We start from the raw sequence: 57,671 nt of genomic DNA on the forward strand, positions 1-57,671 counted from the left end.
CATTGGAAGTCGCTATTTATCAGGCATTACGTTATGAGTTTGATTTGCCACTTGCGGGTATGCTGGCTTTATTGCAGTTAACGTTAGCGATTATCATTGCTGTGTTAGCGACGCGATTAATGCCAGCCTCAACTACGGCAGCGCCTGTAAGTATTCGTAGCCATCAAGAAACCCTATGGCTTGCTTCCAGTAAATGGTTGATTGCTATCCGCTGGTTGGGGGTAGTGTTTTGCTTGCTACCACTGCTAGCAATCTTGTGGGGGGCAGGAGCGGGCCTTTCTGCATGGCCGTGGTCTTCATCACTTGGGGAAGCAACTTTCAACTCATTACTCATTGGCTTTGGTTCCTCGTTACTGGCCTGTTTACTGAGCTTGGCAATGTTGCACTTTCGCCAGCAGGTGCGTGCTGGGACAAGTTATCGCTATGTTGACCGCTGGTTGGAGCAAACGGCGGTTGCTGCACTTTTTTTACCGCCCGTTGTATTAGCTACAGGATGGTTTATTGGGACATTGGCATGGAGATCTGATGACTGGAGTTATGCCTTAATTATGATGGCAAATGCCTTAATGGCGTTGCCCTTTACCTTTCGCTTACTTGCCGCTGCTTTTCAGCATTGTTATGACTACTATAAGCCTCTTGCCCAAAGTTTGAATTTACGGCACTGGGCTTGGTGGCGTTGGTTTTTGCTGCCAATGATCCGTAAGCCGCTTGCTCAGTCCCTTGCGCTAGCCTGGATTCTATCCTTGGGAGATATGGGGGTAGCGGTTTTGGTGGGTGCAGCAGACTTTAATACCCTACCACTGACAATTTATCGCTTACTTGGGAGCTACCAGCTTACTTCTGCAATGGCGGTGTCGGTTTGGCTGCTGGCGTGTTGTGGCTTATGTTATGGGTTGGTTTACTTAACACTGGGGAGAAAAGGTGTTAGCAGTTGAAGGTTTAACCATCAAGCGCAACCAGCAGGCTTTGTGTTATTCAGCGCAGCTGCCTGCGGGGCATTTTTGTGCGCTGACTGGTTGCAGTGGGGTTGGTAAAAGTACCTTATTAGAGGCAATAACCGGCTTGCTGCCTGCAACCTCAGGCAGGCTGTTGTGGCAGGGTGAGCGCTTTGACCAAGATACGCCAGGGCAGCGGCCTGTAACTATGTTGTTTCAGCAGCAGAATTTGATAGAACACTTGGATGTCTTTACTAATATTGCGCTAGGTGTATCCCCTTCCGCTAAGTTAACAGTTCAACAGCAGCAGTCCTTGCAACAAGTTACTGAACGTCTGGCGATTGCAGAACTGCTTTCTTGTTCACCCGCTTCGCTTTCAGGAGGACAGCGACAGCGTGTTGCCCTAGCGCGCTGCTTGCTTAGACAAAAGCCATTGCTGCTACTGGATGAGCCATTTAGTGCGCTAGACCCCACTCTTCGTCATGAGTGCTTACTGTTAACCCATGAGTTACAGCAGCAGTTCGGTTTGACGGTTTTATTAGTCACTCACTTTCCAGAAGAAGTGGCATCTATTGCTGACTGTTATTGGCACATTCGTGAGGGAGGACAGATCGATGTGATGTCTCAACCTCATGAGCACAAGAAAAAATAGCTGGTGTAATCAATGGTTGATTGTGATGTTAGCAATGATGAGATGACATTGATTGATGTGCTAAAGAGTGCATGTAAGCAGGCTTCTGTGGCAGGGCACCGGGCTTTGGTCGTTGTTAGTGGTACTTGCCAATGGGCAAATCAGCAGCAGTGTAGCCTGGTATCTTATCTTTCAGCGCAGCAAGAGAAGTGTTCATCTCCTTATCCTTTGTTATGGCTATCTGATCCAGAGCAAGCCCCCTCTGCCATAAAACCTCGTCAGATAAAGCAATGGCTAGGACGTGAAGTGCAGGTTGTGGTAATGGACAGCTTTATTGGGCTTCATCCTGACAGTTTTGGTGCAACCACGGGGCTAATTCCTGCTGGAGGAGCACTGATTTGGGTCATTCCAGAGCTTAGCCGCTGGCCAGTATTTGATGACCCAGAATATCAGCAGTTTATTCCTCAGGGCTTGAATCCCCATCGCTTGTTTCTTAAACGCTTGAAGGACTGCTTGCAAGGATTTTCGGGGCACTGGCTATTTACTGAAAAAGGGTTAATGAAGCAGCCTGCTGTTTATGCAGAGAAAAACAGTAAAGAGGATTTATCTACCTTTTGCTCACAAACCTATGCTAATGCTGAGCAGCAGAGCGTGGTCGAAGAAGTGGTAGGGCTTGTCGAAAAGCGTAATGCACAACCTTTAGTGTTAACTGCAGACCGGGGACGAGGTAAGTCTGCCGCTTTAGGTATTGCAGTGGCACAATTGCTGGGACCAAACCCTACTCATAATAAGCCCTCATTATCAATTCTGGCGACGGCTCCACGTAAGCAGGCGCTTGCTAAGCTTTGGCAACATGCTAATGAGGAACTGTCAGGTTATCAGCCACTTAAACCTGAAGGCAGCAAGCAAGAAGCTGCTGGTCAGTCGCTAACAGGTCCAAGTGGCCAGTTATGTTTTTTATCACCGCAGGATATTCTGCAGCAACAGCCAGTTGTGGATTTATTATTGATTGATGAAGCTGCGATGATACCTGTGCCAATCTTAACGAAGTTAGTGATGGCTTACCCTAAATGTGTTTTGGCGAGCACTGTGCATGGTTATGAGGGAACAGGGCGAGGTTTTGCGGTCCGTTTCCAACGTTTTTTGCGGCAGCATTTTCCTTATTTTCAGCAGATGACCCTTGAAGCTCCAGTGCGTTGGCGTTTGGGTGATCCTTTGGAAGCATTTAGTTATCAAGCCTTATTGCTAGGGGCAAATCCTGCTGATGTTATGCCCACTGCAGATTTCTGTCCTGAACAGCTGACACTGACCTGGTTGGATGCTAAAGATCTGATAGACAATGAACGCCAGTTAAGTCAGCTTTTTGCGTTGTTGGTATTGGCTCACTACCAAACCAAGCCCAGTGATTTACGCCAGTTACTGGATGATCCTAGTGGTCGTCTGTTAGTGGCAGAGTGGCAGGGACAGGTAGTGGGTACATTATGGGCTGTCGAAGAACCACCATTGCCCGAGCCGTTAAGGGAACCTGTTTGGCTGGGTTTGCGTCGCCTGAAAGGGCAGCTTTTACCACAAACATTAACTTATCATGGCGGGGATAAACAGGCTGGGGCCTTTGCTTACCTGCGAGTGATGCGAATTGCTGTCCACCCTGACTGGCAACGTTTAGGGATAGGTCAGCAACTTGTAGCAAGGCTGAGGCAATATGCTCAGCAAGCTCAGTATGACTATATTGGGACCAGCTTTGGGCTAACGGCTGATGTGCTTTCTTTCTGGCTCCGTTGTGGGTTATTACCTGTTCGCTGGGGCTTAAGTGCTGATGCAGCCAGTGGTGTATTTTCAGCGGTGATGCTACAACCACTGAACGATAAGGCAGAATCGAGAGGTACCGTTTGGCAGCAGGAACATCTGCTGGCGCTGCGCTACTGGTTAACCGCAAACCATATGGTTTTTCATTCTCTCGACTGTGAGGTTATCGTTCAATGGGTTAGTGCCTGTTCAGCTCAGGACCTGTTTAGGCAGATCAGCCTTAGAGATTGGGAGTTAATCAGTGGCTTTGCCAAAGGGCAACGTGGATTACTGCTTACATTACCAGCAATAGCGAATGCCTTAGCATACTGGCTAGCGGATAAACAAAGTCATCAACTGCTGGAGCCACGCTATCGGGAGGCTTTGATCCGTTTAGCCTGGTTACAGGAAACTGAACGACAAGTGGTGTGCAAATTGAAGTTTAATGGTCAAAAAAATCTTTGTGCAGCACTAAGACAAGTGATGCAAAATCTAATACCCCACACGTAGTCGATGGCTATTGGACAACAGCTGTCGCATTTCCTGGAAGAGAGTGGTTGACATCTTATATCGTTTAAAGGGCCTAGGCACCCTTTATTTTAGTGCTTAGCCTGATATGCTAAGGAGGCATTGCTTGCAAGGTTAATGTCTTATATTTTAATCGATACGTGGTCAGGTTAATGGGGACCTGATAAGAAAGCATATGGCATATAATATGAAAAGTACCAATCAATGCTCAACCATTTACCTTTAGCAGTTATTTTAAGGTAATGTTTCGTCGCTATCTTATGAATATGATTGACTAAATACTGATGAGTATAGCGTTTTACGTTAGCACATAAGTGTAGCGATAGGATAAAGAGCTGATTGAAAACTAAGGAAACTCAACAATGATCTTCACCACCGAGCGCTTACGACTGCGGGAGTTGACAGAAGATGATGCACAATCCTTTTACCAGTTGTTAGCTGATCCTGAGGTGATGGCCTACTCTCCTTCAGGCCCTTTGAGTTTGGAGCAAGCAACTAAATTGCTTACAGAATATCAAGTGATGTATAAGAATTATGGCTTTGGCCGTTGGGCAGTAGAAACAAGGTCAAATAGTACATTTATTGGTTACAGTGGCCTGGCTCCTCTTGCTGTCACTGGAAAATCAACAATAGAGCTAATATTTCGCTTGCAGCGGGATGTATGGCAACAAGGCTATGGTTTTGAAGCGGCTAAGGCAGCAGTATATCTGGCCTTTACCCGTTTTCGTTTACCTTCCATCGTGACGTTGGTTGAAACGGATAACGAGGCCGCCAAGGCCATCGTCAAAAAGCTTGGTATGCACTCTGGAGATACGATTAATCGTTGGGGTAAAGAAGTGACATGTTACTGGTTAAAGTCGCTACCTGACTGTTGTCAGGGATTGGAAGAATTAGCCTTAGCAAAAGAACACTCTAACTAGATTAAGGTAAATAGGCTTAGTGTGGGCTGCTGTAATAAGGTGACTAGCCTGAATTAAAGGAATGGGGGAGGATTAGCAGGAGATTGAGGCATTCGCGTAAGTTTGACTAAATTTCCTGCAAAAATACCCAGCGCGACAAAGCAAAGCATAATCATAATTTCTTTTGCAGCATGATTTGGGCATTTATAGGTTATAAAGCCAAGCAGCGCTAAATACCCACTACTTGTAGGCAAATTAAGCCACCATTTTCGGTATAACTGAGTTAAGCTCAACACAATTAATGAAGACAGAAAACCACCTAATACAATAAAGCTACTGATCACATACTGGTGGTGAAGGTTAATGCGTTGGGTTGCAACCACATACGTAGCGGCTAGCAAAAATAAACAGGCAAAGACCCGCAAAAAGGACTTCGTTTTATCATCAAAATTCATAAATTAATGATTCCTTGGCGTATAAATTCTAAGTTAACCAGGAAAAAGCGCAAAGCCAATAACGTTGTTCCAAAAGGAATCATGTGAAACGTTACAGGCTTGATATTTTAGAAATAGGGGCAGTTTGGTGAATTACAAGTACACTGGCTTTATGACTGTCCCCATAGTGTGTGGTCTTTCAATCAGCGGTAGTGAAGAGGGTATACTCTTGATGTTTCTGCTAAATACTCATCATTACAGAGCAATAATCTGCACAAGGGAATTCGTTAAATGGCTACACCATTAATCTGTTTAGTGATTATTGCTGTGATGCCCTATATTTATGCGGGTATTGGAGCATATTATCGAAGTCAGCTTCCTGGTGGCATTGATAACAAACATCCTCGACAACAGATTAGCCAGTTACAAGGCTATGGTGCACGAGCCTATGCTGCGCAGCAAAATGCTTGGGAAGCGTTAGCTGTTTTTATTGTTGCGATCCTGGTGGCACATTTACGTCATGCTCCTGAGACACAAACGTCACTTTTTGCTGGGTTGTTTGTTGTTGCACGTATTTTTCATGGCTTTTTTTATATTAAAAATTTGGACTTATTGAGGTCTTTAGCTTTTGCTGCAGGATTGGTGTGTGTCATCAGCATATTATGGGTAAGCTGGTAGCAGTAAATGCACTGGAATGCGAGATACATTTTAAGGAAAAAATCATGGAACAAGCTCCTTCACTCAATGTTTTTGGTGAGCCTTTAAGTGTTTGTAGTCACCAACCAAAAACAGGTTATTTTCGAGATGGTTGTTGTAACACCAGTGATCAGGATGTAGGTATTCATACAGTATGTGCAGTGATGACAGAGGCGTTTTTAGCTTTTTCCTTGGAACAGGGCAATGATTTAGTCACACCTGTGCCAGAGCATGGTTTTTCAGGACTACGACCAGGTGACCAGTGGTGTCTTTGTGCTGGCCGTTGGTGGGAAGCATACCAGCATAACTGCGCACCTAAAGTGATTCTTGGAAGTACACATATTAATACCCTGGATATTGTGCCGATCGATATTCTCCGGCAGTATGCGCTGGACTTGAATTAAAGATAACGGCCCTGTTCTAAACATATTTAATTATTTTCAGGTTATACCCTTCACGCAGCATTTATATGTGCGCTATTTATAGCGCGCATAAAATTGATTTGCGAACGGTATTGATTAAGTCAATATAATGCACGTATTAATTTGCTCCCCCATCAATAAACTCAAGCACTGCAAACCAAATTATGTAGTTTTCAATCACTCAAAAAATATGTGGCAGTAAAATAGTTCGATGTATAGTCTGAAAAAGCAAAGCGTGGATAACATAGGTTGAGCTTTTTGATACGATGACTTTGTCATCTCAAAGACAAGTCTTTCGTATGATGATCTATGATAAAAAGAGCGTATGATATTTTGAGGATGAGGGTAATTGCTTTGAAACGATACGGCAGTCATGGACTGTGCTAAGAGGTTAGTAACCAGCGCTATTAAAACAACTGTGTCTTTTGCCCTGATTATAGTGTTAAGGCAAGGGGACGCAAGTGATGTACCTGTGCCTGCCAACACCTATGATCCAAATAAGGTAGTAAGCGTGGCTACCCTAGAGGGCTATGCTCCATTTTGCTTTCGGCAAAGTGTGGCAGAAACCAATGAAATTGGGGAGCTAATTCCTCCTGGACATGACTCCAAAAGGCTGCAAGGGTTTAGCTGGGATGTTGTCAGGCTAAGCCTGCATCATAAAGGGTACACTATTAAGCTGATGGTTTACCCTTGGGCCAGAGTAATATCACTTGCGCGTCGAAATGAGGTTGATGTTGTTTTCCCTGCAGCAAAGACCGGGGTGCGAAGTCAATTTCTAGTCTTTTCTAAATATCCAGTAAATACCGTGCACTATGTTATTTATGTTAATAAGAAAAAACAAAATAACTGGCGAGGCTTGGAGGATATAATAGGAGTAAGGCTTGCTGGGATGAGAGGGTGGGATTATGGCCGTTATTGGAATGCCCACCTTGAACTGATCGAACTGAGGGAGGTCAATACTGTTGAGCAAGGATTCCAAATGCTGGACCATAACAGAGTTGAGGGGTTGGCAGGTTATGAAGAAGTGTTTGATCACTATTTAATTGAAAAAGGCATGGATGAAAAGTTTGGGAAACTACCTGCATTTGACCAAGGATTTGAATTTTTATCGGGTAATAAACTTAATCCAAATATTAAACAAATTTTAAATGACTTTGACTCATCTAGACAGAGGTTATTTAAGCAGGGTATATTAGTTAAACTTAAAAAACATTGGTTTCCTTTGTCAAATTCTGATATTTAAATATATACACTCATGCCTGCTATCTTCTTCAATATCATTGCTTAAGTCTGGTAAAGTATTTGTTGAACACCGATTTACACCATGTCTTTGAGGATATTATGAAAATTAAAACATCTGTTTTATTGTTTTTATCAACTGTATTAATAGCCCCATACAGTGCAGCAGACAGTACCCATCATTGGGGATATCAAGGTAAACGAGGGCCTGCGCATTGGGGGCAGCTTGATAAATCATTTGCGACATGTCAATCTGGACTAAATCAGTCACCTGTTAATATTAAACAAGGATTTGATACTGAGCTGCCAGCGCTTTCTTGGAATAAACCCATTCAAACTAAAAGTATTATCAATAATGGGCATACCATACAGTTAAATGTTGAGCCTGGCTCAATCCTTACCTGGCAAGGTGAAACCTATGAGCTAAAACAGTTTCACTTTCATACACCGAGTGAAAACCAAATTGATGGTAAGTCTTTCCCATTAGAAATGCACTTGGTTCATGCTAGTGAGCAAGGTAAGTTGGCTGTGGTTGCTGTAATGTTTGAGCAAGGCCATGTCAATCAACAACTACAACAACTATGGGGCGATTTACCGAAGGCTGATGAACAGCAAGCACTGTCACATACGATTGCTTGGCAGAGTTTACTGCCTGCAGAATGGGATTACTTCTATTTTAATGGTTCGCTTACCACACCGCCTTGTACTGAAGGGGTTAGATGGTTTGTCATAAAATCACCTGTGAAAGTCGATCCACAGCAAGTGGCTAAATTTGCCAAGGTTTTACCAACGGGTACAAATAATCGACCTGTGCAAGCGATTAATGCCCGTCAAGTATTAAAGTAATATTTTTTACTTTGTCTCTTTTTCCTTTCTCATATTTATTTTCTCTCTGACTAACGAAGAGATTATCCTCTTCGTTTCCTCTCACTTGTGGATATATTTACAAGATAATCTGTAATATTAAAAATAATATAAATTTATTAATAAATTGGTTTTACTTGTTAAATAAAACGAATGTACTGGACGATTAATTTTCTAAATCAATACATTTAATAGAGTCTATTAGACCTGTGCTGTATTCTAAGAGTTAATTGGGTTGTGTTACTATTGTGTAATGGAACATGGTTTAAAGTATACATTAATTATTTTTAATTTTTCTGAATGACAGTTGTGATTCATTATTAGGTGCAAGAGCAAACGGTAAGATCCTCCGTAAGAGATATACATAAAATGTATGTCCTCTTCTGGTATTTCTTCATGGGTGTAAATCGTTGTAATCACTGTATGTGGGATGTCATAGGCAGTTGATCGGTAAGTTAATCTGGAGTGTAGTAGATGGCCATTATCCCCTTGGATGAATTTAAAAAAGCAGCAGCGGTCAAATTTAAAAAACAAGGCGAAAGTTATCAGCAGTTACTTCAAAGCTACCAAGCTTATGAAGGCGTTAAAGATGAAAACTCGTCTGCAGAGTATGATGCTTTAAAATCATTGTTGGGAGAAGTAAATCAGTATTTGCAAAAGCATCCTGACTCTGGCAGAAATGCAGCGATTCAAACACTTAAAACACAGATTATTGAGCGGCGTTATCAAGTCTGGCATGTCCAGCAAAATGAACAGTTAAAGCATGAGTTAACTTTGTTAGCTCAGAATCAGCAACAAGCAAAAAAACAAGCGTATAGTGAAGCGCTGCAATCTTTAAAAGATATTATTGGCGCTTCTTTTGATCAGCCTGGGGAATTACGGCAGGCATTGGAAAACCGTTACTCTAAATCAACGGTTGACTACTTAAATACCTTAACTCAAGGTGTTTTGACGAGTGCCAAGAAACTTAATTCAGGTATTCTTCGCGCGGTAACAGATATCTTATTAAGTCCTGAATTTGCTAGCTTGCAGAAAGCATTAGAGGTTGTGAAGCTGAATAGCAACAGCCCAGTGTCAGAGCAAGGACGGTTTGCGGTTGCACAGGAGCTGGCAAAGTTTCCTGTTGAGATATTAGATTTAATGAAAGCGCACAATATCAGTGTGCTTGTTACTCACGACAGTATCACTAGTTATTATCAGGAATTAAAAGGCGTAACCCCACGTGGCTGGCCTGCTGGAAAAACATGGGATTCTGTGCCGGGTGTTGGTGCATTTGGGGCCTTTCGAGGTGCCGTCATTGCGGTTAAGTTGGATGCTAATGGTAAGTGGGTCGTACCAAAAGCAGGTGATGGGCATAATGCAGCCAATCTGGTGTTGCATGAAACGGCCCATGCAGTTGACCGAATTGTTGGTGAAGATAGCAACGGTGGACAATATCTCAGTAACCGAAAATCATTTTTAGCCGCTTGGCAAGGGGATTTTCATAGCTTAGGTGATGATTACTATAAACAAGGTGGTGCCCAAGCTGGGCGAGAAGAAACTTTTGCAGAGGGGATAGCAAAATATTACGAAAAAACCGCGCAGCTAAACTGGAAAAATGTACGAGCATGGTTATCACATAAACCTTTTGATAAATATGCCCAGCAGTTTTATGACGAATTTTCCGGAAGTTGGTGGCAAAAACAATTATCCACTGAGTTTTCTGCAGAAGTTAAAAACTACGTTGAGCAACAGGTGCCAGAGCTTAAACTGCGAGAAAAGCTGGACTTCTTAACCGTACGTAAGATTTATCAGGCGATTAATGACGCGCCTATTGCAGGAAATAATGCACCTTTAGCCAGCCTTAATACCTTAAAGGCAACACAGTCTGTCTCGTCTTCTATCGCACCACCACCGCCTACGGTTGATAACCTGGCAACCGTATGGCGTGATGTGCCAACGCGAGAAGTGTTGATAAAGCAGGCAGCCGTAGTAGGTAAGCCACAGGGAGCCAGCTATAAAGCGCTGTTAAGCGAGCTTCAGCAGTTTTGGCAGCAAGCGGACGGCGAACGAATTAATACGGCATTTAAATTATATCAGCAGGCTGGGGACTATATTGATCAACACCCTGACTCAAAGCGTAATAGCGCTATTCAAGGACTACGTCAGCATTTAGCGCGGGCCATTAATAAGGCACAATCCGATCAACCTCAGACACAAGAAACCCTCGCCAGAGTTAAAGCGCGTCTCCAGCTTTTACAGATAGCGGAAGGTTTAATTGCTGAGCCTCGTTCAACTCAAGCGACACAATTAGCTGATGGTAGCTGGGTATTAGCGGATTCACCCAATGCCGGTATTGACTCATTACAGCATTTACAAACAGCATTTGATCAATCGCTAAGAGACCAAGAATTAGCAGCAGGTCGTGAAGCGGGTAATCGAGTAAAAGCACAAGCTAATATATCGCAGGCAGAAGCGGATGCGATTACCTGGTATACCAAAGAAGGTTACCTGTATATTAATGATATGCTGCGTAATGACCAGCCATTAACTCACTTCGTGAAGGATTATGGGGTCAGTGCACTGCAGGGGCTGAATAAACTGACTCATTATGAGGGAACCGTTTATCGTGCTCTGGCGGTAGATGATTTATCTACACTTGCTGATCGATTGATGCCAGGGCAGTTAGTGGGTGATAAAGGCTTTTTATCAACCTCGACCAGTGCTGAGTTTGCCAAGGAGTTTCGTGGTGGTAAAGGGACTGTTATTTATGCCTTTGAAGGTGTCACCCATGGTCGAAATGTCACAGGATTTGCTCAGCTAGAACAAGCAGAAGTATTGTTGCAGCCGGGCAGTCATTTTCGGGTAGAAGCTACCAAGCTCACTGATAACAACCTTTATGTTGTATTAAAGCAGGCAGATGATTTAACAGCCGGTGAAGTGGTCCGTAATCTGGCAACAGGTGATGTATTAGGATCAGTAATTAATAGTCAAACCACTACGCTAATCGACGATGTAAAAAGAACTTTTGTCGATCCGAGCGTTGCATCGTTGTTAGATATTCAGCAGCCGGGTGAGACCAATAGTGGTCACAGCGTAACGGTTAATACGACAGGTGATGTGCCGCCACCACCACCGGTTAAGACGGATAATGAATCTGCCCTGGTTGAGGCCGCCAGTCACCGTAACTTGACTATCACTGAAAAGGCAAAATATGTAGCAACGGTGTATAACCGTTTGGCAACAGGCGTCGCCACAGATGATGTCTATGGTGTAATTACACCAGGGTTTAAGCGACCCACTGAAGCAGAGCTTGCCCAGCTAAATGAAACACTTCTAGCAAAAGCCAAAAAAGCGGTAGCGGAAAGTATTGATAAAACATTGGGTTTATTACACGGGCAACAACATAATGTGCCTGAAAGTTTAAATGCTCAAGTACGTGATGAACTGGCATCTCTCTTTGTCGACGCCACAGTCAAACAGGATTATGACTTACGCGCAGCCTTAATTGCCAAGGTTGAGGCATTGGGTATTCCTTTTGCAGCAAAAGGACAAGGCAATAAACTACTGGCATTTTGGTCGGGAGAATGGCAAGGCTATAGACATGTCCTTGATCAGAAATTAAGTGCAGAGGGCAAGTCAATTGCTGTTGATCATCAGGTAACAGGTATTGAGTTTTTACATCAGTTACGGGGTACCTTAGATCATTTTAAGTCCAGCTTACATGACAATCCTTCCGCTCAAAAATTACTTCAGCAAGGGAGCCAAACCCTGGCGGGTTACTTAAGCTCAGTTTATGCGACAGGTGCACAAGGTACGACCTATGCGTTGTCTAATGGTGGTATTCAACTGAATAATTATTTTTGGAATGTTGAGCTGCCTGCTTTAAGAAAAATGCAGCGAGATGGTATTTTGCAGGATATTAAGATCCTGTTTGAAAATTTTGAGACATACATTGATAAGCCATTAAATGAAATAGGGGTATCTGTTAGCAGTAAAGAAGTACCTGTGAAGGTACAATTGCAACGGTTACCAGAGCATTTACAAGCCTGGGCAACGGTTAAACATTTCCAGCAATATGCAGATGAAAAATTAACACCTGCATTGGTAGAATTACATCGTGCAACTAAACGTTACATCGATTTACATCCTTCGTCTAAACGGGTACCTGCGGTTAAAGCATTATTACAATCGGTATCGGGTCAATTAATTACGTTAAATGAACTTGCTTCTAAGCCGCAGGCAGATCAATTAGCCTTTATTAAACAGTTTGCGGATAAGGCATTTGTTAATCAGGGTTTCCCTGAAATACTTTCATTTGCAGACTTTTCAAATGAAGCATCAGTGGTTGGTAAGCCAAAAGGTGAGGGTTATCAAGCCATCTTAACGGCTCTGGAAGCATTGCATGGTCAAGCCAGTAAAACAGAACTAGCGGGTGAGCGAACATTAATTGATTTAGGGTTAAATGGTGATTTTATTAATCGTCATGCTGATAATTTAAGGCATCAACTGTTGCCATTTAATTTATTACGCGAAACCTGGGGAGTAAAAATTAATCATGATATTACCAATGGAAAGGTAGCCATTACCCTAGCCGATGGACGTCAGATTAATGTTCAGGTTGATGCCTCTGGCAATCAACGACAACAGTTAGCCACACTACAGCGTTTTATACTGGCTAATTATGATCAAACCTCTATTCCCAACGGGTTGGCACTAGCCGGAGATCAAATTAAACAAGTCAGTGACGCAGGCTCAACGGTACTGGCAACCCGCTTAGAAGGGCAGTGGCGTTTAGCCACAAACTCAGCAGTGGCATTTCCTCATGAAAATTACCAGGCATACCGTTTTGCGGTAGTACAAGATAAATTGGCTCGACAGATACAACCTGGTGTTTATGAATACCAAGATAGTCGTGTATCTCATGTACTGAAAATTGAGGATACATTCTATGCTGCTAAGTTTGATAAAGATAATAACACCTGGCGTTTAGTGGATAGCACAAATACTGCAAAACCCGGCGTAGCGGTTCATTTAGACGAAGGACAGTGGCAATTAAATTTAAAAGTGGGCTTAGTGGGTGGCAGTACAGTTAATACCACAGCGCCTGCAGATTCACTTACCCGTCAAAGTCAGTGGGTTGCTACTTTTTCAGAACAGCTTAATCAGCTTTCGGGTGATATTCACTTTAAAGCATCAACCTTTACTCAGTTTGATGCCGCTAGACAACCTGCTATTGATAAAGCGAATACCTTATTAGCAACACAACACCCCGTTTGGCTGGATACGTTTAATCACTTTGCTGAGTTAAATAATGAACAAGCGTTAGGCCAATTAAGTGAAACTGATCAGCGTCAGCTAAGTGCTTACTTGGAGCAACTGGTTCAATTAAATACCGCAGCAGCAAAAGATGGTTTATTGCGTGGTGAACAAACACAGTCGGTGACAGACTTTGTTGGCTCTATTCAGCAACAAGATAATCAGAGCAATGCGCTTTATGTGTTAGGTGTGGCTGATCAGCACGTGTTGGTTCAGGTACATGACACCAATGGCGAAGTACGTATTAGCCTAAGTGGTGCTGCACTAGGTGAAGTATCTGGCATCCAAAGCTATAGCCAACTACAACAGGTGTTAACGGTCTATCTGAATACGCTAAATGATAGCCAGCAACAGTCTTATGGTCAGTTTAAGGTAGCGTCAGTTGATGCTGAACAAGTATCACTGCTTGGTGAATCACAACCTGCCTTTGCTACAGCATTACGTGCTGAGATTCCAGGAACAGAACAGCGACTTAAAGGCCTGGATAGTTCGCAGGGTTTATTAAAACTTGGTGAGCTGAGTGTCAGCCGTGTGATGCTGCATGAGCTGGGTGCAACCGTTGATGGTAGACCTGTCGATGTAAATACAAACTTCGCAGACCCCGAGCTTGCCAGCAAGTTGCAGTTTAGTGAGGGTAAACTCCAGGCGTATTTAGCCCATAGCCATGAAGGTGGTGTTCAAGATACGCAGGCTGTTAGCCAGCTAATAACGCTGGTAAAACAGCAGCGTAGCCAGTCAGGTAATACGTCACCTGTCGTTGTAGAGCAAGGATTACCCAATCATTGGTTGCGAGATCAGCTGGCTCAGCTCGCCAGTAACCGCTATGCCTTTGAACAAGGCAAACAGCTTGTGGAAGTGGCTAAACTTAATCATTTATCCGTTGAGCTAGCACCCAGTACCAGTCATAAGCCACAGGCTGCTTTAGCGAATGTATTAGCCACTGCGCGTGCACAACAGCTTGATGCGGGAATTGAAACGTTATTAGCAAACCAAAACCGCATTAATTTTTTACAAACAGCGCAACAGCAAGGCCGCGCTACCTCAACAGAAACGCAGTCATTACAACAACTGTTGTCTACACAAGAAGCCTTAGTTAAGGCTTATCAAAGTGATCCTGCTTTTAAGCAGTCATTAGGCTATTTAAGTATTCGTGATATTACCCAACAGGTGAGTGGTACGGGTGATAAAACCCTGACACTCAGCTCAGGAAAATATCATTATTTAGTGAGCCAACAGAAGGGTAAACTATCCTTTTATGATCCTGCTGTTGGGTGGATTTCAGGCTTTGATTCAGCAAATGGCTTACAACAGTTTTTAACAAATTATTTTTCCGATAGTGCTCGGTTACAGCTAGGCACAGCCACGTCAGCCTTTCAAACCCATGAAATTGCACCACAGTTTTTAAATAATGAACATGTTGCTTCTTTAACAGATACGTTAAGAACTGCAGCACCAGTTGAATTAGACCGTTTAGCGCAGTTGGATTTGCAGCAAGGGCCGGTTAAATTAGGTGAGCAATCTATCAGCCGGGTTAAACTATGGCAGTTAGGTGCTAAAGTTGAGGGGCAATCATTATCCAGCTTGAACTTTCAAGGTGACTGGGCGTCAGACGTTCGCTTTGATGGGCAATTATTACAATCCCATTTATCTACTAATCCACCGAGTGACTTTGTTGACAGTGTCAAACTATTGAAATCGGTTGCGCAGCAGCACAATGGTGACATTAGCAGTGTGGTTGATGGTGTAGAAAGCACATCATTTAAACAGGCACTAACCACGTTAGAAAGTAATCGCCCACTATCCACACAGCAAATACATCAGATTCAGCGTAAAATTGCTGGTCCTCGTATTAATTTCGGGACAATCAAGCATATTGCAGGACAGACGCCAGGTGTTGCATTACAAGTGTGGGGCATTTACTCGGGTATAAAGTCTGCAGTCGATGCGTTTAAACAAGGTGATACGCAAGAAGGTTTAATTCAAACAGGGGCGGTAGCCGCAAACCTCGCTTCGATTCCTGCAGAAATTGCTTTAAACCGTAGTTTACCAAAACTTGGACAACGACTGACGGCTCGTTTAGCGGGGAGTAGCTCAAGATTTGCCGCAGCTAGCAGTAATTTAGGCAAGCTGTTAGGTCGAGCAGGTGGTTTAGCTGCTGCACTGATTACCTTGCCCTTTGATATTTATAGTGCCTATAAAGCATTTTCCGATGCGGGCAAAGAAGGCTTAACCGATAAACAACGACAGGACTTGTATGTTTCAGGTGGTTTTTCGGTGGCAGGTGCAGCGGTTTCATTATCCCTGGGGGTCGCAGCGTTAGCAACCGGTAGTGCAGCATTAGGACCTATTGGCATTGGTTTAGGTGTGGCATTAATTATCGGTTCGCAAATTTATTCTGCAGTACGTCAGGTTGAAGATGTTTGGGAATATGTGCCTGCACTGGATAACTGGCAGCATCGGTTACGGCAAGGCTGGCTAGCCTTTACAGGTCAAGAGATGGACCAATGGGTGTTGGATGCGTATAAGGTCAATAAAACCAAGGAAATGTATCTTGCTCAAGCTAAATCTAATGCTGAGGAATTATTAAAAGGTGAGCTGGGTAATTTAGTTGACACGATTATTTACGGCGATGTCGATGTTGTTATTCAGGAAAACAAGGTATATCACTATGAAGGTGGGTATGACATCGTTCGTGATCCTGTGGTTAAAGGTGACGATGATGTTATTTTTGCTCAAGATGGTATTAACGCGCTGTTAGCAACAGAAAAACGTGAAGGTATACGCCCGACCATTGCTATTCAGGGTGAGCAGGATGACAAGAAAGGAGTATTTTTCAATATTGGTGATGGTCATGATACCGTGTTTGGTGTTACCAATAAGAAAAATGAGTTTTTATTTGGTAAAGGTAATAAAAATCTAAAAGGTGGCAAGCTGGATGATAACTTTACCTTTTCTGCAGGCCACCAGTTACTGGAGAATTTTATTAATAATCCAGATAAACTTAACGATCGTATTTTCTTTGAAGTTGATGGTGGTGAAGGACAGAACACGTTAATTTTAAATGCAGAAACCTATCATAAATATGATCTTGAACGTCAATATACTGGTTTTATTGTCGATTTAAACCAAGGTAAAGTGTGGCTAAGAAAGTCAGGTGAATCTGGCGAAGCCGCACGTGGACCTGAAATTGGGTTATTGAAAAATATTCAACATACGTTGGGTGCCTCGCAAGGCAGTGACATTATTTACGGTAATGATCAGAGCAATCGCTTATTAGCAAATAGTGCAGATCAGGTTTTTGCGGGCGGTGGCAGTGATATCATCACTATTTCTCATCAAGCAAACGTAGATGGTGGCCGTGGCCAGGATATTTTTCTGGTACAACGTGATGTGAGTAATGCCGAAATTCGCGAAGATGGAGCTGATGTCTCGGTAATTCGTTTAGAGTTTTCGTTGGATGAAATTGTCGATTGGCAAATCATTGGTGGTGACTTACGAATTGGCTTACAGGATCAGTTTAAGTCAGTCACGGTTAAGGGGGTCTATCAACAACGCAATAACCAGTGGCAATTAGTCAATGATAAACTGAATTTCCAAACCCGTGATGGTTTTATGCTGGTACCTCAGCTGGAAAAAACACTTACCACAGAAGCCGAACAACAAACAACGCCTATTCAATTAGCCGTTCGTTATTTGAAACCAGGAGATAAAACGTATTTTGCTGAGAAAACTGGAGTGACCCTTGATTTAGGCGAAAATCGTATTGATGGTAATAATCAAGGGGGTGTTCACCAAGCGGATGAGTTTGTAGGAAAGGATGATCCTTCTGCTATTGTGGTTGATAGCCAGCATAGCATTATTGAAGGTAAACCTGCAGGACAGCGTTATTTAATTACCCGTGGAGTGGGTGAAGTTACTATTAAGCCTGAAGCACAATCAGATGATAGTGCAGTCATTAATAAATTATTACTTGATTACGATGAGTCTGAAATTAAAGGGATAGATATTCAGTATAATGCCCAGTCCTATGACTATCACTACAGTGGTGGGGTGTTACGTAATGTAGGCTATCATCGTAAAAACTATACATTAATTGTTTCCTTTAACGATGGGCGACAAGTCATACTGCCTGACGTTATTGATACCACGACACATCCTGGTGACGCATTACCAAGTGGAGGTAAAACATTACGGGATTATCGTCTGATTACGCGTGATGGTATTGAGTTATCATTAAAGGACGAAGGGATTTCGAATAGTCGATTTTCATCTAAATCGTTTCTTCATGCAGGACATTATGATGATAAAAACCACTCAGGCGTGAAACGTGTTAATACGCTTTCAACAATCAACCGAAAGGATTATACGCTAACAGACTGGCAGTGGGGTAAAGGTAAAACCTTAGCAGAGCGCTATGTGTTGTCAGGTGAAGGAACATCATTTGCTGATCGTATTATTGGTAGTGATGATAATAACCTGTTGCGTGGCTATGGTGGTGATGATCTGCTACAAGGTAAAAATGGACATGATACTTATGTCGTGGGTGCGCTTGAAGGTTCAGTGACTATTGATAATCGTGCCACTGATAATAAGCTTGATAGTTTGGTGATTGCGGCCAGTTTCAATGACATCAATAGTCTTCGTGAAAATAATGATTTAGTAATTACTGCCCGATTACCACGTCCTGATAAGGATGGTAATACAGTATATATTGATCGAAAAATTGTGCTGCAAAACTATTTTGTCAGTGAGGCTTTCCGTCATTTAGCCATTGTTTCAAATGAAGGCCATCAACAAGAGTGGGTTGTTGATGAATTTGGTAACTTAAGTCGTATTATTACCGGTAAACAATCAGCCGCTGATCATTATTTATCTGATACCTTGGCTACTTTAGATAAAGGCCAGCCTCTGGTGGCTGATAAGCATAATTATCAGGATCATGAGACTGCGCTCAACCATGTAGTGGATGCGGATAAATTATCCACGACACGATTTGTTGGTAGTCAGCATGATGACAAGATTACTTTAAAAACAGCAGGTCAGCTAAATAAACTTCAGATTGATCAAACGTTGGCGAAAGTTATCTACAACATTGATCTCGGTGAGGGCAATAATACCGTTGATTTAAGCCAATTCTTCAAAAAGGGTGTTTATGTCAGTTTAATGGGACCTGCTGGTATTTCCTATAATGCTGATGCTTATGAGTTAAAGCCGACAGATATATTAAACGAAACTATTCGTATTAATAATGTGGCTAACATAATTGGTACTGATGGTAATGACGAGTTACGTGGCTACAATGGGGGTAACCTGCTTGCGGGCGGTGATGGTGAAGATACCATTGATGGTAAAGAAGGCCAGAATACTTTAATTGGTGGAGCTGGTAACGACACTATATACAGTGGTTCTCATCAGGATTTGATTATTTTTAGTCGAGGTGATGGGCAGGATAGTATTGCGGGTAATACCATTAATGATGTGATCGAAATTAATGGTTACCGTTTAAGTGATTTACATTTTGGCTTGACCTCGGATAACCAGTTAAAAGTGACTTTTAATGGTGAAGCAGGTGATGGAATCACTATTGCTCATTGGTCAAGTAACTGGAATTTGGTTATTAAAACGCAAGATGGCATGATTAATAAAGCGGGTATCGATACATTAATTCCACTTTTCTCCGACGTCGATGCCGCGAAATGGTCTGCAGGGCAAATTGCTGTAACTTCCTCTCAGAAGAAGGCTCTGCATAGGGCGTGGCAGTTAACTCATTTTACCTTACAGGGGGACGACAATCGTGCTTCTGTGCTCATAGGTCAGCAAGGTAATGAAGAATTCATTGCGGGTAATGGTGGAACAGTAGTCCGTGCAGGTGCTGGTGATGATCAGTTAACAGATGGGGAGGGTAATGATGTATTGATTGCAGAAGCGGGTGCAGATCTGATTACCTTCAATCATGGCGGCGAAGATGTGGCTAGTGGTGGTGAAGGAGAAGACACATACCGGGTATCTGCAACAAGTCAGGGTGTTAAGGTTATTGATAATTTAGCGGAAGTAGGTGAAGACGTTCTTGTGTTGGAGCAAGCACAAAGCTTAGCGGATATTCAACTAGCGAAGAATGGTTTAGATCTGCATATTTTACTAAAAGATACTAATGGTAAGGTAAATACCAAAGACTTACCTGAAGTCATTATCAAAAACTACTACCTTTCAGAGAAACACCGTCATTTGGACTTGGTATTGGAGAATATTGATGTTTCACATGCTGAACTTTATGGGCTCGCTAAGCTGGCATTAGAGCGAAAAGATGTTGTAGTGAACAGTGTGGTAAATGGTAATGAAACGGATATTAACCCGCTACAAAACAGTGATCGTCCATTAGCGGTTTCACTGAATGGTGAACGGTTGGAAGGCCAAACATTTACCGGGTCCAAGCATGCTGATTACGTTAAGCTGACAAAAGTTGGGCATTTACAAAAATTGGATTTAGGCCAGGGAGATAATACCCTCGATTTATCAGACTTGATTGTTGATGAAAATACTTCAGTAGTTTTATTACCTCAATCCCGTACTTATCAGCGACTTAATGTTAATGATAAAGAAGTACAATTACACGGGGTACAACGCGTCATTGGTAGTGCTGCAGAAGATAATATCTATGGTAATGAAGCTGCGAATATTTTGCATGGTGGTTTGGGCAATGATCGCTTGTTTGGATTGAAAAACAGTAATACCCTTATTGGAGGTAAGGGGAATGACTATATCCGCAGTGGTCAAGACCAAGATACTATTGTTTTTGAGCAAGGTGATGGTCAAGATCAGGTGGTGGGCGATACGACAGGTGATGTCATCAAGCTAAAAGGCGTCAATGCTTACGATGTGCACTTTTCAGTGGAAGGTGATGCACTTGAGATTGGTTTTAAAGGTCAGCAAGGGGATAAAATTACCATTACTGATTGGAGCCAAAATCAAGCCTTGTATATTACCACTGAGGATGGCAGCGTGCTTGATAAGCAAGGAATTGGTCAGTTAGTGCAAGCGATGGCGTCATTACCCAGTGATTCCTGGTCTTCTTCTACACCGATAGCGAATGATATCAAGACTTCAATTGCACAGGCGTGGACGATAACTACTCAGTCATAAGCTTTTTGCAAGTATACCCAAAACGAAGGGTTTTTAGGGGCGGCCGTCAAGCGATGAAGCCCCCGAAGCTTATATTAATAAGTGACTGGGGTGAAGAGCGCTGACAACAAACCCTAAAAATGATTCGTGAAGGGTATAGTTTAAATAAAGCAGCCAGTTGGCTGCTTTATTTTTATAGGTAGAAAAAATAATTTCAACATGACCTATAATGGTAAACAGGATCAGGACGAGGGGAGAGACTATATTGTATGAAACTTCAATAAATAGACGATTTTATTGCTACCTTGCGATACATATTATCGCTGTTTTTAGTCCTAAGTTTCTCTCAGCAGACCCACTTGAAATAGTGATGGATTATTACCCCCCTTTTAGTTATGAAGAGCAGGGGGTTGCCAAAGGCATTTGTACCGATGTGGTTAATGCGGTGCTAAGACAAATAAAAAGACAGGCAATTATCAGTCAGTTACCTTTTGCTCGAGCGTATAAAAAAACAATGGAAGGTAAAGGTGTTTATGAGTATTGTGTCGTGCGAACACCTGAAAGAGAAAAGTTATTTCAATGGGTAGGCGTGGTGGGACCAGCAGAACAAGCTTTAATTGCCAAAAAAACAAAAAAAGTAAAATTGAATGACATTTTTCAACTAAAAAAATACCGTATAGGTCTGGTAGTGGAAGATGTTGTGGATCAATATTTATCTAAATATGAAGAACGTTATAATTTAAGGATAGAGAGAGTGCCTAGCTATGAAGTCAATATGAAAAAACTTTTAAATGACCGTATTGATATATGGGGAGGTAACTTACACGTTGGGTTTTATTTAATAAAAAAATTAGGAAAAAAAATGAATGATTATGAGGTTGTGTATAATATCGATAGTTTAAAAGGGGAGTATTATCTGGTTACCGGTATTCGAACCTCAAAAGCTGACGTTTTAAAACTTCAAGAAGGTTTCAAAAAAGTACATTCGAGTAGTTTTTATCAGGATATTGTAAATCGTTATTTAGGGAGAGATTAGTTGTCTTAAGGTACTTGTCTCAAGAGACTGGCTCCCCTTCGACTGAACCATGAATCCCTTCTGGGTGGCCGCTGTTTGTTAACATATACCTTTCACGAATGATTTCTAGGTTTGTTATCTTCGCCCCAATCACCTATTTATATAGGATCATGGGGACGTCTCACTCTCTGGCCCAATCTAAAAAAATTTATATTGGATATCGTTTCTGCATTCATGTGGCAAACAGTTCTATGCATGCATTAAAAGTACAGCAGTTGCCTTGTGTACCGCTAAAAAGACCATTGATGGATAATATTTAAACCAATATGATACTGGTTATCATCACCTTGATCATCGGTAACAGGACTATCACTGGCATCATCTAACAGTCGTTGGTAATCTAAAAAGGCATTTAACTGCCAGTCACGTGACAGTGAAAATGTATATAAAAGGGTAAGCCCCATTCTATTCATGCCGCTGTCAGCGTTAAATGTAGATAGACCTGAACGATTAGCATCATCACTATCAATACTAAAAAAACTGTCCATAAAGTCACTGCTTAAATAGTCAACATTCCCTTTAAGCGTAAAATCACCATCGCCCATAGATGTTTTGTAACCTATAAAAGCAGAAGCAACATAGCCATGATGACCTGCTGTGATATCCTGATAAAACTCAAAACCATAAAGCCATGGGGCAGCATTGCCTTGGATGAAAAAACCAAGTTCTTTTGAGCTATCAACATTTTTCAATGCATCAACACGATCGTCATCTACATCTGAGCGTTCAGCTGTCATATGAATCATTGGACCAAAATGTAAGGTACTGTCTTGTAAAATATTCCACTTGAGACTGTTGCCTGTAAACTTAATGTAGCTAAAGTTATCCCATTGGTATGAGGCTTGTAAAAGAGGGATGGTTTCGTAATCTTCAGAACCAAGATAGTCGGGAACACTGGCTACACCAATGCCTATGGTAGCGGAGTCTGCATTAACGAAGTAGGTGTTTGATAAGCAAAGGAGTGCTGTCAAATATATATATTTCTGAGCCATGGTATAACATCCGTATCCGTCTTACTCCCCTAAGCTGTCCTTGCTAGGGAGTTTTGTTAAATTGCTATAAAAGGGTCATCCATTGTCTAACGTCAACACACTTACTATGACGAGTATGTTGACAACAGGGTTCAAAATATTATCTGTGAAGATTGTGTGATTACTTTAGTATAGAGTATATAGTTTTTACTGTGGGTATATCTATACCCTTCACGAATGATTTCTAGGTTTTGTTATCTTCACTCCTCACCCCAATCACCTATTAATATAGGCTCATGGGGCTTCGTCACTCGATGGCCGCAGCTAAAAACCATTCGTATTGGGTATATAAGGATAAGTTTGACTATATTATGAAAAGTTAATATTTAAGTTGAGCGACAAAATATTTATATATATATTAAAAAAGCCCATCAATATGGGCTCATAAGGAAATGATCTTTCGTGTGATAATTAGTTTGCTGGAAAGTAATTGCTTAGTGGTAAATTTGCCCATTCAAAGGGGATATTATGTTGTTCAGTATAATTTTCAAATAAACCTATAGCCTCACGTACGCGATCTAAATATCTATCCGCTGATTCTTGGTGAAAGCCAATTGATACATAAACATTTTGTTCAGGGTTTTGCTGCCATTTTTCAATATTTTTCTTCAGGACCTCAAGCATCCCTTCTGCAGTGATATAATCCGCAAGGATACCATTATCAGGTATTTCCATAATTTTCTTTTGCTCAGAAATACGGATTACATAGGGTTGAGAATCTGTGTTGGTTTCAGTCCAAAGGCTATCTAACCAACGATATAAGGGTAGTTTTTCCCAGGGGCTGCCTTCAAGTAGTTCTGGTGGCACTGCTGAAGAATCATATTGAATACCTTCTTCCGCAAGGGCTTGCATGGTATGAGATTTTGCCATCCAACCACCAGCACGGAAGCTTACAGGCTGATTAAATCCTTCATCCATCAGAATACGTTTACTGTTGCGAATTAATTTCTTTAGCTCATTTTTGTTATAGGCACTAATGTCTATTTCATGTCCACAGTCTTTAGGTGTTTCGCATTTAGTGAGGTCAATAGGCGTCTCAGTGTGCGCGCGAGGAGAGGTTCGAAAAGTGACACCACTGATGTCAGCAAGAGAGCGCCAACCATGGATATGAAGACCGTGCTCATCAATGGGCAGTAATACTGACTGGATCTTTTGGGTAATATCGACAGAATTGGCATCTGCTTTGGTATAGTAAGCAGCATTTAAAAAGTGTAATAAACCTATTTCGGGAAAATCTTCTCGAAATTTCTTCATTTTCTGTAGGTCATTATCCTTTAAAAAGTAGCCCTCCCAGTCAACACTAATGATGGCAACCACTTTACCTTGTGCAAAAGTGTAATGGCTGAATAAAAAAATACAACAAATGAAGAATGCTTTAAAAAAGCTGAATTTAGACTTTTGTTTCATTAATATACCTTATATGCTGTATAATTGAGCTTATATGGTATACATATTTATCGAGTTTAATAAATAAGATATTTGCTATAGAAGGTAAAAAAAACGGCTATCGCTTTATTTAAGTCGACCGTTGGTTCGAGTCGGTTAACTAATTAAACAGATCATATATACACAACAGCTGAAGTATATAATATGTAACAATGTTGAGAGGTTTTTGAATGGCTGATATCAAAGTTGTGAGGGAGCTGTCTATAAAAAATAGTCTGTGATGATATTTGGATGGGTAGTCAAAGACTGGGTGATGTACATTGATCTGTTTGCCTGCAGGGATGTGATAACTATCGTGACAAATAACAACCTCTAGGGAGGGGGCTGAGCATGTACGGCCTATGCTATCCTGGCCTTTGATCGAAGCGCTTTAAAATATATACCTAAAATGAAGGATTTTAGGATCATTAATATTGGCTATTACACCTATCTATTTTTTCAATCTGTTTTTCGCTCCCTTCATCATAAGAAACTGCTATAAATAAGTAACTAGTCTTCTAAGTCTTACCTCTTTAGGAGTATTTTTCATGATAAAAAAAGCGATACCAGCCTTCGCCACTTTAGTGGTGGCACTCTCTCCAATGCTATTATCAAACCCTGCATTAGCCGCGGCAGGGGAGCCAAAGCCAAACAAATTCTGGTGGCCAGAACAGCTTAACTTGAAACCGTTGCGTCAGCATGTTGCTGAGTCTAATCCATATGGTGAAGCGTTTGACTATGCTGAGGCCTTTAAAAGTCTTGATCTTGATGCGGTAAAAAAAGACATTGAAGTTTTACTAACCACCTCTCAGGATTGGTGGCCAGCGGATTATGGTCATTATGGTCCATTTTTTATTCGGATGGCATGGCACAGTGCGGGCACTTACAGAGTAGGTGATGGCCGCGGTGGTGCTGGAGGAGGGCAGCAGCGATTTGATCCATTAAATAGCTGGCCAGACAATGCCAACCTTGATAAGGCTAGACGCTTGCTATGGCCCATTAAGCAGAAATATGGCAGGAAATTATCGTGGGCTGACCTGATGATTCTCACAGGTAATGTTTCGCTAGAATCGATGGGATTCAAGACGTTTGGTTTTGCCGGTGGGCGCGAGGATGACTGGGAACCTGACATGGTTTATTGGGGGCCAGAGAAAAAGTTTTTAGCCGATGAGCGCTACAGTGGTGATCGGGAATTAGAAAAGCCCCTAGCAGCCGTTCAGATGGGCTTAATTTATGTTAACCCGGAAGGCCCTAATGGAAATCCTGATCCGCTGGCTGCGGCCAAAGATATTCGCGAAACGTTTGGCCGCATGGCGATGAATGATGAAGAAACGGTTGCCCTTATTGCTGGTGGTCATACATTTGGTAAGGCCCATGGGGCTGTTAAAGCTGACTGCCTGGGACCTGAGCCTGCCGCAGAGGGCATAGAACATCAGGGCTTTGGTTGGAATAATAAGTGTGGCAAAGGCAATGCAGAGGATACGATAACCAGTGGTCTGGAAGGCGCGTGGTCAGTTAACCCCATAGCTTGGACAACACAATATCTTGATAACTTGTTTGCCTTTGAGTGGGTCAAAACAAAAAGCCCCGCTGGCGCAACACAATGGATTCCTGCAAATAATCAAGCGGCTAACCTGGTTCCTGACGCTCATGATAAGACCAAGCGGCATGCGCCAATTATGTTTACGACTGATCTCTCATTGAAGTTTGATCCTGAGTATAAAAAAATAGCGATGCGATTTAAGGAAAATCCAAAAGAATTTGAACAAGCTTTTGCCAAAGCTTGGTATAAGTTGACACACCGTGACATGGGCCCTCGCGCACGCTACTTGGGAAGCCATGTACCAAAGGAGGAAATGCTTTGGCAAGACCCAGTACCCGCAGTTAAACATAAACTCATAGGTGAGAATGATATAGCATCGTTGAAAGCAAAAATCCTTGCTTCTGACCTGACTGTACCTGAACTTATCCGGACGGCATGGGCCTCTGCCGCTAGCTTTAGAGGGACTGACATGCGTGGTGGTGCTAATGGTGCGCGCATTCGTCTTGAACCGCAAAAAGACTGGCCAGTGAACAACCCCAAAGAACTGTCGAAAGTGCTTGCTAAGTTGGAGAATATCCAAAAGGAGTTCAATGGCTCATTATCTGGTGGTAAGCAGGTATCCCTGGCTGATGTCATTGTGCTGGCAGGAAGTGCTGCCGTCGAAAAGGCTGCGAAAGAAGGTGGGTATAATATTAAAGTAGCATTCCATCCTGGGCGAGCAGATGCAACACAACAGCAGACGGATGTAGAGTCTTTTGCTGTGTTGGAACCAAAGGCTGATGGTTTTCGTAATTATTTTGACAAAGCCTTGAAAAACTCTCCGACAGATATGCTGGTTGATCGTGCCAGTCTGTTAAATCTGACGGTGCCTGAAATGACTGTCCTTGTGGGAGGTATGCGTGCATTGAATGCGAATACTGAAGCGTCTAAGCATGGCGTGTTTACTGATAAACCTGGGGTATTAAGTAATGACTTTTTTGTTAACTTACTTGATATGTCAACTAAGTGGACAAAGTCTTCCAGCGCTGAGGGCATTTATGAAGGTCATGATCGTAAAACAGGCAAACTCAAATGGACCGCAACTGCTGTCGACTTGATTTTTGGCTCTAACACAGAGCTTCGTGCTGTAGCAGAAGTGTATGCAGCTAATGATGGTAAAGAAAAGTTTGTTAATGACTTTGTTGCAGCCTGGTCTAAAGTGATGACCCTTGATCGCTTTGACCTTTAATCCATGCTATTGGAGTGGGTTGATTGAGTAATAAAAACGGTTAGCTTGAATAGCTAACCGTTTTTTATAAGGTTAATACAGCTATAGATCCTTTGGAATAATTTCGAGCGTAAAACCATGTTTTTTAATAATTGATTCGAAAGTGCCATCCTGTTTTACGCTCTCCCAGCTACTGTTAAATTTATCTATTAGTGTTTGATAACCAGCAACCTTTTTAGAAATAAGAATATGGAGGTTATCTTCAAATATCGGAGGTCCAATTCTTTTGACCTGGTCCTGGTAGGATGGATTTTTCTTCAACAGTTCCGCCATCGCTACAGGATTAATAAGCATTAAATCAATCCGCTTTGCAATCAATTTCTTGAGGTTCTGCTCATATTTAGTTACATACTCAAACCTTAAGCCTTGTCCTTCAAGAGCAGGAATGCTGATGGATCCTGTCAATAAACCAACTTTATAGGGTTCAGGGAATTTCCCATCAGGATAAGTTATGGAAGAGTCTGAGTGAACATATAAATACTCATTATTTTTAGCGATTGCATTTGTCCAAGCAAAGTGGTTTGCGAATTCATCAGAAACTTCTCCTCCCATAATGCCGTCATAATCACCTGACTTAGCGTTTTCAACGGCACGCTTCCAGGGAACAAAAACAACCTTGCAGACAAATCCTGCCTTTTTACAGGTTTCTACTGTAAGTTCAGTTAAAACGCCACCATTGGGTAAACTTTCAGCAAATATTGGTTCCCAATTCGCTGTAGCTAATGTTACTTCAGTTTTTTGTGCCCAGCTGTATATCGCTGTAAATACGCATAATTGTACGGTTATAGTGATCTTAAGAAATAACGCACTAAATTTGTGTTTATGGTACTTCATGGCGGTCAACATTACTCTGTTTATACAAGGAAACTTAATAACTAATGAGTATAGACTTAACTACTCCACATGCGAGTTTTGAGCAAGGCAAAAATTACACATAAATAAATGAGGAATGATTGCTTTTAAAGCACTAGCACTCCTCATATGGTAAAACAATGAAGTAATAGTTTTAGTTAATTATCTTGAACCCATCTGTCTGAGCATCAGAAGGATTGGCACTTTTCAGCCACTCATCGAGTTGAAGTAACTTGTAATTATTGTTTTTATTATCGTGATCGAGGCGCTTGCAAAGCAGCCACATTTCTTTCCAATTTAAGTTTACTTTGACATTTTCTTGTTTAACGATTGGGAGCTTACCTGGTTTTTCGATATACTGCTTTTCTTTAATGACGGTATTGACCAGCTCGATAGCTGACGCTAATTCGTCTGGGGCAGGGTCTTCCAGCCATGGAGATTGTTTGGGATTTAATGAAATGGGTAATTTATCAATTTTAATTTTGCAGCCTTTGCCTACTAATTTACTATCATCGCCATTAAAACCAGAGTTACTGATGGTTTTAAGCTGGTTGAATTGTATGCACATATCATCAAATAAGCCGTTTTTAATGAGTTTCACTTCATCCAAAACACCGCCAATAATAGGGATATCTTTAACGACTTTCTCCCAATATTGATTATCCACTTTACCCATAGGTCGCAATCCCTCAATGGTTTTACCCGTGGCCGCGTGGTATTTCAGGGGGATCACTGATAGATAAATATCGTATTCACGGTCATCGTCATAAATATAAGCGCCTTTTTTGCCCTGGGATTTTTTGATCATTTCGAAAACCTGTTTACGATCTTTTTCTTGTTGGCTTTCAAACAGGGTCAATAATGAGGGCAGATAGCGTCGTGAATTAATTTCTGGAAAGGCTGCTTTGTTTTCGACACGCCATGTAGTATTGTCCAGGGTCATGGGTTCACTGTAAGCAGCACCATACACATGATCTTTAGGACGGTAATGATGCTTAAACTTCACCTTTAGTGTGCCAGCATAGAATAATGTGCCTTGCATTTCAGCGCCTATTGTTTTTGTCTCCTTTTCAGTTTGACTCAGTGAGTAGGGAATCGCATGCCAAGAGCGATTATGTCGTTCGTAATTTTCTTTATGCGTTTTACTAGACAGTACTACTGTGCCTACATAGCAACGCTTTCGCCAGTCAAAGGGCTGTTTTTTATTATAGGTAGAGGATAATGTAAAATGGCCATTTTCACCGGTTTTAAATAACGTGGCGGCAGCGACTTCGCCATCAAATAACTTGCCGTATTCAAACTTTTTTTCATGGCTTTTCATTAACTCTTCGTCGAAGAGATCTTTTTCTGCAAAAAAACCTTTATTATTACTGGCCTGACGATGGCTTAACTGGTGTTTGCGCTCTTTATCTAACACCAGTGTAAAGTCAGTGCGGAATATTGGCCGTTTATGCAGGTATTTTTGCTTATCCGCCTCGCTCATTTGATAAGGACCTGAGCCTGTGAGTCGATTGATCGGCTTGTTATTTTCATGGTCATTACCTTCAATACGAATTTGACGCTGACTGTCTTTATTATCGCCAACACAAATGTCGTAGGTATAACTCAGTTCCAGTCGGTGATGTTGTTTCCACTGGTTTTTATCATGAAATTTAAGCGCTAAATCCCTGGACATCGGCTTGGTTCCAGGGAAGACGTATGCCCCAAATTGGAAGCGAGGAAACAGCACGACCCCATAATAGCCTTCAAATTCTTTTTCATTTTCCAGTAAATTATCTTCTGCCAGGGGTAAGCATACATCCGTATAAGCCGGTCCTGTGCAATCACTGCCCCACATAATTCGACGGGGCTTGAGGGTAATGGGTAAAGGTCGCTCTAAACGTACGCCTGTACGCCGGCTGAGTTCGGCGTACTCATCATCTTTATACAGCACGACGATGATACGCACTTGATCTAACGGTGAAATGCCATCATGGGTTTTCAGGTACTCTTCCATCATCACCCAGGGCCTATCCGCCCCTCTATCCGACGGTAATACCCCATAGGGCCGTACATACATCGCGGTAAATTTATAGATATCGTTATTGAGCTTGGCGTAGTTTAAATCAAAGTTGTGCATTAAAACGCTGAGATTTTCACTGTTAATGGCGTGTATTGGAAAACATTGTTGAAAGGTACAGGGAATAAAAAACTTACTGCACACATCACTGGGCTTGCCTTGCATTGGCGTTAACAATGCACCGCCTTCCATTTGTTTAACACTGTAATAAGGGTATGCACCACTTTGTACTCGTTGGATAGACTCCGTAATGCGCTGGACCAGTGGGTGTTTTTCAAAATAGGTATTCGACTGTTGTTGCCAGCTTTCAGCTGTCCATACATCTTTCATATCCAGACAGTCCATCCAAAATTGGTCCAGGTTATAACCGAAGTTGACCAGGTGCGGGTAATGCCAGGTTTCGGGATTTAGGACAAAAAACTCAATAAACTCTTTAATACGAAGCGCTTTTAAACACTGATCAGCAAGGTCTTGATCTGATGCTGTTTTCGGTTGAGTAAAAACCCCACCACGCTGCTTGCCATAACGGTAAGATGCACGCATCAGCAGTTTTAATAACGCAGTCAGAATTTCAGCACGAATACGGTATTGGTTATTTAAATATTTTATATAATCTTTTTTATCGCTAGGGTCGGGGCTGGCATCAATACCCCGTTGATTGAATTTTGAACGCTTATCGAGTTGATGCTCTAAACGCTTATGTGCGAGCCAGTAACTGAGTATAGAGTCAAACGCGGTGCGGTCAACGTATTCGGCAAGGGTCATGGCGCTTTTAGCCGCTGTTGGCAGCACCAGGATAGCGGTGGCAACCACGGCATATTGTGGGATTAATGCAGCCATTCCGACACCAGCATTAAACACCGCCATCAGCATTTTTTGTTGTTGCTCTTCTAATCCCATCGCGCTATTTACTTGGGCAAAGCGGTGTTTTTCTAAGACTTGCATGGCTTCCCGAGAAGGTCGAAAAATAAACTCTGCATCGGGAAAGGCAACACAGATTTCAACCCGACGACTTTCTTCGTAGTCAATCCCACCTTTTTTGTTATTTAACGGGTAAGATTCGCCACAAAAGTCGGTTTTGACTTTCTTAAGCTGGATGCCCTCATTTTCAAAGGCTTTCTTAATATTCTCCACCCGCTTTTTAGACAAAATCATATTATAATGATCACTGCCTAAGGGGCAGGCGTGCCCGTGTAAGGAGAGCTTGGCTTTCGATTGACTGTTCACAAGCTCAACAATATCAGCAACGGGGATATCATTTGTCGTGTATTGATCCAGGCCAAAGCGAATATTGGCGCGAAGTTCAATAAGGCCGCCTTTAAAAATACGCTTAACAGGGAGATTACTTTTGGTTTTTGCGGCAATTAGTTTTAACTGTTGTTCTGCTTTATGGACGTCAGGATCACCGGCTTCTGCAATGGCTTTTTTATATTCTAAGACACAAGTTTGGTAGTCTTCGACGGTTTTTCTCGCTTGTTTTTTGGCTTTACTTAAGAGCTTATATTCTTCATAAACATCAAAAAGACCAGAAAACACACCCCAGGCCGCCATCGCTCGCATGCCTGCATACAAGAGTCTAGGTGGAATCCCCAGCTTAGCTAAAATAGCATATTCTTTTTTTGCCGCCTCAAGGGCTTGAGGGTTACGAGGATTAAACCAGCCTTTTACATCAAAGGCTTTGCGTAGCTCATTTAAGTCCATCCTTTTTGCATCTAAGTTGCCTGCCAAACGTTTCAAAACGTTTTGTGCACCAGCACTAAGCTCGGGGTTTGCTGCTAGGCGGATGAAGTCATCCATTTGACCTGTAAAATGATCATACTTTTTCTTTAGCTCATAGGCTTTTTTGAGCGTATCATAATTGCCTAGTAAACTTTGACTTTCCAGTGCAATATGCATGACCAGTGAGGTATGATGATATTGTTCATCTACTAAAAACTGGTGAAGAATATCTTTAGCTGCACTAATTCGAGACTTGCCATTGAATCCCTTAATCAGTTCTTCAGGCTTAACGGTGGCAATTTGGGCAACTTTTTGGGAATAATCATGACGCACGTTAATATCATGCATATAGGCATTTAAGCCGGCAGGAACATCAGTTTCACCGCCTTCACCCTGAGCTAAATCACGGGTCGCTTTAACCACATCTTTTAAAATATCTGGAAATTGCTTTAGCATGGCCTCTTCCAGATGAATCGGATCACCATTAATTAAGCAGAAATCAGCGGTAGGGGTTTTATAGGCAAAGGCAATGTTTTCTTTGAGTTCGTAGTAGAAAAAACCTTTATCATCTACTTGGAAAGCGTGTTTTTTTTGTGATCTTTTAATCTCATCTCTGGCATCTAATGATAGAGTGACCCGAATATTATACAAGCCTTCTTGTATCTTTTGTTTGCGCTGTGTATTGATAATAAGTGAAGAGGGTTTTTTTAAGTTATCACCACCGTATTTAGCAAAGACCCTGTTGCCGTCTTTACGTTCTGTTCCGTGAGGCCATAGTTGTACTTCTACATCATTAAAAAGTTTCTCTGAAAATGAAATAATAAGCACTTCTACTTTAGGGACAACGATTGCCTTGACTTCATAATCGTCCCCAACTGACTCGTACCATTCTGTATACCAATCCTCATCAACATCATCAGGTTCTCGCATATACTCTTTTTTAGGTAAATTACACAGTATGGTAACTTGATTGGAGCGACCGGGTTGCTGTAATTTATCCTCTGTTACTAGCTTCTGTAATTCAGGAATAAAGTCTTTTTCGCCATACTCACAATAGATATTGCTGATGACGCGTGGATTAGGGAAAAAGATATGTATTTTTTGGTTATGCTCAAATAAGCGGCCCTCTCTAGAGCCTTGTATAAAAGTATTTCGAACTAAATTAACATAGCCTTGATGATTTGTTGTCCATAATACAGTTTCGTCTTGATTCGTTTTTGCAGAGGTACGTCTCGTAACAAATAAAGTATCAGGGATAGGTTGCAACGTGTTTTTGATGATGTTGCCATTCGTGTCAAAATCGGCAGATACCAGATACAGCGTTGGTAGCTTAAATACTTCGTGAGCCATGATTTACCTGAATAATAGATTAAAAGTTGTAAAGGGTTGTTTGAGAAGTATTTAGCCCAACATCTTTTAATTTATGGTAGTTGGTTAAATCAATATCTATAAGTTTATTTGTTTTTATGTCGTAAATACCTAATGCTGCTACCCATAAATGGCTTGCATCAAAAGGGTCAAAGGCTTTGGGAAAGATTGCATCAGTTGAGAATGAGTTAATTTCTGGGTAATTGGGCTTAGTTGTATCGACTATTTTATGACCAAATGCACCTTTGAAGTGTATTTTATCGCCTGTTGCTGTTCTTATAACAGACCTTTCGCTAATTCTGTCATACTCTCGTTCAAACAAAAGATTACCAGTTTTTAAATCTCTTACATGCATTTTGTTTGAACGGAAAAATACAATTTTGGTGTCATTATCAATTACCAAAAAGGCATTACCGCGTTCACCGTATTTATCACTGAGAATATTCAGTTTTGCGGTTGGAATATGGTAGTGCTTAAAGTCACCGGCTTCATTGTAATAAATACTTTTGCTATCACTACTCCATTCAAATGAGGGAATGACACCACCATGGCTTAAAATCTTCATGGTCTTGGTCTTGATATCGTATAAACGCTTCTCATACCGACTATTAATCGAAACAGCATACACGGTGTAACGGCCATCAGGTGAAGTTTTTTGAGTGCGGATAATACCGCCTATAGCCTCATAGGGTACACGACGCTTTAAATCGGTATGATCAAGCTTTGTGCTCCATATCTCATCCCCAAATCGAGTTTTTTCAGTAGCATGTGGTGGATCTGTCCAGATAAATGCCATACGCGGACTACCATAGCTTTTGGTGTCTTGCCAGACTTCATCCGCAAGTTCATAGCCCCACTTACTTTTCTTTTGTTGTGATGCTGTTTGCTCAGTTTTCTTGTCCTGGTTGGCAGGCTGTGATGACTCTTCTTGTTGGCAACCTACCAACAATACTGAGGCTGCTAAGGCAAATACAGTGAGAAACTTATTCATACGGATTCCGCTGTGTTGATCTGTACTGTTGGGAACGCTTTTAAACTGTGACTATTGTACGACGTGAGTTGTGCCAATGCGTTTACAGACCTCTCAAACTGTGGGGGTATCCTTAACAGTATTGTTTATATTGTTTTTATTCTGTAACAGATGAATAACGTAATGTTAAATGCTCAATACCCAAAGCACTTCATGAAGGGTATAAGGGGAAAACACGACGAATAAGGCAATTTTCTCCGCCCGTGTCAGAAGGCCATCCATGGCCTCTGCCACTCACACTGCTCCCAGCAGTTGCTCCGCAAACAACCTTACCCGTCGTTTTGCCAACTTTTTGCTTTGGATGATGTTGTTGAAGGAAGAGGAGTACCCCAATTGCTTTTAAATGAACATTTGTTGTACTTCGATGTATACCCACGACAGCCAACGGCTGGATAACGCACATCAAACTGTTTGCCGCAAGGACGCGGCAACCAAGCCTCCAGGGAAGGATTCACGGCGTGTTTGAGGGGCGTTATGTAGCCGTTGGACAAACAGAAAATACTGTGATTGCAAATTGCTTGAAATTCATGACTTATTGATCTGGTCTATACTTTCTTCGCAGATCCTGCATCCTTGATATATAGCCCAAAACAGCGTAATTTCAGGCTAAGCTATTGATGAGTGATGAAATTACAGGAGTTTTTGTAGCGTCGACGGTCAAGTGCTGCAGGAGTATAACAACGTCTTTCTCAAAGGGTATCGTGACTTGTGTTAGCTAACCCAATGAAAGTAAATACTCATATAATAACCTTTATTGCAACTATTTATTTCCAATATAGTTCAAGCATTATGGCTTCTTCTCCGGTAAAACTTTGTCAAGGCTCTGAAAATGAGTGGCCACCCTATACTGTTTTTAAACGAGCCAATAACACTATTGTTGAGCCTAGACAATTAACTGGTGCTGCTACGGAGCTTATCTATCAAGCAATAAAAAAAGCCGGCTATGACTATAAAATCAGACTTATGCCCTGGAAGCGTGTACTTAAAGAATTGGAGCGATACCCTAAACGGAAGGTGTGTGAAATTACCTGGGATGTTAGTTATAAGCCATCAAGAGCAGAGAAGTTTTTTTACAGCGTTGCGATTTATCGAACCCAGCTGGGAGCATTTTTCTCAAGCAAACACCTCAGTGAAAAAGCCCTTACATTAAAAAATACTACTGATTTATCACAATTTCGTTTGTGTGGTATTCTTGGTTACAATTATAATCCTTTTAACCTTCATGAAGGTCTGTTCAATAATTATATAAACTTTGATAAAGCCATGAATGTGTTAAGTGCGGGAAATTGTGATTTTTTACCAAGCAGTATAGAGCCTGTTTTAGGGCAAAATAAACTGGGCACTATAAACCTTTCAGATAATATTGACTATATTGAATTCCCGGGAAGATTTAAAACTTTTTATTTGGTGGTTTCCCGAAAATCTCCTCGAGCTGATCAGTTATCAACGCAACTGGCTCATAGTATTATTTCAATGCAGGAAAAAGGTGAGGATTTAGCTATTTTTAGTCAATATGGTATAAAACCAAAAATCTATTAATAATCAGCTGCAAGCCAAGCCTTTCTTACAGTATTCTCTAATTTTATTTAGTGCTATAAAAATTAATAGTACTACATTATTAGTGCTTGGTTTTAAATAATGTTACACCAAGTTAATTTTCTGGAAAGCTATACCCAAGACGAAGGGTTTTTAGGGGCGGCCGTCAAGCGATGAAGCCCCCGGAGCTTATATTAATAAGTGACTGGGGTGAAGAGTGCTGACAACAAACCCTAAAAATGATTCGTGAAGGGTATATACCCAAAATGATGGATTTTTAGTAGGGCTGGTTTGTTAAGCTAACGATAGCAGCCAAAGTCGTTTTAAACGTGCAAACAGGGTTCGAATACACTGTTTGCTTAACCCATCCCAATAATAATCGATGTCATGTGTCAAGTGAGAGTTGTGTTGCCTGCTCCAAATGTCGAGAACCCCACTGTTGCAGTGAATGAATAACAGGGGTTAATGTTTTACCGTACTCAGTCATAGAATACTCAACTTTTGGGGGGACCTCAGGGTAAACTTTCCTTGCAATTAAATTATCTGCTTCAAGCTCCCGTAGTTGTTTTGTCAGCATTCTCTGTGTTACTTCGGGCATTACACGGCGTAATTCGTTAAAACGCATAGTTTCTGATAGCAGGTGGTAAAGAATTACGCCTTTCCACTTTCCTCCAATGACTTCTAAAGCAGCCTCAACTGGGCAACCAGGATTACAGTTATAGTTTGTGTGAGCCATTGAGAAATCCATTAGTATATAAAAGGATACTATGTATCAATAATGTGCGTACTTACATAGTTTATAAGTACAGTGTATTCTGTCGGCACGTTCACAGCAACCATATATGTAGTTAGGAATGATCCATGAACAATCCAATTATTGAAGACCTTCGCTGGAGATACACAACCAAAAAATATGACCCAAACAAAAAGATTCCAAAAAAGGATCTTGATGTACTTTTTGAGGCCATGCGTCTCTCGGCATCCTCTATAAACTCACAACCATGGAAATTCGTTGTGGTTGAAAGTGATGCCGCGAAAGCGCGTATGAATAAAACATTTGCCAATAAATATCATTTTAATCAGCCTCATGTTTTTGACAGCTCGCATATTATTCTTTTTGCCCATAACCCACGCTACTCGCGAGAAGATTATGCTGAGGTAGTGGATAATGGCATAGTTGATCAACGCACCAAGCCAGAAAATAGGGAGAGTGCATTTGGTGGTTTCATGTTTGCTGAACTTAACACAGATAAAAACGGGTATAATGGCAACTGGACAAAAGCACAAACCTACATAGCGCTTGGTAATACGCTACACACTTTAGCACGCCTCAGAATTGATTCTACTCCGATGGAAGGTATTGATATTGAGTTAGTTAATGAGGAGTTTAAAGAAGAGCTTAATGGCTATCATTGTGATCTGGCCTTAGCTATTGGCTATCATCACTCTCAAGAAGATTACAACGCAAAGCTTCCCAAGTCTCGGCGCAGCATGGGCAGCATTATGGTTCGTATTTAAAATAAACACATAATTGTTGTATGCACACAAGCAGCAAAAAGCATTGTTTGTTTCTCGATATGCTTTTTGCTGCCAGTGATGTAAGGCTTTATGTATCGATGGGGTTAGGGCAGAACAGGCCCTAACTTAATATTAATACTATGCCTGTGGAGGTGTTCCTTCACCGTTAGAAACAATGGCATCAATTTGTACCAAAGCATCCATAGGAATAGCTGAAACGCCAATGGTTGTTAATGCAGGAAGATCGTCATTAAAGAATGTTGAGTAAACTTCGCTTACAGCATCAATATCCGTAATATTTTTAAGCTGGATATTGATTTTAACGATATCGTCCATAACATGATTAACACTTTCGACAATGGCTTTGATATTGTCTAAGCACTGCTTTGCCTGCTCTTTTACTGCACCAGAGACAATTTTACCTGTTTTTGGGGTTATAGGTAATTGAGCTGAAATATTATTATAATGCGAAAAGGCTACAGTTTGCGTAGAAACAGGACATTTAGGCGCATTTTCGGAGTTATTTGGCCTAATGACGATACCATGTCTGTCTTCAACCGCTTGTGGTGGTGTGCCATCTCCGTGAGATACAGTGGCATCAATTTGTACCAAAGCATCCATAGGTAAACCTTCAACAACCACGACTGAGCGAGCAGGAACATAGCCTAAGGTTCTAGCGATAGCAGAGTCTGGGAAAAATGTTGTATAAACTTCGTTGACAACTTCAATATCTGAGAGGTTTCTGAGATGAATATTGATTTTAACAATATCGTCAAAAGGAACGTCAATACCTTCTAAAATTCCCTTGATATTTTTCAGGCACTGTGCAGCTTGCTCTTTCGCACCGCCAGCTACGATATTACCTGTTTTAGGGTCGATAGGTAGTTGAGCAGAAACATGGTTGTAATGTGAAAAAGCGACAGTTTGTGTCGATATAGAACTTTTTGGCGCATTTTCTGTGTTTCTTACAATTTTTACGAGATCGCAAGGTGCTTGTGTGCCTGAGCCTTCACCATTGGTAATAACGGCATCCATTTGTACCAATGCATCGTTCATAGGTAAAGCTGCAACGGCAAGTACTGTCCGGGTAGGAAGATAGCTTTGGAAGAATGTTGCATAAACTTCGTCAACAGCGTCAATATCAGTAATGTTTTTAAGGTATACATTGATCCTAACTACATCGGACATAGCATGGTCGATGCTTTCTACAATGGCTTTAATATTGAGCAAACACTGAGCAGCCTGCTCTTTTATGCCACCAGTTACGATTTTGCCGGTATTAGCATCGACAGGTAATTGCGCTGAAATATTATTGTAATGGGAAAAAGCTACAGTTTGTGTAAATAGAGAACTTTTTGGCGCATTTTCCGTATTTCTTGAAAGTTTTACAATACCGCTACACATATCAATATTTCTCCTCTTGGAAATAATTATTTTACGTGCTTCACAGTTTGAATACGTTTGAAAGGTATTTCAGATTGAAAAACCAAAACCCAGAAAATGAAGGGTGGTGTTATGCATGAAGTTTGTCAATGTCGATGTCGTGTTTTCTAATTTTTGTGGCACAATCTTTAATGTTCTACAGCAGAATAAAAAATAATGGAAAATAAAATTGATATTTGTCAATTTTACTGATTGTGCGGCAAAAATTGACACATCCTAAAGGCATTATAATGAATTTGCTAGTCTTATGATTAAAGATTAATTAGTCTTTGATCTTGAAAATTATTTTTTCAAAAAACTATTTTAAAATCATATGGTTATGGTGTGGCTGAGATGATTGGTTAGCGTTTTTTAGTGAGTATTTATCAAATTAGTGCTCTTGACTGTCAAGGTGGTTGTCTTATTTTATTAAATATTGCCAATTTGAGCAGCTTTAATATTTTATTTCTTGTAAAGGGGGGGTGAAAAAGGCTGCCTAAACTAGCGCAGCCTGTATTAACTATTTAAAGGTTATAGGTAGAGTTCAGTTATAACCTTCACGAATGATTTCTAGGTTTTGTTATCTTCACTCCTCACCCCAATCACCTATTAATATAGGCTCATGGGGCTTCGTCACTCGATGGCCGCACCTAAAAACCATTCGTATTGGGTATATTATTCAAAAATAATAACTTTATACCCTCAATGTTTGCTCTATTATTTATGGGATTTTCACTCTGGCCCGGGGCTAGATTATAGAGTCTGTTGTGTTCAAAGTAAGACATGTTTCGGTAATCTGAAATTCGAATTTGGTAAACTTCACTGTCATTTAAGAATACTTCATTGATTAAAGAAGACTCACTCCATGTTTGCCAATCAGGTAAATGGGGCATATAAACCACATCTTCATGAATCTTAACATTTGCGCTATTGAAAATTTCAATGCGTTTAACACTGGCAGTAACACCTGTATTAACAGGACCCATGGCATTGGCATAAATAACCTGTAGAGAATAATTTCCACTACGAATTGGGTTGAAATTCTGTACTTCAAGAACTTCGTGGGGTTTTCCCCAATTATTATAATGCCATCTTCCATGGTTCAGCTCACTAGAAGCACCATCCAAAGAAACTAATCTTGCGTCACCAAAGGTAATGCTTTCAACTGTATTAGCAGGCCAAAAACCTTGAGCACGACTATGATGGGATACATGCCCAGAGCGGGTAAATTCTGCTTCTACTGAATAGAGATAGACCTCATTATGATAATTTGATGAATTTGGGTCAGTCCAAGATGTTGTATTAATACCGCTGGCTACTTTGGTACCATTTCGATAGATATTAAAAACAACTGATGTTTCACCATTGGCAGTAAAGTTAACGGTTAATAATCCACTAGACGCTGTCACTGACGTTATACTGGGTTCTCGGGGCGCAAAGAATTCTCGCCAATCACCCGTGTCTTTGACAATGGTCATAGGTTTAGAGCGCGTTGGTCCTTGGGTTAGTGTAATTTCAAAAACATTACTGGATTGAAGGGCAGACTCACTGACAAAATCAGTGCTAATAGTTGACCCATTGAGCTGAATCGACTGGATGTCATAATACCCACCCGTTAAACCGTCAGTATCTGGAAGCTTAATAAGCACATTAATTGTTTTTCCTTTATAGTTCAGATTTGACAGTGCTAAACGAGAGGAATTGCTGAACAAGTTAGTACGAAGATCTTTGGTGATGAAGGGTAAAAAGCGAATGCCTGACTCATCAGTTTCCATACCAAAGATGATATCTAAGGTCATGCTTATGTAGGCTGCTACTGACCAGAGCTGTCGTTGTGAGTTGATGACGGGACCGCTGTATTCTCCATCCTCAACATAATTACCCAGGCTGATAAATTCGAAGTTTTCCATATTCGATAAATTAATGGCGGAGCCATTAATTAAAGACATCACATTATGTGTAATCACTGAATCATTATGTGCTACTTTAGCTGCACGTAATGAATAAGCAGTCACAAATGGCCAGATTCCTCGGTTATGATAGATTGGGGTAAAGGGTTGCTGAGGCCAAATAACGGGAGGCCCCACTTCTGAATGAGGGTAGTTAGCCATAATTTGCTCAGCTTTTGCTTGGTCAGCAACGCCCGAAATAATCGCCAAAGATAAGCCTAATAGATCATATTTTTCTATGGCAGATGAATCGAGTGGAGAGCCAATCAGGCCTGCATATAATCCTTTATCGGTTAACCAGAAATTAGCATTAATAGCCGTTTTTAAATCATTAGCCCAGGTTTGGTATTGAGTAGCTTCATGGGTTAATTCTTTTTCTGAGGCTAAGTCAGCCGCCAATTCTAATATAATAAAGTGGGCGACATTAGTGGAGAGTGATTTACTCATGCCAATATGAACAGTATCTTTTGCAGTCCATGAAGCATAGCTTTGTTCTCGCCAGTCTAAGAATGACTGCTCTCCAGTATATAAACCATCTTTAGGATCGAATACCACTAAACGATCTGATGCAATAGTGTTAACCATTGCTGTATATGCTGTGTTACGGAAATGTGTTCTTGCAGAACCTGTTAACTGTCGTAAAACTTCTCGAGCACCAATAGCCCAGATTACTCGATCGGTGGAAAGCGGCCAGGACCCTCCCGTCCCAGTATCTTGAATAATTTCCGGTGCGCCACTGACATCACGGCGATCAGATAACTTAAACGCCAAAGAGTTACGAGATCGTATAGGATCAATAAGCGCTAATCCTAAATCGACGGCATAAGCCGTATCTCTGGTCCAAACATAAGTCCATTTTCGGCCAGTCTCGAAGTAACCGCCAGGAGGTGCTTGAATGGGATTTCCTTGATTATAAGCATTGTCAGAAATTTCTGAGACTGAGTTTTCGTCATTTTCATGAAGCGCCAAGGAAAATAGCGCATCAAAAAGCAAGTCACCACTGCGGATGATAATATCACTATTGTCTTCATTAATAGTCAATGAATTAGTGGCTGGGATATTGTCTCTAAGATTTTCAGTGGTTGATAGTGTATAAGAACGATATTGAGCATCTACATCTGGTACTGATACAGTTGCTGTATTTCCATTGAAACTCAAACTATCACTGCCAGAATTACTTCCCACTGTCATTGTGTCTGCAAATACTCCAGAATAAGGTACTAATAAAAAGGTAAAGCATTGGCCAATAAAGGAAAACGTTTTACTTATTTTTTTACTTAGTGCTGACATATTAACTCCTTTGATTAGTTGCCGAAATTAAGCAACGCGTCAAACCGTGTTCACCCCAAGAATTTTTATTATTAGAAATACCTAAGTACTCATAAGCAAAATAGTGAAAAAATCTAAAATGCAAGCCAGCTGATAAGGGATAATACCGACTGTCCAGTTGTTTTAAAATAAAAAATTGAAAATACGGCAGATTAATCCATTCTCTAACGGTTTGCCGCAAGGATGTGGTAACCAAGCCTCCTCATTTATAAATACGAATAAATTAAGGGCATCTCTAAACTTAAAAAATTGTATGATTTAGGTGCGTGATTGAAGAGGGGGGTTACACTGTAGGTATGTATTAAACAGGGTTGAACGAGTGGAATGGCGAGCGAAGCAGACTCTAAAAAACATGACTGGCAAGACGATTTGAGTGATGACATAGCGCGGTTATTAGTTCAAATCGCCTGTGAGCTGGCAGAGGAGTTACATCCACACTTGGGCCGTTTACAACATGTCACCTTGAAGAGTGATCTGGATAGTGACTTGGGCCTTGATAGCTTGGGGAGAGCAGAGCTGCTGGTGCGATTAGACCGGGCTTTTAAGGTGCATTTGCCGGAGGAACTGCTCAGCACCGCCACAACATTGCAAGACCTGTTAGATGCCTTGCAACTGGCTAAACCAAAGGGAAAACTGGAGCAGGCCAGTGATTCATTAGTAAGTCAAACCCGTTTGCCAAAAATTGAAGAGCCTGTAACAGCATCCACACTTGTTGAGGTCCTGTGTTTTCATGCGGCAACCCATCCTGAACGATGCCACCTGAAAGTTTGGCAAAATGATGCTGAAGAGCAACCTTTAACCTATGGCGCATTGCACCAGGCTGCTCTGACCATTGCCCAGGGGCTGTTAGAGCATGGCCTGGAACCTGGGGATAGGGTAGCCGTTATGCTGGTCACGAAGCCTGATTTTTTCGAAGTTTTTTTTGGCATTTTGTATGCGGGTGGTGTCCCTGTGCCGCTTTACCCGCCATTACGCCAGTCTCAGGTTGAAGACCATTTGCGCCGGCAAGCAGGAATTTTGAAAAGAGCTGAGGCAACCATCCTTATTGTAGGAGATGAATTACATCAGGTCGGGGTATTGTTATTTGGTTTAGTCTCAAGTCTTCGCGATATCAAAGCGGTTATTGACCTAAAAGCCTTTGGTCATATTGAAATGCCAGTGCCTGCTGATCCTAAGGCGACGGCACTTATCCAGTTTACCTCTGGTAGTACGGGTGATCCTAAAGGAGTAGTGTTATCACATGCCAATTTACTGGCTAATATTCGTGGGATGGGAGAGGCTTTGGAGGTTAATTCGACTGATGTGTTTGTAAGCTGGTTGCCGCTTTATCATGACATGGGGTTAATTGGTGCCTGGCTTGGATCTTTGTACTTTGGTGTATTTGTTTTCATTATGCCGCCCTTGGCTTTTCTTGCTGACCCATCGCGCTGGTTGCGCGCAATTTCTCGTGTACGTGGTACGTTGTCAGTGGCGCCGAATTTCGCCTTTGAATTATGCTGTAAAAATGTTCGGGACGAAGATATGACGGGGGTCGATCTGAGTTCACTGCGCTTAATGATTAATGGTGCAGAACCCGTGAGCCCCTTAACCATTGATCGCTTTAGCAAGCGTTTTGCGTGTTATGGGTTTAAGCCTGAGGTAATGACACCCGTTTATGGATTGGCTGAAAATTCGGTTGGGCTGGCATTTCCTCCTGTAGGGCGTGGTCCTGTGATTGACCATATTGATCGGGTAGCCCTTGCTCGTCGGGGTGCGGTAATTCCCGCAGCACCGGATGACCCAACGCCACTCAGTATAGTGGCCTGTGGGCGACCTTTAACTGGACACCAGATAAGGATTTTGGACGATGCAGGTCATGAGTTGCCTGAACGAATGCAGGGCAGGCTTCAGTTTAAAGGACCTTCAGCAACAGCAGGGTATTTCAGGGATCAAGCCAAAACGGCAGCACTGTTTTCAGGGGAGTGGCTAGAAACTGGAGATTTAGCCTATATTGGCCACGGTGATGTTTATATCACTGGGCGAGTCAAGGATATTATTATTAAGGCAGGCCGAAATATTTATCCTCATGAAATTGAAGAGCTGGTGGGTCAACTACCGGGCGTACGCAAAGGGTGTGTGGCTGCGATCGCAAGTACAGACTCCCAGTCAGGCACAGAGCAGCTCGTGCTGGTGGTTGAGACTCGACTAACAGAGAGTCCGGCTTTGACAGAGCTGAGTAATAAGATTACAGAAGTTTGTTCGGCATCCCTTGATGTTCCGCTGGACATCATCAAGTTTGTTCCCCCTCGTGCTATCCCCAAAACCTCAAGTGGTAAGATTCGCCGAGCAGCGACCAAGGCTCTGTTTGAGGCAGGCGCTTTGGCTGCAAAGCCAAAACAACTTTGGTTGCAGTTGGTGGCATTAACGCTATCAAGTTTTGGTAGTCGGATCAGACGGATAAACTTGCGACTCATGGCACTATCTTACGCGGGCTATTGGTGGGGTGTTCTTGGTGTGATGTCTAGCTTGGTTTGGGGGCTGGTCATGGTATTGCCCAGGCGCCGCTGGCGGCACAGAGTTGTACATATCGCCAGCCGCTTGTTTTTCCGCCTGGTAGGTATTCCCCTTGAACTTGTTAGGGATGACTCTTTGGTTGGAGATACAGCCCGGCCTAAAGATTGCTTTGAGCTTACAAAGGAAAGAGTACCCAGTGAAAGGGTGGTTTTGGTTGCAAATCACTCAAGTTACTTGGATGCACTGGTTATAACTGCAGTAATACCTGGTGAAATTACCTTTGTTGCTAAAGCTGAATTGTCCGGACATATTTTTGCGGGACCGGCATTACGTCGTTTAGGTGCATTATTTGCGCACCGAACTCAGGCAGCAGGTGGTGTGGAAGATACTAAGCGACAGAGCCTGGTTGCACGAGAGGGGCAGCGTATAATGTCTTTTCCAGAGGGGACACTGACAAGAATGCCAGGCCTGCTTGCATTTCACTTGGGTCCATTTCAGGTGGCTGCCCAGGAAGGTTTTCCAGTAATACCTCTAACCCTTCGCGGTACTCGCACAATTTTACGAGGTGGGCAATGGTTTCCAAGGCAAGGACGTATTACGGTTCATTTTGGTGATCCTGTTATGCCCAAAGGTAGTGATTTTGCAGCAGTGGTATGCCTGCGTGACACCGTACGAGCAAAGATACTTGAACACTGTGAGGAACCTGATCTAGCCAAAGAACAGGTTCTGATTAAACCTACAAAAAAGTAGAGTGACATGACTACATAGGCATTTTGGGTGCAGAGCGATGTAATTCTTCGTAGGTTTTTTCTTTGATAATAATAAAGGGCGTTTCGTTTTCTACCCGACTGGTTTGCTGTAAATTAAGTTTTTGTCCTTCAGGTACATCATGAAAAATAAGCTCAATCCATTGTTTTTGGGTGCCATCAACGGCTTCTGCCGTTTTTAATGTTGGTTTTGAGGCATGCTGCCATGAACCATTGTTGGTACGTAACTCAAAAAGGTCGTTACGATCAATGGGGGCATGACAGTCTGTTTCAAAGTGCATAATTAATCGTTTATCGATCGCTTTTAAGTAAACAGCTGGTATTTTAGTGTTGCGCTGTCGGTCTAGCAGTTTTGGATGCTTGCTGATGCGAGGGATGGCTTGTTCATCTAACTCCTGTTCTTCTTCTGTTTTTGTTTGGTTGGTCAGAGCCTTAGCAATAGGGCCAACTGCCCCTGTTGGATAATCAAAGTGCTGCTCTTGCTCGTAGCTTGTGAGTTGGTCAACCGATGTTGCTTCTTGTTGTAACTTTGTTGTGTCACTTTCAAACTCACTGATTTTATCCCAGCTCCACTGCGTTATACTGAACAATAAATAGACACCATTTGCGGCTTGTTGAACTTCACCATTGAGTTTATAAGGCACCCAAATCGTGTTTAGTTGTAAACCTAATGCGGGGCGTAAGTCACCATCCACTTTGATTATCTGTCCATGGCGCTGGTTTCTATAATACTCAACGCGAACATCACGAAAGTTGACGCCTTTAATGACTTTTAGCTCACGCCATAGCTTACCTTTCCAGAAAACATAGACCCAACCGCCATCAGGTAAGATATCAGTTTGATCCCGTCGTAGTGCATCAGTGATATAGCCCAGTGGCTTCAGGGGAATAAGGATATGCTCCCAGCATTCTTTTTCCTGTTTTTCATCAACAGTAGCTGCATTATCCAGCAGCTTTAAGCGCAGAGGAGGTTCTCCTTTCATGGCGACTTGCAAAAATATGCTGCGTGGATCTTCTGGTATTTTTTTAAACGATACTAAGCTTCGATGTTTGGTGGGTTCTCCGGTGACCGTCTGAGGATTTTGTAACAACTCACGTCCCTGACTGTCTTTACTTAAACTTAAGCGTTGCCCATCACTGATATTATTACCAGCAACTTCCACCACAATTTTAAAATCTAAGTTTTCGCCTTTGGGTTCGGGGACGGGGGGTGGCTTAGGTAGCACAATATCTTTTTGTACATATCGTGGTCTGACCATGGCAGGCATCTATCAAGGGTTACCTCAAGTTTTTTTTCCATGACCAGTTTAACAAAGGTGTTTTCAAGTGATTCTTGAGAATCGCAATGGCTCAATAATGGGAGTTTTAATAAACTTTCTTTGGCATACCATGATTTTTTTAGAACATCTTGAATATAATCACGACATTCTTTTTCATTATAAAAATAACGATATTTTAAGGCATTCCGTTTAGGAAAACCTTTTTGAATGACTTCATGTTGTTTACCATCAACGTAGTATTGAGCAAATAGCATACACATCCCTAGATCATCAAGCACTAGAGTAGGTATTTTACGAGTCGCGGTAAATCAATGCGTATTGCTAATTCTCATATTTTACAGTGTGATAGACTTATTCTGTTGCGTTCTGTAACTGAGTATTAGCTTATTGTTTCTTTTTTATACTTAAAGAGTCGAGCGATTATCAAAATAACACCTCCTTGCGTTTTTTTATTCATTCTTATGGTTTAAACATTTAATAGTCTTTTATTAGGGCCTGTTAACAGACCCTAGGTGCTTTTAAAAAAACAAAATAACTATTTTCTTAATGGTGTCTGTTATTTTTGCTTTTGCGTCGTTTTTCCAAATGAATATACCTATAACAAAGGATTTATAGCTTTTTTAAAGGACGTTATGCTGTCCTTAATTAGTAGGCGACACTTATTCGTTGACGGGGGTATTTACCTGCTTCAAGCTCATCAATCATAGCTACCGCGTAGTCACTGACAGAAATACGACTATTACCTTGTGTGTCGACCAAAAGTGCATCACCTCCAATGCGATAAGGTGCTTCTTTATCGCCAGGAAATAACTCGGCTGCTGGGCTGATAAATGTCCAATTTAAAGAACTGGCACTATTACGGAAAACATCTAAAGCCTCACTTTGTGCGATTGCTTCTGCCTTATACGCATCAGGAAAATTTGGTGTGCTGACAAGGGGCGTACCAGGTGCTACTTCCAAACTACCTGCACCACCAACCCAAAGGAGACGTTCAACACCAATTTTTGGCAATGTTGTCAGTAATTTTACTGCGGTACTTGCCACTATTTTATGATTACCTGCAGCTCTTCCGCCAATAGCAGAAATCAAGACGTTTACCCCATTTAAGGCCTTTTTCAGGCTATTATCATCAAGGTTAGTGACATTGAGTGGATGAACCTCAACATCTCTGAAGTTGGTTTTGCTTGGGTCGCGGACCAGGGCAACAACTTCATGGCCTCGTTGTTTGGCTTCTTTTACGATGTGGCTCCCCACCCAGCCTGATGCACCTAATACTGCAACTTTCATAGTGTTTCTCCTTGGCGAAACTTGGTTAAGAATGACTGCAGTTTAATAGATACTATTTAGGTAACAAATAATCTAATATGATACATATTGTATCTAAATAGGTTGCTAATAAGCTGAAATGGACCGATTAATAGCAATACGTAGCTTTGTTGAAGTGGCTAAAACAGGTAGCTTCACTCAGGCTGCTAACCAGTTGGCGTTAAGTCGATTACAAGTGTCCAGGCATGTGAAGGAAGTAGAGTCATGGCTAAATCAACGCTTATTACACCGTACAACACGGAGAGTCAGCCTGACTTCGGCAGGTGAAGATGCTTTGTTGCATTGTGAGCGAATGTTAAGCGAAATGACAGAAATGGAAATGAAGGCGCAAACGTTGACAGAGTCATTATCGGGATCAATTCGAATTGCCACTCCAATTGGTTTAGCACATTGTTTGCTGCTTAATGTTGTTGAAGAATTCACCCACATTCATCCTGCTGTCAGTGTCGATTTATTATTATCTGACCACCTTTCATTATTAGTGGATGAAAGGGTAGATATCGCATTACGTTTTACAGTGCAACCCGCCGAGAATCTTATTGCACGGCGGTTGATGTCTATTGACACAGTGATTTGTGCTGCTCCTGCTTATCTACAACAGCATGGTATTCCTGCTCACCCAAATGAACTTAGTCAGCATAATTGTTTAATTCACTTGGGGAAACAGCATTGGGATTTTGTTAAAGATAATAAAAGCTATTCAGTTCCGGTGAATGGTAATATTCAAGCGAATGATCTCAGCCTGCTTGTCAGCTCAGCCGTTCGTGGTCGGGGTATTATTCGTTTAACCTGTGATTTGGCTAACCCATACTGCCAATCAAATCAACTTATTCCATTGATGTTAGATTATCATATACCCAGTAGCTATCTATGGGCTGTTTATTTATCCCGCAGTTATCAGATGCCAGTAGTACGTCACTTGATTGACTATATTGCAGACAAGTGGAAAGATGATATTAAGCTGAAAAATAAGAGGTAAGCTAAACACTTATCGGCATCTATAAAAATAGTGATAGGGGCTTTTTTTAGCGAAGTTCTTAAGGTGATCACACTTTATTCTTATAAAAATTGTTGTGTCTCTAAAGCATTTAACGTGAGTAAGGAAAGCTGATATACTGCTAGTATTGTATGTCACCCTTTGTATTGGCTTATATCCTTATGTTCAATATGTAAGCATAGGGGCACCTCTAAACATATTAGTCAACGAACTTCTGTGGTATTTCGTTCTGCGCCAATGGCAAACAATGGCTGAATAATATACGTTAAACTGTTTGTGCAAGAGAAGGATTCACGGCGTATTATTATCCCCATAAAAAACAGAAGTATTAAAGCAATCGCCAAGAAGCTGAAATCTATAATAGATATCTGGAGTATCTGAGTTGAACAAATGTCTATTCTGCACAACACTCTGTGTAACACAGTTATTTACGATAACTGGAGTAACTGCTGATACCTTTATTGAAGATTCAAAGTTAAACTTACAACTACGTAATTATTATTTTAACCGTGATTTTCGTCATAACGACGAAGGGCAAAGTTATCGGGAAGAATGGGCGCAATCATTCTTTGTTAACTATAAATCGGGCTATTGGGCTGATGTATTCGGTGTTGATGCATCCGTTTTTACTACCACTAAGCTGGATTCTGGTAAGGGAACTTCAGGAACAGGTTTGTTAGTGACGGATGATGATGGTAATGCGAACAGTTATGCTTCTCTTGGCGTCGCTCTGCTTAAAGCAAAATATGCAAATACTGAAATAAAGTGGGGACGCCAGCTCACTACATCACCACTTTTTTATTATGGTGATTCACGTGCTCAACCGCAGTCTTTTAAAGGTATCAGTATTCAATCGACTGATGTAAATGATTTAACAATCAGTGGCGGGCGATTTACTGAAGTTAAGAATAAAGCCAGCAGCAATTTTGAGTCTTTTAAAACAACAGAATATGGTTTTAATGGAGATTCAGATAGCTTTAGCTTTGTGGGTTTTGATTATAGTTTAAGCGATAGCGCGAGTATTAGTTTTCATGCCTCAAAATACAATGACATCTGGAAACAGTTTTATTACAACTATAATCAGCAGTTTTCATTAGCAGATGATGTCGCGTTAAGCATGGATTTGGTTCACTATCGCACCATCAATGACGGTAACCCAACTGATCCTGACTACACTGATCGAGATAATAAGGCCAGTAGCGCAAGTGTTAAACTAAGTAAAGGTGGAGCAGGCATTACTGTCGCCTATCAAATCATTACCGGTGATTCGATGTACGATTATATTGCTGACTCTGATTCGATTTTCCTTGCTAATTCAGCTCAGCTTTATGACTTTAATCATGAAGATGAGCGTAGCTGGCAAGTGCGGTTTGATTATGATTTTAGTGGTGTGGGTCTCCCAGGACTAAGTTTTATGACGCGCTATATTAAAGGAGATAACATTGATTTAGACTCCAGTATCTCGCAAGCCGCATTGGGTATTAGTGGTGAATCTAAACGAGGAGAAGAGTCAGAGAGAGATATCGAAGCACGTTATACCCTGCAAAGTGGTTCGCTAAAAGGCTTACAATTCAAGCTTAGAATGGCATCACTTAGAACCAGCTACGATGATCAAGACCGGGATGAAATCAGATTAATCGTTAATCATAGTTTTGATCTTTTATAATTAACGTAGAGAGTGTAGCTCTGTTGTAAACGACTCATGTTTTATGCAATTCAATGTTTGTGATAGAGCTACAACTTGTTTTATAAACTTATTAAACCATTGCAACTCCAGCTTTTTGTTCTACCTAAATCATTATTAAGTGAACGCCTGTTGTATTTTAATCAAGCCTCATTCCCTGCCGCAAACCCTGATGCCCACGCCCACTGAAAATTATGGCCCCCTAAATGACCGGTCACATCAACCACTTCACCAATAAAAAAGAGGTTGGGTATATCTTTTACGGCCATGGTTTTTGATGAGAGACTGTGAGTATCAATGCCGCCTAAGGTGACTTCTGCGGTACGGTAGCCTTCAGTGCCATTAGGTTTAATGGTCCAATCCTTTAGGGCTTGAGTTATTTCATTCAGACGCTGGTTGCTACACTGCTGAAAGGTGTGATCCCATTGATGCCATTCAACAAATGTTTGAGCCAGTCGTTTAGGCAGTTTTGTAGTAAGGTAGGTTTCGATACGCTTATTGGGTGACTGTTGACGCCAGGCTTTCAGTTCTGCCAAAACATTAGTATCAGGTAGCAAGTTAATATGCAGATTTTGTCCTGGTTGCCAAAAACTGGAAATTTGCAGCATAGCAGGGCCACTGAGTCCTCTGTGGGTAAACAGCATAGGCTCTTTGAACGCATGGCCGTTGAGTTTGACCTCAACAGGACAGCTTACGCCCGATAAGGGTGCAAGTCGTGCAAGATCATCTGGCTGCAGGGTAAAAGGCGCTAAACCTGCTCGTGTGGGGAGTACATTTAGGCCAAATTGTTCTGCGACTTTATAGCCAAAGGGGGAAGACCCCATTGTCGGAATGGATAAGCCTCCTGTGGCAATTACCAGTGATTCACATTGAATTGTGCCTATTGAAGTACAGATCATAAAGCCTGAGAAAGGGGACTGCGGAGATGGAATTCCTTGAATAGTTTCAATGTTGCATTTAAGGCGTATATCAGCACCTGCCCATTCGCACTCAGTTAATAACATGTTGAGAATGGCTTTGCTGCTCTCTGTACAAAATAGTTGGCCAGGTGTTTTTTCAAAGTATTCAATACCATGGCGCTCTACCCACTCAGTAAAGTGATGTGGTGTATAGCGTTTTAAGGCTGAAATACAAAAAGGTGGATTGGCGGATAAATAGTTTGCGGGGGTGGAATGCAAGTGGGTAAAGTTGCAACGACCGCCACCTGACATCAGTATTTTTTTACCTGGCTTATTGGCATGATCCAGCACTAACACCTTTCTTCCACGATAACCGGCAGTGATAGCACACATTAAGCCTGCAGCGCCTGCACCAATGACTACTACATCTACAACTTTCTTAATGCTTTCTACCACTGTGATGACCTTTAAACAGAAAAACCTAATCTAAGCAACATATTGTATGCGTATGAAGGTTTCAGGCCAAGGGTTAATAGGACCTCTGTGGAATATAAAGCACTAATCAGGTGAGTTGTCTGTAGATGAGTTGTCAGTATAGGTGGTTTAAGGAAAATAGGTAAGTAGTGTAGTATATGTCCATAACGAAGGGTATATATAAATAAACAAGCGAGATAACCTGATGGATACCTTTGAGCAGTTTGAAAATGCCTTAATTGACTTTTTAGCCGATGATCCTAATCAGGCGTTAGGTCTTGGCTTAGCGTATAAGCTGAATGAGTTACCTGATCCTTCACGCCAATATGGTATTGCCAGGGCGAAAAAGGCTAATGAATTATTAAACAAACTTAAGGAAATTAAAACAAAGACGAATGATTTTGAACAATGCATAGATCTGGAACTTGCAGAGCTGACGTTGAGAAGCTGTATTCACAGTTATGAACGACAAATTAATGGTGACGTTGAGTTTGTTCAAAAGCCAACAGCGGGTGCAGATATTTGTGACGGGATTTTCACCTTGTTTGTGGATGATCCGCGAACTCCCGCTGAGCGCTTGGATAATATCAATGCCCGATTGTCTCATGTGCCTGAATTTCTTGATGCTATGGTACAGCGCCTGACGAAACCTGTTACGCGTTGGCGACAAGTTGATTTAGAGATGGTTGAGTCACTGCCCACATTGCTCTCTGCAATTGAAGCATGGGCCGTAGAAAATGAGTATGCTGGTTTAAGTCAGTTACAACAGAATATTCAAACTGCTGCAGAGGCGTTAGTGGGTTATAAAAATAAACTTGCAGCCTTAGAAACGACAGATCAGTTAGCGTTATCAATGAATGATGCTGTGCAAGTAGTTAAAAATAGGGGTATTAATCTCTCTTTTGAGGAACTGCATAAAATTGCGGCAAACTTTTTATCAGATACCAGGCAGCAAATTGCGTCTTTGACAGAAATATTAAAACGTAAATATAAATTACCAGATGATACCACAGCGGAAAAATTACACGCTTATTTAAATGAACGATTTCAAGTTAAGTTGCAAGGGCAGCCTGTCAGTAAAATTATTGATTTTTACAGAGATGAAAATTCGAAAATAATCAAGTTTATTAATGAGCGAAACTTGTTTCCGGTTTTTTCTGATCAGAGAATGCTGATAGAACAAACACCTAAGTTTTTAGAGCCTGTTATTCCTGCAGGTGCAATGCGTTCACCGTTACCCCTTCGTGAGGGCACCCGTACCAGTTTGATTCACCTTACCCTACGGGATGATTTGCTGGATGAACACACGCTACTTGGTATTCCTGTCATGATGATTCATGAAGGCATTCCCGGTCATCATTTACAGTTAGCAACCAGTACCATACACCCTCGAAAAATGCGACGCATTATGTTCACAGGTGATCAAGCCGAAGGTTGGACAACCATGCTAGAGGACTATATGCTGGATGTGGGATATATGGGGGAGCTGACTGACGAAGCACGTTTTATTGCTAAACACGATATTTGTCGTATTGGTGCTCGAGTGGCGATTGATTTATTTTTTATGACTGGAGATAAAAAATATTTAGATGTGGGTATTCCTCTGAACTATCAGGGTGATGATGCTTTTATTTTGGCAGGCGAGCTATTGCAAAAAGTAACTGGGTTTACCAGTGGCCGAGTGCAAGGGGAACTCAATTGGTATTCAATGGAACGAGGCTATCCATTAAGCTATCTGACAGGAAACAAGCTGGTTTGGTCACTAAAAAGTGCGTTTACCAAAAAGCACCAACACTTGAACTCATCACTACAAATCGACCAGGCTTTCCATCAAGCGTTCTTGAGTGTAGGGAATATGCCAGTATCTGTGATGGAAAAAGTGTTTAAACACCAAGAGTGGATATGATTCTTTTTTAAATGTAAAGAAAATAAGCACATTACTCATAGTGAAGGGGGTATTCGCTATGAGTATCAGTATTATAAAAATAGACTCATCATCAGTCGATTGTAATTCAATTGATCAATCTGGTTTTGTTCAGTAATACGGCTAAATTGCTTTTTGAAGTGATGTTCATAGTCCTTGGGTAACTGACATGAGTAGTTGTTTTGTGCAAAGAAAGCTTGTGCAGGACCAGACATAAACGCATCCCATATTTGTTCATTACCTGAAACGTGTGTTGTTGTAGTAACTACTTGGCTTTTTGTAACGTTGAACCCAAATTTTTGAAAAAAATGCTGATAGGCTTGATCTGAAGTGAGATGAAACCAGGGATTATTATAAGCTTCAGCAAAGGGAATAAATTCCTTACAGTTAAAGACTTGCTGTATTATTGTTTCTAGTTGAGGGCACCATGATTTTAATGGTGTTTGTACTAATAGGTGACCATTAGGGTTAAGTAAATATTTTATTTTTTTCAGTGTTTCTTGTGGTTTTTGGAACCAGTGCATCACTGAGTTCATAAATGCGACATCATATTTATTGAAAGCGTCAGGGTGTAACTGTTCAAGGTCTGCACAGGAAAAGTGTATATGAGGATAATTAGATGAAGCAACTTTAACCATTTTGGTTGAGCGGTCTATACCAGTAACCTTTTCTGCTGTTTTTTCTGAGGTGAGTGCAGTAAGCTGTCCATTACCACATCCAAGGTCAATAACTGACTCAGTGCCTTTCCAACGATAGAAATTAACAAGCTGAACGCCCGCTGAATGCTGATTAATACCTAGGCGTTGATAAACTGTTGCAACATCTGAAAAACTAACCAAAATACACAGCTCCTAAAATATGCCATTTATTTTGGTATTATACTGATTATGTTGGATATATGAAGCTGGCCCATTAGGTAAGTACTATAGTTAACGCGCATAAAAATGGTTAGTGAAGGGCGTGTTGAAGAGGTTTAAAAAAAGAGGCTACATGTGTAACCTCTTTTTGAATTTTTCAAAGGTATATAAGTTTGTTTAGTCAATTATTGTCAAACGACAGTCAGCATTGTATTGGTTCCAAGACAACAGACTAAACCCTACGGAAGTATCACTGCGGTCTTTCCAGTTACTGTAATTTCCATCAGTGAAGTAACATGCCCATGACTGCATTATATGCTGAGTTGATCCGTTAAAATCAGTGCCTTGTTTATCACCATTTTCTGCACGCCAGGCCCGATTTGTTTTATTAAAGAAAAATAGATTGGATCTTGAAGCTGTTCTGCCTTGACCATCCCAATTATACATTGCCATACGTAACTGGCATCCATCGATGTCACCGCAAAATTCATCAATTTTACTTTGAGGAATACCCACGGTTCTGCCACGCGTTGACTTCGAGGCAAAGACAGTAATTCGGTCAGATGCAATAGTGATCCGGTCCGCTACATTGTTTTCATGATACATATTTGAACTGACTTCAAATGAAGCGTCAGTCATTGCAGGTTCTGGGTCACCAAGGGTAATAGCGTGAGAGTCAGCAAAAACAAAGGGGGAAATTGCTGTAAGAATTGCTGTATAAAGTGTTTTTTTCATTTAATATCATCCTGATTTTTATATTATATTCCTTCTAGCACTGTATACACTGCTAGCGCAATGAGTAGGATAAACTCAAAGCAGATAGTGCCTGCCAATATGCTTGTAAAGCGAGTTTAACCATGGCATGAGTTTACCTGAAAAGGACACTATTGACTATTACGATTTTAATATTCACCCTCGTGCGGTACAATCCAATTTCCATCTTGGGCAGAGTCAGAGATATTTATCCAAATATTTTCATTGTGTTGTCTCATTTCTGTTAGTTTTAAGTTTTCTTGAGCGTTGCTAGGCGTACTAAAATGGTAAGCTTTACCAAAGGTGTGTTGGCAAAGTCGTTCAGCAGAAGAGAATGGTGTTTTTTCATAACTTATAGCCCAAATTCCCGAATTGATATTTTGGCAGGCAGCATAATAATATTTGTCACAATTCATAGCTTTCCATGAACCTCCTCGATAGTATGGGTTAGGATTGCTAGTTTGTACTGCGCAGTCTAATTCAGGTGAGGTATTTCTTGGTTCACCTGATGGGTAGTGCCAACTCCATAATAAAGCAGGTATATCCTCAGCACCAGGATGAATAAGATCTAGGGCGATAATGTTGGCGGGAGATTGTCCAGTGTTAGATCCTTCAATCATTTGAGCAATTTGTGGGGCGGTAAAATTTGTGCAATTAATACAGCCTGCACGTTGCTCATATTTTCGATGAATATTGCCCAGGCTGGAAAAAACTATTGATTTAAGATCACTATCTTTAGCACAATCATTATCTTTCCATATAATAATACGCTTCCCAGCATCAAGTATCTGTTTAGGCGTTAATGTATCAGGGATTGATGTGCAACCTCCACTAGGGTATATATACTCACCTAAAATATTTTTTAATTCATGGAATATGCCACTGTGGCCACCTTTATAGGCGTTATCCTCTAAATATAAAATTAATGTTTGGTTTTTATAAACAGGGTTTTCTAGAAATTGTTTTATTTGAAATAACGCATTTTCTAGGCGCAATGCGCCTAAAACACAACCAAGGTGTAAATCAGGTCCTGTGCCATGACAAACATAAGTATCGTACTTTTCCCAGGCAAAAAAACGCATATAATGCACATCGAGCTCAATAAACTGGGCACCCATTCTGAGTTGTTCATTAATATGGTGTTTTTGGTTGGGTGCAGGGTATCTCCAGACTTTAGTATTGTAACTGTTATGTGTACCCCAGAAGTTGGCTTTGCTCAGTGGTATATTGAGGTTTAACTGCTGTTGTAATCGTAATACCTTTCCAACTTTTGACGTGTTAAATTGATCAAAGTCGTCTTCTATTTTATTAATGGTAGATGTGGTATTTAGGTTTATGTAACTTATGTTTGGTAATATATTTTTTGTGGGTGGTAAGATAGCAGCAATGCTGTAGTTAAGGCAAATAAGCGGAAAAATAGTCTTGCTTGAAAATAGGATTAAATTAAAAATTTTGTTGTATGAACGCCGGCGGCTAGTGTTAAACAAACTTTGCATATTTTGACCCTTCTGTATTTTGATGCTGTTATATTTTGATAATTGTTTGTATGGTTTTGGTTAAGTACTTTGTGTGCTGCTTGTTGAAATATATGGGCTTATAATGAAGGCTATATTATATAGTGAATTTAAGTTTTAACTTAACGAGTAGGCATGTCTCAAGAAAAAGCAAAGAGTGTTTGGAGTTTTTTCAAATCATGGTGATAATGTTTGATGTCAGATAATTTATTCCGCCGCGCCAGAAGGCCATCCTTGGCCTCTGTCGCTACCGATGCTCCCTGCATCGGCTTCATAAACAATCTGCCATTAAGCAGGAAAGATCGTAATGGCTGGTAGTTTTACATATTCTCATTTCAAGGGAGCAGAGCGGTAGTCAAGACTAACTTTGAAGCTAGTTATTACTTGAAACCAAGAGTCATTATAAAGACTTATTGGAAACTTTATGACAGTAGGTGTGTCTGGTATTCTTCTGCAGCATATTCATTCTTAGAATGTCTAGTTTACTGCCGTATAGGCAGGTTAGAGAGCTTCAAGTTAAGCTTGTCGTGTTCCTGACACGAGCTTCACAACGACTCACTTGTTGACACACTAACAGTGTATAAGTTGTAGAGGCTAGTAATTATGTATTGGTTTCAATATATACCCTTCACGAGTCATTTTTAGGGTTTGTTGTCAGTGCTCTTCACCCCAGTCACTTATTAATAAAAGCTCCAGGGGCTTCATCGCTTGACGGCTTCTTAAAAACCTT

General features: G+C 41.3%; 34 protein-coding genes (1 of these 34 only partly in view). 17 read left to right on the top strand and 17 right to left on the bottom strand.

What is annotated here, in order from left to right; genetic code table 11:
* The 4 genes from KHS79_RS12155 to KHS79_RS12170 form a co-directional block, all read left to right on the top strand.
* A protein-coding gene (locus KHS79_RS12155) for an ABC transporter permease subunit (RefSeq protein ID WP_212719274.1) crosses the window boundary here: on the top strand, positions 1-935 show its 3' portion. The gene continues 640 nt to the left of window position 1, outside the view; only the last 935 of its 1,575 coding nucleotides appear in the window; its start codon lies beyond the left edge, outside the window; the stop codon is at positions 933-935.
* A complete protein-coding gene (locus KHS79_RS12160; RefSeq protein ID WP_212719277.1) occupies positions 922-1,587 on the top strand; it encodes an ATP-binding cassette domain-containing protein in 666 nt (221 codons plus the stop codon). Before KHS79_RS12155 ends, KHS79_RS12160 begins: the two co-directional genes overlap by 14 nt.
* Positions 1,588-1,599: 12 nt before the next feature.
* Positions 1,600-3,861 (top strand): tRNA(Met) cytidine acetyltransferase TmcA, encoded by a 2,262-nt coding sequence (locus KHS79_RS12165; RefSeq protein ID WP_212719280.1) that lies wholly within the window; start codon positions 1,600-1,602, stop codon positions 3,859-3,861.
* A 380-nt stretch (positions 3,862-4,241) separates the two neighbouring features.
* Positions 4,242-4,799: a GNAT family N-acetyltransferase gene (locus tag KHS79_RS12170; protein ID WP_212719283.1), complete on the top strand. Its 558-nt coding sequence runs from the start codon at positions 4,242-4,244 to the stop codon at positions 4,797-4,799.
* A gap of 53 nt (positions 4,800-4,852) precedes the next feature.
* Here KHS79_RS12170 and KHS79_RS12175 read toward each other — a convergent pair whose 3' ends face one another.
* Positions 4,853-5,233 (bottom strand): hypothetical protein, encoded by a 381-nt coding sequence (locus KHS79_RS12175; RefSeq protein WP_027708250.1) that lies wholly within the window; start codon positions 5,231-5,233, stop codon positions 4,853-4,855.
* A gap of 270 nt (positions 5,234-5,503) precedes the next feature.
* On the opposite strand from KHS79_RS12175, the gene KHS79_RS12180 reads away from it, so the two are divergent.
* The 6 genes from KHS79_RS12180 (at position 5,504) to KHS79_RS12205 (ending at position 21,886) form a co-directional block, all read left to right on the top strand.
* A complete protein-coding gene (locus tag KHS79_RS12180; protein ID WP_212719285.1) occupies positions 5,504-5,890 on the top strand; it encodes an MAPEG family protein in 387 nt (128 codons plus the stop codon).
* Positions 5,891-5,934: 44 nt separating this feature from the next.
* Positions 5,935-6,312, top strand: a complete 378-nt coding sequence (locus KHS79_RS12185) for a DUF2237 family protein (protein WP_027708248.1) — start codon at positions 5,935-5,937, stop codon at positions 6,310-6,312.
* Between the two features lie 391 nt (positions 6,313-6,703).
* Positions 6,704-7,573, top strand: a complete 870-nt coding sequence (locus KHS79_RS12190) for a substrate-binding periplasmic protein (RefSeq protein WP_212719288.1) — start codon at positions 6,704-6,706, stop codon at positions 7,571-7,573.
* 98 nt (positions 7,574-7,671) lie between these two features.
* Positions 7,672-8,415 (top strand): carbonic anhydrase, encoded by a 744-nt coding sequence (locus KHS79_RS12195; RefSeq protein WP_212719291.1) that lies wholly within the window; start codon positions 7,672-7,674, stop codon positions 8,413-8,415.
* 492 nt (positions 8,416-8,907) lie between these two features.
* Positions 8,908-20,871: a membrane-targeted effector domain-containing toxin gene (locus KHS79_RS12200; RefSeq protein WP_212719293.1), complete on the top strand. Its 11,964-nt coding sequence runs from the start codon at positions 8,908-8,910 to the stop codon at positions 20,869-20,871.
* 244 nt (positions 20,872-21,115) lie between these two features.
* Positions 21,116-21,886: a substrate-binding periplasmic protein gene (locus tag KHS79_RS12205; RefSeq protein ID WP_212719295.1), complete on the top strand. Its 771-nt coding sequence runs from the start codon at positions 21,116-21,118 to the stop codon at positions 21,884-21,886.
* A gap of 269 nt (positions 21,887-22,155) precedes the next feature.
* On the opposite strand, the gene KHS79_RS12210 is transcribed toward KHS79_RS12205, so the two are convergent.
* Together KHS79_RS12210 and KHS79_RS12215 are read right to left on the bottom strand one after the other, a co-directional pair.
* Positions 22,156-22,917: a MipA/OmpV family protein gene (locus KHS79_RS12210; RefSeq protein WP_212719297.1), complete on the bottom strand. Its 762-nt coding sequence runs from the start codon at positions 22,915-22,917 to the stop codon at positions 22,156-22,158.
* A 450-nt stretch (positions 22,918-23,367) separates the two neighbouring features.
* A complete protein-coding gene (locus KHS79_RS12215) occupies positions 23,368-24,363 on the bottom strand; it encodes a polysaccharide deacetylase family protein (protein ID WP_212719299.1) in 996 nt (331 codons plus the stop codon).
* A gap of 620 nt (positions 24,364-24,983) precedes the next feature.
* Between KHS79_RS12215 and katG the strand changes: the two genes are divergently transcribed.
* Entirely contained in the window at positions 24,984-27,152 is a 2,169-nt protein-coding gene (gene katG, locus KHS79_RS12220; RefSeq protein WP_325167612.1) for a catalase/peroxidase HPI, read from the top strand.
* Between the two features lie 81 nt (positions 27,153-27,233).
* Here katG and KHS79_RS12225 read toward each other — a convergent pair whose 3' ends face one another.
* From KHS79_RS12225 to KHS79_RS12240, 4 genes are all read right to left on the bottom strand, one after another.
* Positions 27,234-28,025 carry a substrate-binding periplasmic protein gene (locus KHS79_RS12225; protein ID WP_212719305.1) on the bottom strand — a complete coding sequence of 264 codons (792 nt, stop codon included), beginning with the start codon at positions 28,023-28,025 and terminating at the stop codon, positions 27,234-27,236.
* 172 nt (positions 28,026-28,197) lie between these two features.
* Entirely contained in the window at positions 28,198-33,171 is a 4,974-nt protein-coding gene (locus tag KHS79_RS12230; RefSeq protein ID WP_212719308.1) for an OmpA family protein, read from the bottom strand.
* 19 nt (positions 33,172-33,190) lie between these two features.
* A complete protein-coding gene (locus KHS79_RS12235; protein WP_212719311.1) occupies positions 33,191-34,180 on the bottom strand; it encodes a TolB family protein in 990 nt (329 codons plus the stop codon).
* Between the two features lie 190 nt (positions 34,181-34,370).
* On the bottom strand, positions 34,371-34,622 hold the full coding sequence (locus KHS79_RS12240; protein ID WP_212719314.1) for a hypothetical protein: 252 nt from the start codon (positions 34,620-34,622) through the stop codon (positions 34,371-34,373).
* Positions 34,623-34,927: 305 nt separating this feature from the next.
* On the opposite strand from KHS79_RS12240, the gene KHS79_RS12245 reads away from it, so the two are divergent.
* Positions 34,928-35,758 carry a substrate-binding periplasmic protein gene (locus tag KHS79_RS12245; RefSeq protein WP_212719317.1) on the top strand — a complete coding sequence of 277 codons (831 nt, stop codon included), beginning with the start codon at positions 34,928-34,930 and terminating at the stop codon, positions 35,756-35,758.
* 382 nt (positions 35,759-36,140) lie between these two features.
* Here the strand turns inward: KHS79_RS12245 and KHS79_RS12250 are convergent, their stop codons facing one another.
* Entirely contained in the window at positions 36,141-36,491 is a 351-nt protein-coding gene (locus tag KHS79_RS12250) for a winged helix-turn-helix transcriptional regulator (protein ID WP_212719320.1), read from the bottom strand.
* A gap of 125 nt (positions 36,492-36,616) precedes the next feature.
* Here KHS79_RS12250 and KHS79_RS12255 point away from each other — a divergent pair, with 125 nt between their 5' ends.
* Positions 36,617-37,273: an NAD(P)H-dependent oxidoreductase gene (locus KHS79_RS12255; protein WP_027710142.1), complete on the top strand. Its 657-nt coding sequence runs from the start codon at positions 36,617-36,619 to the stop codon at positions 37,271-37,273.
* A gap of 138 nt (positions 37,274-37,411) precedes the next feature.
* Here the strand turns inward: KHS79_RS12255 and KHS79_RS12260 are convergent, their stop codons facing one another.
* Together KHS79_RS12260 and KHS79_RS12265 are read right to left on the bottom strand one after the other, a co-directional pair.
* Complete coding sequence (locus tag KHS79_RS12260; RefSeq protein ID WP_212719323.1) at positions 37,412-38,677, bottom strand: RidA family protein; 1,266 nt, start codon at positions 38,675-38,677, stop codon at positions 37,412-37,414.
* 668 nt (positions 38,678-39,345) lie between these two features.
* Positions 39,346-41,934 (bottom strand): glucosidase family protein, encoded by a 2,589-nt coding sequence (locus KHS79_RS12265; protein ID WP_212719325.1) that lies wholly within the window; start codon positions 41,932-41,934, stop codon positions 39,346-39,348.
* 363 nt (positions 41,935-42,297) lie between these two features.
* Between KHS79_RS12265 and KHS79_RS12270 the strand changes: the two genes are divergently transcribed.
* Entirely contained in the window at positions 42,298-45,216 is a 2,919-nt protein-coding gene (locus tag KHS79_RS12270) for an AMP-binding protein (RefSeq protein ID WP_212719328.1), read from the top strand.
* 10 nt (positions 45,217-45,226) lie between these two features.
* On the opposite strand, the gene KHS79_RS12275 is transcribed toward KHS79_RS12270, so the two are convergent.
* Complete coding sequence (locus KHS79_RS12275; protein WP_212719331.1) at positions 45,227-46,492, bottom strand: hypothetical protein; 1,266 nt, start codon at positions 46,490-46,492, stop codon at positions 45,227-45,229.
* 666 nt (positions 46,493-47,158) lie between these two features.
* A complete protein-coding gene (locus KHS79_RS12280; protein ID WP_212719334.1) occupies positions 47,159-47,800 on the bottom strand; it encodes an NAD(P)-dependent oxidoreductase in 642 nt (213 codons plus the stop codon).
* 118 nt (positions 47,801-47,918) lie between these two features.
* On the opposite strand from KHS79_RS12280, the gene KHS79_RS12285 reads away from it, so the two are divergent.
* Positions 47,919-48,818, top strand: a complete 900-nt coding sequence (locus tag KHS79_RS12285) for a LysR family transcriptional regulator (protein ID WP_212719337.1) — start codon at positions 47,919-47,921, stop codon at positions 48,816-48,818.
* A gap of 400 nt (positions 48,819-49,218) precedes the next feature.
* Positions 49,219-50,502 (top strand): OprD family porin, encoded by a 1,284-nt coding sequence (locus tag KHS79_RS12290; protein WP_212719340.1) that lies wholly within the window; start codon positions 49,219-49,221, stop codon positions 50,500-50,502.
* A 161-nt stretch (positions 50,503-50,663) separates the two neighbouring features.
* Here the strand turns inward: KHS79_RS12290 and KHS79_RS12295 are convergent, their stop codons facing one another.
* Positions 50,664-51,812 (bottom strand): BaiN/RdsA family NAD(P)/FAD-dependent oxidoreductase, encoded by a 1,149-nt coding sequence (locus KHS79_RS12295; RefSeq protein WP_233468406.1) that lies wholly within the window; start codon positions 51,810-51,812, stop codon positions 50,664-50,666.
* Positions 51,813-52,098: 286 nt separating this feature from the next.
* Here KHS79_RS12295 and KHS79_RS12300 point away from each other — a divergent pair, with 286 nt between their 5' ends.
* Positions 52,099-53,799 carry a DUF885 family protein gene (locus KHS79_RS12300; RefSeq protein ID WP_212719342.1) on the top strand — a complete coding sequence of 567 codons (1,701 nt, stop codon included), beginning with the start codon at positions 52,099-52,101 and terminating at the stop codon, positions 53,797-53,799.
* Positions 53,800-53,870: 71 nt separating this feature from the next.
* Here the strand turns inward: KHS79_RS12300 and KHS79_RS12305 are convergent, their stop codons facing one another.
* The 4 genes from KHS79_RS12305 to KHS79_RS26095 all read right to left on the bottom strand — a co-directional run bounded on the left by KHS79_RS12305 (position 53,871) and on the right by KHS79_RS26095 (position 57,216).
* The gene (locus KHS79_RS12305) at positions 53,871-54,656 is read right to left on the bottom strand and encodes a class I SAM-dependent methyltransferase (RefSeq protein WP_212719344.1); all 786 of its coding nucleotides are present in this window, start codon (positions 54,654-54,656) and stop codon (positions 53,871-53,873) included.
* Positions 54,657-54,851: 195 nt separating this feature from the next.
* Positions 54,852-55,409, bottom strand: coding sequence for a hypothetical protein (locus KHS79_RS12310; protein ID WP_094786944.1), 558 nt, complete (start codon positions 55,407-55,409; stop codon positions 54,852-54,854).
* A 167-nt stretch (positions 55,410-55,576) separates the two neighbouring features.
* Entirely contained in the window at positions 55,577-56,923 is a 1,347-nt protein-coding gene (locus KHS79_RS12315) for a phosphatidylinositol-specific phospholipase C domain-containing protein (RefSeq protein ID WP_212719346.1), read from the bottom strand.
* A 158-nt stretch (positions 56,924-57,081) separates the two neighbouring features.
* On the bottom strand, positions 57,082-57,216 hold the full coding sequence (locus KHS79_RS26095) for a hypothetical protein (protein WP_267910736.1): 135 nt from the start codon (positions 57,214-57,216) through the stop codon (positions 57,082-57,084).
* Positions 57,217-57,671: the final 455 nt, after the last annotated feature.

It is taken from the genome of Zooshikella ganghwensis (genome assembly GCF_018263875.1).
Classification (GTDB): domain Bacteria; phylum Pseudomonadota; class Gammaproteobacteria; order Pseudomonadales; family Zooshikellaceae; genus Zooshikella; species Zooshikella ganghwensis.

What these genes read in the sequence shown, in the direction of transcription:
- KHS79_RS12165 (WP_212719280.1), top strand. Translation starts at nt 1,600, where the DNA reads ATGGTTGATTGTGATGTTAGCAATGATGAGATGACATTGATTGATGTG.
- KHS79_RS12170 (WP_212719283.1), top strand. Translation starts at nt 4,242, where the DNA reads ATGATCTTCACCACCGAGCGCTTACGACTGCGGGAGTTGACAGAAGAT.
- KHS79_RS12175 (WP_027708250.1), bottom strand. Translation starts at nt 5,233, where the DNA reads ATGAATTTTGATGATAAAACGAAGTCCTTTTTGCGGGTCTTTGCCTGT.
- KHS79_RS12180 (WP_212719285.1), top strand. Translation starts at nt 5,504, where the DNA reads ATGGCTACACCATTAATCTGTTTAGTGATTATTGCTGTGATGCCCTAT.
- KHS79_RS12185 (WP_027708248.1), top strand. Translation starts at nt 5,935, where the DNA reads ATGGAACAAGCTCCTTCACTCAATGTTTTTGGTGAGCCTTTAAGTGTT.
- KHS79_RS12190 (WP_212719288.1), top strand. Translation starts at nt 6,704, where the DNA reads ATGGACTGTGCTAAGAGGTTAGTAACCAGCGCTATTAAAACAACTGTG.
- KHS79_RS12195 (WP_212719291.1), top strand. Translation starts at nt 7,672, where the DNA reads ATGAAAATTAAAACATCTGTTTTATTGTTTTTATCAACTGTATTAATA.
- KHS79_RS12200 (WP_212719293.1), top strand. Translation starts at nt 8,908, where the DNA reads ATGGCCATTATCCCCTTGGATGAATTTAAAAAAGCAGCAGCGGTCAAA.
- KHS79_RS12210 (WP_212719297.1), bottom strand. Translation starts at nt 22,917, where the DNA reads ATGGCTCAGAAATATATATATTTGACAGCACTCCTTTGCTTATCAAAC.
- KHS79_RS12215 (WP_212719299.1), bottom strand. Translation starts at nt 24,363, where the DNA reads ATGAAACAAAAGTCTAAATTCAGCTTTTTTAAAGCATTCTTCATTTGT.
- katG (WP_325167612.1), top strand. Translation starts at nt 24,984, where the DNA reads ATGCTATTATCAAACCCTGCATTAGCCGCGGCAGGGGAGCCAAAGCCA.
- KHS79_RS12225 (WP_212719305.1), bottom strand. Translation starts at nt 28,025, where the DNA reads ATGAAGTACCATAAACACAAATTTAGTGCGTTATTTCTTAAGATCACT.
- KHS79_RS12230 (WP_212719308.1), bottom strand. Translation starts at nt 33,171, where the DNA reads ATGGCTCACGAAGTATTTAAGCTACCAACGCTGTATCTGGTATCTGCC.
- KHS79_RS12235 (WP_212719311.1), bottom strand. Translation starts at nt 34,180, where the DNA reads ATGAATAAGTTTCTCACTGTATTTGCCTTAGCAGCCTCAGTATTGTTG.
- KHS79_RS12240 (WP_212719314.1), bottom strand. Translation starts at nt 34,622, where the DNA reads ATGTGCGTTATCCAGCCGTTGGCTGTCGTGGGTATACATCGAAGTACA.
- KHS79_RS12250 (WP_212719320.1), bottom strand. Translation starts at nt 36,491, where the DNA reads ATGGCTCACACAAACTATAACTGTAATCCTGGTTGCCCAGTTGAGGCT.
- KHS79_RS12255 (WP_027710142.1), top strand. Translation starts at nt 36,617, where the DNA reads ATGAACAATCCAATTATTGAAGACCTTCGCTGGAGATACACAACCAAA.
- KHS79_RS12260 (WP_212719323.1), bottom strand. Translation starts at nt 38,677, where the DNA reads ATGTGTAGCGGTATTGTAAAACTTTCAAGAAATACGGAAAATGCGCCA.
- KHS79_RS12265 (WP_212719325.1), bottom strand. Translation starts at nt 41,934, where the DNA reads ATGTCAGCACTAAGTAAAAAAATAAGTAAAACGTTTTCCTTTATTGGC.
- KHS79_RS12270 (WP_212719328.1), top strand. Translation starts at nt 42,298, where the DNA reads ATGGCGAGCGAAGCAGACTCTAAAAAACATGACTGGCAAGACGATTTG.
- KHS79_RS12275 (WP_212719331.1), bottom strand. Translation starts at nt 46,492, where the DNA reads ATGGTCAGACCACGATATGTACAAAAAGATATTGTGCTACCTAAGCCA.
- KHS79_RS12280 (WP_212719334.1), bottom strand. Translation starts at nt 47,800, where the DNA reads ATGAAAGTTGCAGTATTAGGTGCATCAGGCTGGGTGGGGAGCCACATC.
- KHS79_RS12285 (WP_212719337.1), top strand. Translation starts at nt 47,919, where the DNA reads ATGGACCGATTAATAGCAATACGTAGCTTTGTTGAAGTGGCTAAAACA.
- KHS79_RS12295 (WP_233468406.1), bottom strand. Translation starts at nt 51,812, where the DNA reads ATGTGTGCTATCACTGCCGGTTATCGTGGAAGAAAGGTGTTAGTGCTG.
- KHS79_RS12300 (WP_212719342.1), top strand. Translation starts at nt 52,099, where the DNA reads ATGGATACCTTTGAGCAGTTTGAAAATGCCTTAATTGACTTTTTAGCC.
- KHS79_RS12310 (WP_094786944.1), bottom strand. Translation starts at nt 55,409, where the DNA reads ATGAAAAAAACACTTTATACAGCAATTCTTACAGCAATTTCCCCCTTT.
- KHS79_RS12315 (WP_212719346.1), bottom strand. Translation starts at nt 56,923, where the DNA reads ATGCAAAGTTTGTTTAACACTAGCCGCCGGCGTTCATACAACAAAATT.
- KHS79_RS26095 (WP_267910736.1), bottom strand. Translation starts at nt 57,216, where the DNA reads ATGAAGCCGATGCAGGGAGCATCGGTAGCGACAGAGGCCAAGGATGGC.